The 46,353-nt window shown below is 34.5% G+C and carries 37 protein-coding genes, 6 tRNA genes, 1 rRNA gene and 3 pseudogenes (1 of these 47 running past the window's edge); 36 read left to right on the top strand and 11 right to left on the bottom strand.

The window, feature by feature from the left end:
- Positions 1 to 95 (top strand): 5S ribosomal RNA (gene rrf / locus ACQKNC_RS12850); the annotation flags it as partial.
- 108 nt (positions 96 to 203) lie between these two features.
- On the opposite strand, the gene mbcS is transcribed toward rrf, so the two are convergent.
- Positions 204 to 1,781, bottom strand: coding sequence for an acyl-CoA synthetase MbcS (gene mbcS / locus ACQKNC_RS12845; protein WP_427425219.1), 1,578 nt, complete (start codon positions 1,779 to 1,781; stop codon positions 204 to 206).
- Between the two features lie 269 nt (positions 1,782 to 2,050).
- On the opposite strand from mbcS, the gene ACQKNC_RS12840 reads away from it, so the two are divergent.
- The 13 genes from ACQKNC_RS12840 to ACQKNC_RS12780 all read left to right on the top strand — a co-directional run bounded on the left by ACQKNC_RS12840 (position 2,051) and on the right by ACQKNC_RS12780 (position 9,595).
- Positions 2,051 to 2,127, top strand: a tRNA-Asn gene (locus ACQKNC_RS12840).
- Between the two features lie 118 nt (positions 2,128 to 2,245).
- Positions 2,246 to 2,320: transfer RNA gene (locus ACQKNC_RS12835), tRNA-Glu, on the top strand.
- A 72-nt stretch (positions 2,321 to 2,392) separates the two neighbouring features.
- Positions 2,393 to 2,468, top strand: a tRNA-Val gene (locus tag ACQKNC_RS12830).
- A 14-nt stretch (positions 2,469 to 2,482) separates the two neighbouring features.
- A tRNA-Tyr gene (locus tag ACQKNC_RS12825) sits at positions 2,483 to 2,566 on the top strand.
- Positions 2,567 to 2,583: 17 nt separating this feature from the next.
- Positions 2,584 to 2,658: transfer RNA gene (locus tag ACQKNC_RS12820), tRNA-Gln, on the top strand.
- A gap of 13 nt (positions 2,659 to 2,671) precedes the next feature.
- Positions 2,672 to 2,744: transfer RNA gene (locus ACQKNC_RS12815), tRNA-Lys, on the top strand.
- A gap of 184 nt (positions 2,745 to 2,928) precedes the next feature.
- Positions 2,929 to 3,834 carry an arginase gene (rocF, locus tag ACQKNC_RS12810; RefSeq protein WP_427425218.1) on the top strand — a complete coding sequence of 302 codons (906 nt, stop codon included), beginning with the start codon at positions 2,929 to 2,931 and terminating at the stop codon, positions 3,832 to 3,834.
- Positions 3,835 to 3,967: 133 nt separating this feature from the next.
- Positions 3,968 to 4,531 (top strand): RNA polymerase sigma factor SigW, encoded by a 564-nt coding sequence (sigW, locus tag ACQKNC_RS12805; protein WP_427425217.1) that lies wholly within the window; start codon positions 3,968 to 3,970, stop codon positions 4,529 to 4,531.
- 13 nt (positions 4,532 to 4,544) lie between these two features.
- The gene (locus tag ACQKNC_RS12800) at positions 4,545 to 5,171 is read left to right on the top strand and encodes a zf-HC2 domain-containing protein (RefSeq protein ID WP_427425216.1); all 627 of its coding nucleotides are present in this window, start codon (positions 4,545 to 4,547) and stop codon (positions 5,169 to 5,171) included.
- 149 nt (positions 5,172 to 5,320) lie between these two features.
- Positions 5,321 to 6,157: a diadenylate cyclase CdaA gene (gene cdaA / locus ACQKNC_RS12795; RefSeq protein WP_387084706.1), complete on the top strand. Its 837-nt coding sequence runs from the start codon at positions 5,321 to 5,323 to the stop codon at positions 6,155 to 6,157.
- On the top strand, positions 6,150 to 7,223 hold the full coding sequence (locus ACQKNC_RS12790) for a CdaR family protein (protein ID WP_427425215.1): 1,074 nt from the start codon (positions 6,150 to 6,152) through the stop codon (positions 7,221 to 7,223). Before cdaA ends, ACQKNC_RS12790 begins: the two co-directional genes overlap by 8 nt.
- A gap of 317 nt (positions 7,224 to 7,540) precedes the next feature.
- Positions 7,541 to 8,893 carry a phosphoglucosamine mutase gene (gene glmM, locus ACQKNC_RS12785; RefSeq protein WP_427425214.1) on the top strand — a complete coding sequence of 451 codons (1,353 nt, stop codon included), beginning with the start codon at positions 7,541 to 7,543 and terminating at the stop codon, positions 8,891 to 8,893.
- A gap of 180 nt (positions 8,894 to 9,073) precedes the next feature.
- On the top strand, positions 9,074 to 9,595 hold the full coding sequence (locus ACQKNC_RS12780; RefSeq protein ID WP_427425213.1) for a type 1 glutamine amidotransferase domain-containing protein: 522 nt from the start codon (positions 9,074 to 9,076) through the stop codon (positions 9,593 to 9,595).
- On the opposite strand, the gene ACQKNC_RS12775 is transcribed toward ACQKNC_RS12780, so the two are convergent.
- On the bottom strand, positions 9,572 to 9,802 hold the full coding sequence (locus ACQKNC_RS12775) for a hypothetical protein (RefSeq protein WP_427425212.1): 231 nt from the start codon (positions 9,800 to 9,802) through the stop codon (positions 9,572 to 9,574). The two genes, ACQKNC_RS12780 and ACQKNC_RS12775, sit on opposite strands and share 24 nt — an antisense overlap.
- Before the next feature lie 252 nt (positions 9,803 to 10,054).
- Positions 10,055 to 10,138 (bottom strand): annotated as a pseudogene (locus ACQKNC_RS12770) (PadR family transcriptional regulator); the annotation flags it as partial.
- A gap of 711 nt (positions 10,139 to 10,849) precedes the next feature.
- Here ACQKNC_RS12770 and glmS point away from each other — a divergent pair.
- Complete coding sequence (glmS, locus tag ACQKNC_RS12765; protein ID WP_427425211.1) at positions 10,850 to 12,652, top strand: glutamine--fructose-6-phosphate transaminase (isomerizing); 1,803 nt, start codon at positions 10,850 to 10,852, stop codon at positions 12,650 to 12,652.
- Between the two features lie 239 nt (positions 12,653 to 12,891).
- Positions 12,892 to 13,140: pseudogene (locus tag ACQKNC_RS12760) on the top strand (hypothetical protein); the annotation flags it as partial.
- Positions 13,141 to 13,304: 164 nt separating this feature from the next.
- Here ACQKNC_RS12760 and ACQKNC_RS12755 read toward each other — a convergent pair.
- A complete protein-coding gene (locus ACQKNC_RS12755) occupies positions 13,305 to 14,354 on the bottom strand; it encodes an HNH endonuclease (protein WP_427425210.1) in 1,050 nt (349 codons plus the stop codon).
- Between the two features lie 552 nt (positions 14,355 to 14,906).
- Between ACQKNC_RS12755 and ACQKNC_RS12750 the strand changes: the two genes are divergently transcribed.
- The 11 genes and pseudogenes from ACQKNC_RS12750 to ACQKNC_RS12700 form a co-directional block, all read left to right on the top strand.
- Complete coding sequence (locus ACQKNC_RS12750) at positions 14,907 to 17,393, top strand: ATP-dependent DNA helicase (protein ID WP_427425209.1); 2,487 nt, start codon at positions 14,907 to 14,909, stop codon at positions 17,391 to 17,393.
- Positions 17,394 to 18,075: 682 nt separating this feature from the next.
- Positions 18,076 to 19,236, top strand: a complete 1,161-nt coding sequence (locus tag ACQKNC_RS12745) for a hypothetical protein (RefSeq protein ID WP_427425208.1) — start codon at positions 18,076 to 18,078, stop codon at positions 19,234 to 19,236.
- A 509-nt stretch (positions 19,237 to 19,745) separates the two neighbouring features.
- Positions 19,746 to 20,579 (top strand): TnsA endonuclease N-terminal domain-containing protein, encoded by an 834-nt coding sequence (locus ACQKNC_RS12740; RefSeq protein ID WP_427425207.1) that lies wholly within the window; start codon positions 19,746 to 19,748, stop codon positions 20,577 to 20,579.
- Positions 20,560 to 22,713 carry a Mu transposase C-terminal domain-containing protein gene (locus ACQKNC_RS12735; protein ID WP_427425206.1) on the top strand — a complete coding sequence of 718 codons (2,154 nt, stop codon included), beginning with the start codon at positions 20,560 to 20,562 and terminating at the stop codon, positions 22,711 to 22,713. The genes ACQKNC_RS12740 and ACQKNC_RS12735 overlap by 20 nt, the downstream gene beginning before the upstream one ends.
- Positions 22,710 to 24,338 (top strand): ATP-binding protein, encoded by a 1,629-nt coding sequence (locus ACQKNC_RS12730; protein ID WP_427425205.1) that lies wholly within the window; start codon positions 22,710 to 22,712, stop codon positions 24,336 to 24,338. Before ACQKNC_RS12735 ends, ACQKNC_RS12730 begins: the two co-directional genes overlap by 4 nt.
- A gap of 19 nt (positions 24,339 to 24,357) precedes the next feature.
- Positions 24,358 to 26,187, top strand: a complete 1,830-nt coding sequence (locus ACQKNC_RS12725) for a TnsD family transposase (RefSeq protein ID WP_427425204.1) — start codon at positions 24,358 to 24,360, stop codon at positions 26,185 to 26,187.
- Between the two features lie 211 nt (positions 26,188 to 26,398).
- Complete coding sequence (locus ACQKNC_RS12720) at positions 26,399 to 26,590, top strand: N-acetyltransferase family protein (RefSeq protein WP_427425227.1); 192 nt, start codon at positions 26,399 to 26,401, stop codon at positions 26,588 to 26,590.
- Between the two features lie 116 nt (positions 26,591 to 26,706).
- On the top strand, positions 26,707 to 28,575 hold the full coding sequence (locus ACQKNC_RS12715) for a TnsD family Tn7-like transposition protein (protein ID WP_427425203.1): 1,869 nt from the start codon (positions 26,707 to 26,709) through the stop codon (positions 28,573 to 28,575).
- Positions 28,576 to 29,216: 641 nt separating this feature from the next.
- A complete protein-coding gene (gene tlp / locus ACQKNC_RS12710; protein ID WP_427425202.1) occupies positions 29,217 to 29,453 on the top strand; it encodes a small acid-soluble spore protein Tlp in 237 nt (78 codons plus the stop codon).
- Between the two features lie 653 nt (positions 29,454 to 30,106).
- Positions 30,107 to 31,585 (top strand): MDR family MFS transporter, encoded by a 1,479-nt coding sequence (locus ACQKNC_RS12705; RefSeq protein WP_427425201.1) that lies wholly within the window; start codon positions 30,107 to 30,109, stop codon positions 31,583 to 31,585.
- Positions 31,586 to 31,774: 189 nt separating this feature from the next.
- Positions 31,775 to 32,082: pseudogene (locus ACQKNC_RS12700) on the top strand (sensor histidine kinase); the annotation flags it as partial.
- Between the two features lie 223 nt (positions 32,083 to 32,305).
- Here ACQKNC_RS12700 and ACQKNC_RS12695 read toward each other — a convergent pair.
- On the bottom strand, positions 32,306 to 32,818 hold the full coding sequence (locus ACQKNC_RS12695) for a DUF6609 family protein (RefSeq protein ID WP_427425200.1): 513 nt from the start codon (positions 32,816 to 32,818) through the stop codon (positions 32,306 to 32,308).
- A gap of 477 nt (positions 32,819 to 33,295) precedes the next feature.
- On the opposite strand from ACQKNC_RS12695, the gene ACQKNC_RS12690 reads away from it, so the two are divergent.
- The 4 genes from ACQKNC_RS12690 (at position 33,296) to ACQKNC_RS12675 (ending at position 35,033) form a co-directional block, all read left to right on the top strand.
- On the top strand, positions 33,296 to 33,451 hold the full coding sequence (locus ACQKNC_RS12690; RefSeq protein ID WP_427425199.1) for a hypothetical protein: 156 nt from the start codon (positions 33,296 to 33,298) through the stop codon (positions 33,449 to 33,451).
- The gene (locus tag ACQKNC_RS12685) at positions 33,439 to 33,609 is read left to right on the top strand and encodes a GNAT family N-acetyltransferase (RefSeq protein ID WP_427425226.1); all 171 of its coding nucleotides are present in this window, start codon (positions 33,439 to 33,441) and stop codon (positions 33,607 to 33,609) included. Before ACQKNC_RS12690 ends, ACQKNC_RS12685 begins: the two co-directional genes overlap by 13 nt.
- A gap of 47 nt (positions 33,610 to 33,656) precedes the next feature.
- On the top strand, positions 33,657 to 34,340 hold the full coding sequence (locus ACQKNC_RS12680; RefSeq protein WP_427425198.1) for a DUF554 domain-containing protein: 684 nt from the start codon (positions 33,657 to 33,659) through the stop codon (positions 34,338 to 34,340).
- 189 nt (positions 34,341 to 34,529) lie between these two features.
- Complete coding sequence (locus tag ACQKNC_RS12675) at positions 34,530 to 35,033, top strand: GNAT family N-acetyltransferase (RefSeq protein WP_427425197.1); 504 nt, start codon at positions 34,530 to 34,532, stop codon at positions 35,031 to 35,033.
- 17 nt (positions 35,034 to 35,050) lie between these two features.
- Here the strand turns inward: ACQKNC_RS12675 and ACQKNC_RS12670 are convergent, their stop codons facing one another.
- The 4 genes from ACQKNC_RS12670 to ACQKNC_RS12655 all read right to left on the bottom strand — a co-directional run bounded on the left by ACQKNC_RS12670 (position 35,051) and on the right by ACQKNC_RS12655 (position 39,809).
- A complete protein-coding gene (locus ACQKNC_RS12670) occupies positions 35,051 to 35,269 on the bottom strand; it encodes a hypothetical protein (protein ID WP_427425196.1) in 219 nt (72 codons plus the stop codon).
- A 286-nt stretch (positions 35,270 to 35,555) separates the two neighbouring features.
- Complete coding sequence (locus ACQKNC_RS12665; RefSeq protein ID WP_427425195.1) at positions 35,556 to 36,743, bottom strand: helix-turn-helix domain-containing protein; 1,188 nt, start codon at positions 36,741 to 36,743, stop codon at positions 35,556 to 35,558.
- An 81-nt stretch (positions 36,744 to 36,824) separates the two neighbouring features.
- The gene (hutH, locus tag ACQKNC_RS12660; RefSeq protein ID WP_427425194.1) at positions 36,825 to 38,384 is read right to left on the bottom strand and encodes a histidine ammonia-lyase; all 1,560 of its coding nucleotides are present in this window, start codon (positions 38,382 to 38,384) and stop codon (positions 36,825 to 36,827) included.
- A gap of 48 nt (positions 38,385 to 38,432) precedes the next feature.
- The gene (locus ACQKNC_RS12655) at positions 38,433 to 39,809 is read right to left on the bottom strand and encodes an MFS transporter (protein WP_427425193.1); all 1,377 of its coding nucleotides are present in this window, start codon (positions 39,807 to 39,809) and stop codon (positions 38,433 to 38,435) included.
- A 518-nt stretch (positions 39,810 to 40,327) separates the two neighbouring features.
- On the opposite strand from ACQKNC_RS12655, the gene ACQKNC_RS12650 reads away from it, so the two are divergent.
- The 5 genes from ACQKNC_RS12650 (at position 40,328) to ACQKNC_RS12630 (ending at position 43,944) form a co-directional block, all read left to right on the top strand.
- On the top strand, positions 40,328 to 40,831 hold the full coding sequence (locus ACQKNC_RS12650) for a GNAT family N-acetyltransferase (RefSeq protein ID WP_427425192.1): 504 nt from the start codon (positions 40,328 to 40,330) through the stop codon (positions 40,829 to 40,831).
- Positions 40,832 to 40,897: 66 nt separating this feature from the next.
- Positions 40,898 to 41,848 (top strand): alpha/beta fold hydrolase, encoded by a 951-nt coding sequence (locus ACQKNC_RS12645; RefSeq protein ID WP_427425191.1) that lies wholly within the window; start codon positions 40,898 to 40,900, stop codon positions 41,846 to 41,848.
- Between the two features lie 242 nt (positions 41,849 to 42,090).
- Positions 42,091 to 42,468 carry a GntR family transcriptional regulator gene (locus tag ACQKNC_RS12640; RefSeq protein ID WP_427425190.1) on the top strand — a complete coding sequence of 126 codons (378 nt, stop codon included), beginning with the start codon at positions 42,091 to 42,093 and terminating at the stop codon, positions 42,466 to 42,468.
- On the top strand, positions 42,468 to 43,325 hold the full coding sequence (locus tag ACQKNC_RS12635) for an ABC transporter ATP-binding protein (protein WP_427425189.1): 858 nt from the start codon (positions 42,468 to 42,470) through the stop codon (positions 43,323 to 43,325). The genes ACQKNC_RS12640 and ACQKNC_RS12635 overlap by 1 nt, the downstream gene beginning before the upstream one ends.
- Before the next feature lie 4 nt (positions 43,326 to 43,329).
- Positions 43,330 to 43,944: an ABC-2 transporter permease gene (locus ACQKNC_RS12630; protein WP_427425188.1), complete on the top strand. Its 615-nt coding sequence runs from the start codon at positions 43,330 to 43,332 to the stop codon at positions 43,942 to 43,944.
- Between the two features lie 23 nt (positions 43,945 to 43,967).
- On the opposite strand, the gene ACQKNC_RS12625 is transcribed toward ACQKNC_RS12630, so the two are convergent.
- Both ACQKNC_RS12625 and ACQKNC_RS12620 read right to left on the bottom strand, forming a co-directional pair.
- Positions 43,968 to 45,602 (bottom strand): hypothetical protein, encoded by a 1,635-nt coding sequence (locus ACQKNC_RS12625; RefSeq protein WP_427425187.1) that lies wholly within the window; start codon positions 45,600 to 45,602, stop codon positions 43,968 to 43,970.
- A 2-nt stretch (positions 45,603 to 45,604) separates the two neighbouring features.
- Positions 45,605 to 46,353: the 3' portion of an ABC transporter ATP-binding protein gene (locus ACQKNC_RS12620; RefSeq protein ID WP_427425186.1), read on the bottom strand. 28 nt of this gene lie beyond the right edge of the window; only the last 749 of its 777 coding nucleotides appear in the window; the start codon falls outside the window, past its right edge — the gene reads right to left on this strand; its stop codon occupies positions 45,605 to 45,607.

Genomic DNA, 46,353 nt, shown 5'->3' with positions numbered 1-46,353 from the left:
GTCACACCCGTTCCCATACCGAACACGGAAGTTAAGCTCTTTAGCGCCGATGGTAGTTGGGGGCTTCCCCCTGTGAGAGTAGGACGTCGCTAGGCGCAAAAAGTCGCTGCTGATAAAATCAGTAGTGGCTTTTTTTATATCCAGAAAGTATATAAAGGAGACATTTCAACCAAGTGATTGGTGAAATGTCTCCTTACTATATTTTATACAGTTGCTGCTCTTAGCTCTACACGACGAATCTTGCCAGAAGTTGTTTTTGGTAGTTCATCGATAAAGACAATACTACGAGGATATTTATAAGGCGCTGTTAATGCTTTAACGTGCTCCTGTAGTTCTTTTGTTAACTCGTCTTCATCACGATCTCTGAAGCCTTCTCGTAAGATGACATAGGCTTTAACAATATGTCCTCTAATCTCATCTGGTGCTGCGACTACAGCACATTCTTGTACAGCTTCATGTTTATTTAAAGCATCCTCTACCTCAAATGGTCCTATTGTATAACCTGATGAAATAATGATATCGTCTCCTCGACCTTCAAACCAGAAGTAGCCGTCTTCATCGCATTTGGCTTGGTCTCCAGTAATATACCAGTCTCCACGGAAGGCAGCTTGTGTACGTTCAGGTTCACGATAGTACTCTTTAAATAGAGCAGGAGATGTTTTGTGTACTGCAATATCTCCAACTTCCCCAATCGGTGCCTCGTTGCCTTCATGATCTATAATGCGGACAATATTGCCTGGTGTAGGAACACCCATTGAACCAGGACGTAACTCAGTATTTTCGAGTGTGCCGATTAATAAAGTATTTTCCGTTTGGCCATAGCCATCGCGCACCTTAAGACCGAAGTTATTCATAAATGCTTCGATGACTGGTCGATTTAATGGTTCACCAGCCGAAACAGCACTACGTAAAGAAGAAAGATTATAGTCTTTTAAATTATCAATCTTCGCCATAATTCGATATTCCGTTGGAGTACAGCATAATACATTGACCTTTTCATCTTGAAGCAGTTGAAGGTATGTTTTTGCATCGAATCCTCCGTGGTATACAAATGCAGTTGCGCCCAGCATAATAGTCGATAAAAATGGGCTCCAAATCCATTTTTGCCATCCTGGTGCTGCTGTAGCCCATACTAGATCACCTTCACGTACACCAAGCCATTGAGAAGCGGCTGTTCTAATATGCGCATATCCCCAACCGTGCGAATGAACAGCTCCTTTTGGTTTACCAGTTGTGCCTGATGTATAAGAAAGAAATGCCATATCATCTCTTTTCGTCGCGGCTGCTTTAAATGTATCCGGCTGTGTACTAGCCAATTCATTTAAAGACGTCCAATCATCTGTAGCAGTACCTATAACCAATTTATTATTTAAAGCATCTACTGAAGAAGTAATATGATCTACCTCACTAGTGAACGCTTCATAGGCAATTACTGCCTTTGCAGAAGAGTGCTCCATACGATATTCTAAATCACTTGCACGTAACATTTCTGAACATGAAATAGGAACAATGCCAGCCTTTAGACAGCCAAGGAAGACAAAATAAGCCTCAGGAAGACGTGGAATAATAACTAATACGCGATCTCCTTTTTGAAGCCCCTTCTTCGTAAAGGCATGCGCGTATTGATTCATTTTTTGAACAAGTTCAACATAGGAAATTGTTCGGCGTTCCTGCTGAGTATTTAGCCATTGTATTGCTTGACGATTACTATCTTGAGAGAATTTCTCCAATTCCTCTGTAATATTATAGAATTCTGGTGCAATTAAATCGTTTGTTACCATGTGAACATTCCTCCCCAAACAAATTTAATAGAAAATTCATAAAACTATTTTCATTTTAACAATTACAATAATATACAGCAAGAATATTTTGTGCATAAGATAGAAATATTAGAGTTAATAGAGAACTATTGTGATTATAGTTAGTGCATAGGAATGTTTCGACAGAAAAATATAAAAATTTTCATAAAAAGTATTGCATAATTTATAATGCTTGCTATAATAATAAATGTACTTAAGAGGTTTTAATGAACCGAATTGAATAGTATTGTTCCGAAGTAGCTCAGTTGGTAGTAGCACCTGACTGTTAATCAGGTTGTCGCAGGTTCGAGTCCTGCCTTCGGAGCCATTTTTTTGCCCATTTTTAAGATGATAATATTATACATATAATAAAATTATAAAAAAGTGTTGCATTGAAAAGGGAATAATGTTAATATAAATATTGTCTTCTTTGAGACATTGAAAATGGCCCCTTGGTCAAGTGGTTAAGACACCGCCCTTTCACGGCGGTAACACGGGTTCGAATCCCGTAGGGGTCACCATTTTAAAAGCGTTGTAGTAATGCAAAGGCTTAAAAGAAAATAAACTGTTAAGAAATGAACACCTGTTTCTATGGAGGATTAGCTCAGCTGGGAGAGCATCTGCCTTACAAGCAGAGGGTCGGCGGTTCGAGCCCGTCATCCTCCACCATAATGTGTTATTTCGGAGGGGTAGCGAAGTGGCTAAACGCGGCGGACTGTAAATCCGCTCCTTAGGGTTCGGCGGTTCGAATCCGTCCCCCTCCACCAGTTTTATTATAAATGATTGGGGTATAGCCAAGCGGTAAGGCAACGGATTTTGATTCCGTCATGCCTAGGTTCGAATCCTAGTACCCCAGCCATTTTTTCTTATTTGAGCCATTAGCTCAGTTGGTAGAGCATCTGACTTTTAATCAGAGGGTCGAAGGTTCGAGTCCTTCATGGCTCACTTTTTTAGAATAAAACATATTCAAAAGTGCAACATTAACTACAGATACTAATCTCTTACTGAAAACAGTAGGAGATTTTTTTATGCTCTTTTTAAGTGTATAAATATACATAAAATTGTTAGGTTGAGCCAAGGTGGATGTAGGCTTTACAATAGTCTTACAACTTAAAGGGGGTATGAAAAGATGAATAAACTAAATATTTCTATTATTGGTGTACCGACTGATTACGGGCAAACTCGCAGAGGGGTAGATATGGGGCCGAGTGCTATCCGTTACGCAGGTGTTGAAGAACGCTTAGAGGCAATTGGTCATGTAGTACATGATCAAGGAGATATACGTGTTAGCCAAAAGCAAGAAGGTGCTATTGTTGATAAACAGCTTCTTAATTTAGAGGAAGTTATCGATGTAAGTACATCCTTAGCAAACAGTGTAAATGAAGCTATTGAACAAAAGAAGTTTCCGCTTGTACTTGGTGGCGACCATAGTATTGCTATTGGCACACTTGCAGGACTTGGTGAGCATTATAAAAATTTAGGTGTTATTTGGTTTGATGCGCATGCTGACCTAAACACACCAGAAACGACACCGTCTGGCAATATACATGGTATGCCGTTAGCTGTTAGCATTGGGTTAGGTCATGAACGCTTAGTGAAAATTCGTAATGATGTACCGAAAATTAAACCTGAAAATGTCATTATTATTGGAGCACGTTCTGTAGATCCGGGCGAACGTGAATTAATTAGCCAGCAAGGGATCAAGGTGTATACAATGCACGAGGTAGATCGTCTTGGAATGACGCGTGTAATGGAAGATGCTCTTGCCTATTTAAAAGAGCGTAATGTAGATGGTTTGCATTTATCACTTGATTTAGATGGTTTAGATCCACTTTATACTCCAGGGGTTGGGACACCTGTACCTGGTGGTATTACGTATCGAGAAAGCCATTTGGCAATGGAAATGCTTCAGGAATCAGGTATGCTAACATCTGCTGAATTTGTTGAAGTTAATCCAATTTTAGATGAGAAGAATAGAACAGCTGATGTTGCAGTAGCATTAATGGGTTCTTTATTTGGAGAAACCCTAGTTTAAAGAAATTTGACAAAAAATTGCCTATTGCCACAATGAATAAAAATCTTTTGCTATAATTAATAACAAAATGAAACTTTTCTTATCGATGAGTCGTAAAGTATAAGACAGTTGTAAAGGTGGAGAAAACAACACAATGGATGCGTTAGTAAACAAGAAAATAAAACAAGTGCTTAAAGGCGATCAAAACGCATTTGCAGATATTGTGAGTCTCTATCAGCACAAACTGTACCAAGTATGCTATAGGATGTTAGGGAACAAGCAAGAATCTGAGGATATTGCGCAAGAAGCGTTTGTTCGTGCCTATATGAACTTGCATACTTTTGATCAGAAAAGAAAATTTTCGACGTGGCTTTATCGCATAGCGACAAACCTTTGTATAGATCGTATCCGGAAGAAAAAGCCGGATTACTACTTAGATGCGGAATTAGCTGGTACAGAAGGGCTTGATATGTATTCGCAAATCGCAGCCGATGACCAGCTACCAGAGGAACAGATAGAGCAAATGGAGCTGCAAGATCGCATTCAATATGAGATTGGACGTTTGCCGGATAAATACCGTTCGGTTATAGTATTGAAATATATTGAAGAATTATCATTGCAGGAAATTAGTGAGATTTTAGATATGCCTCTTGGAACGGTGAAAACGAGGATTCACCGCGGACGTGAAGCATTACGTAAGCAATTAAACAATCTGTAGGAGGGGAAGCGTCATGAATACTTGTCCAGAGCATATTATAGACTATATCCATGATTATTTAGATGGTGACATTAGTCGTGAGCATGAGCAAGAGTTAAAAAGACATTTGCATACATGCAGTGATTGTAAACAAATGATGCAGGAATTGAGTGAAACAATCGCCTTTGTGAAGAGTGCTTCCCACATTACAGCACCTCTGCATTTTGAAGAAGCCGTGATGGCTCGTTTACCGAAACCCAAAAGTCGTGTAGGCATGCAAAAATGGATTCGCCGGCATCCGTTCTTTGTGGCAGCAGCAGTTTTTTGTTTATTCATGAGTGCCACTTTACTTGGTAGTTTCATGGATGACCAACATTTCTCCGTGACCAAACAGCCAAATCTAGTTGTTGAAGGTCAAACGGTTATTGTGCCGGAGGGAGAAGTTGTAAAAGGCGACATTGTTGTTAAAAACGGTGATTTAATTGTTGAGGGTGAAGTGGATGGCAATGTCACTGTTATTAATGGACAGTATATGGCCTCTTCGGCGGTTGTATCAGGAAAAATAGAAGAAATTGACGAAGTATTCGAATGGCTTTGGTATACGATTAAAAATTCAGTGAAGTCTGCTGTAACATTCGAGGACAAACAAGCAACTAAATAACACTCTATACGTCCTAATAGATAGTGCACGTGAGAGGCTGAAAGGTCTACTCTTTTGAGTAGATTTTTTATTTGAAAAAAGTTACATTTGTTAAGAATGTGCTATACTTAAATGTGTATGGATTCGCAATGAAAAGTGGGGGATGCCACGTGCAGATTATCGAACATTTCGCTAATTTAACACCTGTGAATATTGTTATTAACTTATTAGATGTACTGCTCGTATGGTACGTTGTTTATAAAATTTTAACCCTCATTAAAGGTACGAAGGCTGTCCAATTATTAAAAGGAATTTTCGTAATTATTATTGCGCGCCTTGCTACAGAATTTTTGGGGTTAGAAACGTTAGGGTGGATGTTACAACAAGTTATCGATTTCGGTTTCTTGGCGATTATTATCATTTTCCAACCTGAAATAAGGCGCGGTCTCGAACAAATTGGTAGAGGGAAGTTATTCCAACGTTCAATTAATCAAGTTGAGGAAGAACAAACAAGGCTAATTGAGGCGATGAAGAAATCTGTTAGTTATATGGCCAAACGCCGTATAGGGGCGTTAATTTCTATTGAAAAAGAAACTGGTCTAAATGAATATATCGAAACTGGCATAGGACTAAATGCTGAGATTTCATCGGAGTTACTTATTAACATTTTTATACCTAATACACCGCTTCATGATGGAGCAGTAATTATGCAAAAAGATAAAATATCGGCAGCGGCCTGTTATTTACCGCTTTCTGAGAGTCCGTTTATCTCTAAGGAGCTTGGGACGCGCCACCGAGCTGCACTCGGCTTAAGTGAAGTGACAGATGCCATTACTATTGTCGTATCAGAAGAGACTGGTGCCATTAGTCTTACGATGAATGGTAATCTACATCGAAATCTTTCTCTAGAGGAATTCGAAGGACTGTTACGTAAAATGTGGTTCGGATTAGCACAGGAGTCAGATGCAGCCTCTAAGTTAACTTGGAGGGGGAAAAAGAATGGATAAAATGATGGATAGCCCTTGGGTGTTACGAATCGTCGCACTATTTCTAGCCTTATTGTTATTTTTCTCCGTTCGTACCGAATTATCTCCTAAAAATAAATCGATAATGAGTGAGCAAACAGTAGTAATTCGCGATGTGCCAGTAGATGTTTTTTATGACGATAAGAACCTTATTGTAACAGGGATACCAAAGACGGTGAACGTTACGATAAAAGGTCCAACGCCACTCGCTTTAAAAGCTCAAACTTCGAGAGATTTTTCTATTTTTGCGGATTTGAGTAAATTACTCATAGGTGAGCATAATGTTAGACTACAATACGAAAATATTTCGGATAAGTTGCAAGTTACATTAGACCCAGCAACTGTAAAGGTAAACATTGAGGAAAAGGTCACGCAAGAGTTTCGTGTTGACCCTGAGCTAAATACTCGTTTAATTGAAGAAGGATATATTTTAAATGGCATGACTGCTAATCCAGCTACGGTGTATGTTACAGGTGCCAAAAGTGCAATTAAAAACATTAGCTATGTAAAAGCTACTGTAACGGGTGAACAAGGCTTGAAAGAACCGTTCTCACAAGTAGCGGCGGTTAAAGTATTAGATCGTGATTTAAATAAGTTAGATGTAACTATTGAACCGGCAACGGTGAAGGTACAAGTAGATATTGGAGCTTACAGTAGAGAGCTGCCTGTTGTGCTTAAGGAAATAGGAAAAGCGGCGAATGGTATTACCGTCAACCAATTAACAATTAGTCCTACAAAGGTGAGAGTATACGGTAAAAAATCTATCATAGATGCTCTAACTGCAATACCGTTAGAGGTTGATTTATCAAAAATTACAGAATCAAAAACTTATGAATTTGAAGTGAAATTGCCAGAAGGTGTGACAAAAATATCTGATTCGAAAATTAAGGTGAAAGCAGATACTACGATGGTAGAGCAGGAAAAAACAACAACAACAACTACTACTCCTGGTCTTACACCTACTCCTTCGCCCCATCCAGGGGACTCTGGCACTACTTCTGATAACAACACACCGCCTACTGAGAAAACAGAAGATATTGATTCTTAAACAAGAACTGACTATAATTTTATTTTGATTCAGTAGAGATTTCGTTCTCTATCGGTAAGGGTATTCATTTTCGGATTTGAAACATTAACGAGAAAAAGTTGCTCGGGCTAAAATCAAAATACCCTATGCTAAATTTATCTGTCGGATTGGAAAGTGTAACTTATTACAAGTCGAGATAAATTTACATAAGGGCATAGTTAATAGTTACCAATGAATGAACGAAAATAGACTTTTCCAAAAGTAAGCAGACGAGAGGTTTAGTTGTCAGTGTAGACAAGCGTGATCACCGTCTTGCATTGAAGGAGAGAATAATCAAAATGGGTAAATATTTTGGAACAGATGGCGTCCGTGGCGTCGCGAATAGTGAATTAACACCGGAGTTTGCATTTAAGCTTGGCCGCGTAGGTGGCTACGTTTTAACAAAAGATGCAACTGACCGTCCAAAGGTTTTAATCGGTCGTGACACACGTATTTCAGGTGAAATGCTTGAAGGTGCACTTGTAGCTGGTCTTTTATCAATCGGCGTAGAGGTGATGCGTCTTGGTGTTATTTCTACACCAGGTGTGGCTTATCTTACTCGAATTATGAGCGCAAATGCAGGCGTTATGATATCAGCTTCACATAACCCAGTTGCTGACAATGGTATTAAATTTTTCGGTCCTGATGGCTTTAAGCTAACAGATGCGCAAGAAGCCGAAATCGAAGCAATATTAGATGCACAAGAAGATAAATTGCCACGTCCAATCGGGGCAGATTTAGGCTCTGTGAGCGACTACTTCGAGGGTGGACAAAAATATATTCAATACTTAAAACAAACAGTTGCTGAAGAATTTGAGGGCATCCATGTAGCATTAGATTGTGCACATGGCGCTACGTCTTCACTTGCTACACATCTATTTGCAGATTTAGAAGCGGATATCTCAACGATGGGTGCCTCGCCAACAGGCTTAAATATTAATGACGGTGTCGGTTCAACACATCCAGAAGGATTAGCTAAATTTGTCACAGAAAAGGGTGCTGATGTTGGTTTAGCATTCGATGGAGATGGTGACCGTTTAATCGCAGTAGATGAAAACGGTAAAATCGTTGATGGTGATCAAATTATGTTCATCATTGGGAAGCATTTGAATGCAGTTGGTCGCTTGAAAAAGCAAACAATCGTTTCGACGGTTATGAGTAACATGGGCTTCTACAAAGCTGTTGAAGAAAATGATATGCATAGTGTACAAACAGCCGTAGGTGATCGTTATGTCGTGGAAGAGATGCGTACCAATGATTATAATTTAGGTGGCGAGCAATCTGGTCATATTGTTTTCCTAGACTTTAATACAACTGGTGATGGCTTATTAACAGGTATTCAGCTTGTTAACATTATGAAAGCTACAGGTAAAAAACTGTCAGAGCTTGCTTCTGAAATGAAAATTTTCCCACAGCGTTTAGTTAACGTACGTGTAACAGACAAGCATGCTGTGACGGAAAATGAAAAAGTTGCTACAGTGATTGCTAATGTAGAAGAAGATATGGCTGGTAACGGTCGCGTGTTAGTGCGTCCTTCTGGTACTGAACCACTTGTACGAGTAATGGTAGAAGCGGCTACAGAGGAAGACTGCGAACGTTACGTAGAGCGCATTGCAGATGTTGTCCGTGCTGAAATGGGCTTAACAGAATAAATAGTTTATAAACTCGATTTCCTTAGAAAGGAGGTCGGGTTTTTTTTATTAGGCACAAGAAAGTGACGGATAGAACGCCTTTATGCTTCAAGTAGTGAAAGCTCACAAACGAAATGAATGTTTTCGAAGCGAATGGGAACAGTAGTAAAGAGTCACAATTACAAGGGGTGTTATATTTCAATGGCTAAAATTGCTACAGTGATTACTAATATGTTTGAGGATGCTGAATATACCAGTCCTAAAGGCGCATTAGAAGCGGCAGGTCATGAACTAATTACGATTGATACGACAGCTGGCATTGAGGTAGAAGGCAAGAATGGAGAGAAAGTAAAAATTGATAAAGGGATCGATGAGGTGACGTCTTCAGAATTTGATGCATTGTTCATCCCTGGTGGTTTTTCTCCTGATATATTACGCGTAGACGATCGTGTTGTGGCATTTGTAAAGGAATTTATGGACAACATGAAGCCAACCTTTGCTATTTGTCATGGTCCTCAGCTACTCATTACAGCAAAAACATTAAATGGTCGTGATGCAACTGGCTACAAATCGATTCGTGTAGATTTAGAAAATGCAGGTGCAATATTCCATGACGAGGAAGTATTTGTTTGCCAAAAACAATTAGTAACAAGTCGCACACCGGAGGATCTACCAGCATTTAATCGAGAAATTGTAAAATTATTGGAGAGTAAAGAAGGCTAAGCTTAAAAGGCACAAGTGAATTTGCCTGTGCCTTTTATCTTTTAAAGTGTTAAACCCAATTACAACATTGGTAATTTGCCCAAGTCCGATACCGATGATAATGCCAACACCGGCACCGATTGCAGTGTCAATCCAGCCACTGTCAAAAAATGCTTCATATCCACCGCCAGTTAGAAAACCGATTAATCCGCCGATACCTAATCCCAAAAACAGGAAGCCACCATAAAACAGCCCGATCGCCTCATAATCTGCGGGGTCACGATTTTCGTAATACTGCTGAAAGCGTTCATTTAAATCCTCAGATTGCTAAGAGTTACTAGCGAATTTCAATTCCTCGCTAGCCTTATTAAAAGCTTCCTGCTCCGTTAAACCTTGTGACATTAAATCATTCACGACTAAAGCTAGTGTTTGTGCCCTCTATTATTTCTTAAAATTTCAATATGACTACTTAAAAAATCCATAACCATATATTTCGCCACGGCTGATGATTTCTAATACAATACCTTCTAAAACTCCTTTGAGCATTTCACTCAGATTATCCACGATCTCACCCCCAGGCTTAGCTTTACCTGCACCTTTTGTTGCTAAGTAGTGGTTTTGTCAAGCAATTAATAAATGGGATATTTATCTTCAGCTCTGTCCATAATAGAAAAGATTTGTTGCTTATCTAAGGGAGAAAGCATCATATTTTTAATAAGAAATTCTAGATATTCCTTTATAGCAGATTATTTGTCTACATCTTGTCACTAAAAAGTAGGATAAATAGGTGTTTTTTATAACGAAAATTTGACGTATAGCATATGATTGAGTATTATGGAGAAGTTGAATATGAGGTCCGACCTTATTATTTAACGAGCGCATAAGGAGGAAAGAGAGCGCAAAATCGGAAAACAATTATAGCGCCTGAGCTGAAGAAATTGGACGAAACTATCTTCAGCAGACGAGGTGGAGGTTTATCGAAAATTCGGCGGATGCCTCCCGATCGACATACCCGATTGTCACTTTTCATTTTGAAAGCATTTGAGCGATTGAATGTACAGAAGATGGAGAAGGTATAGTGAAAGCAATAGATAAATAGAGAAATCTCACGTATCGAATGGTTACTATTCAGATGGCTGAATGAGTGTTAACAATGTGCATGTATTGCATGCTAATTTTAATTAGCAAAGCATTTACATTCACAAAAAATTCGATAGGTTGAGGTCTAGTTTGTCATTGCGTCAAAAATTGACGATATCGGAGGACAAGAAATTTATGTGTGGAATTGTAGGATATATTGGTGAATCAGATGCAAAGGAAATCTTATTAAAAGGTTTAGAGAAACTAGAGTACCGTGGTTATGACTCAGCGGGTATTGCAGTTCGTAACGAAGATGGTGTAACAGTCTTCAAAGAAAAGGGACGTATTGCAGATTTACGTGAGGCAGTGGACGAGGACGTTGCTGCAAAAGTTGGTATTGGTCATACACGTTGGGCAACTCACGGTGTGCCAAACCGTTTGAATGCACACCCTCACCAAAGTGCATCAGGACGTTTTACGTTAGTACACAACGGAGTTATTGAAAACTATCATTTATTACAAAAAACTTATTTAAAAGGTATTCCGATGAAATCTGATACAGACACAGAGGTCATCGTGCAATTAGTAGAGCTATTTGTGAAAGAAGGTTTAAGCACGGCTGAGGCGTTCCGTAAAACTTTATCTTTATTACACGGCTCTTACGCATTAGCTCTTTTAGATGCAGAAGCGGCAGATACAATTTTCGTTGCGAAAAACAAATCTCCACTTCTAGTAGGTGTAGGTGAAGGCTTTAATGTTGTAGCTTCAGATGCGATGGCGATGCTACAAGTAACAGATCAATATGTGGAGCTACACGATAAAGAGGTCGTAATCGTACACAAAGCTAGCGTTGAAATTACAAAGTTAGACGGTACAATAGTAGAGCGTGCACCATATACAGCAGAGCTTGATATGAGCGATATTGAAAAAGGTACGTACCCTCACTATATGCTAAAAGAAATGGATGAGCAGCCAACAGTTATTCGTAAAATCATTCAAGCGTACGAAGGTGAGAATGGCGAATTAACAATTGACGCTAATATTTTAGAAGCATTACGAGCAGCAGACCGTCTATATATTATTGCAGCCGGCACAAGCTATCATGCAGGTCTAATCGGTAAGCAATATTTCGAAAAAATGGCTGGTATCCCAGTGGAAGTTCATATTTCAAGTGAATTTGGCTACAATATGCCATTACTTTCAGAAAAACCATTGTTTATCTTTATTACACAATCAGGTGAAACAGCAGATAGCCGTCAAGTACTTGTGAAAATTAAAGAGCTTGGTTACCCAACATTAACTATTACAAACGTACCTGGTTCTACACTTTCACGTGAGGCAGACCATACTCTTTTATTACATGCAGGCCCAGAAATTGCTGTAGCTTCTACAAAAGCGTATGTAGCGCAAGTAGCTGTACTTGCTCTAACAGCATATGTAACTGCGAAGGCTAATGGTAAAGGCTTAGAATTCGATTTAAAACAAGAGCTTGCGATTGCGGCAAACGGCATCCAAACAATTATTGATTCAAAAGATGTATTAGAGGATATCGCTGAGGACTACTTAAAAATCGCACGCAACGCATTCTTCATCGGCCGTAACATGGACTTCTATGTAAGTCTAGAGGGTGCCTTAAAGTTAAAAGAAATCTCTTACATCCAAGCAGAAGGCTTCGCGGGTGGCGAGTTAAAACACGGAACAATTGCCTTAATCGAAGAAGGTACACCAGTGTTTGCCCTTGTTACACAAGAAGCAGTAGCACTAAACATCCGTGGTAACGTTAAAGAGGTAGCAGCACGTGGAGCATACCCATGCATTATTGCAATGGCTGGCGTAGATGAAGATGGTGACCGTTTAGTAATCCCTCAAGTTCATGAATTACTAACACCACTTGTATCTGTAGTGCCATTACAGTTAATTAGTTACTACGCAGCACTACACCGCCGCTGTGATGTGGATAAACCACGTAACTTGGCTAAATCGGTGACTGTGGAATAAGGTTTTGGATGTTTTTTAGAAGTTTTGTTAAGTTACAATAAAGATGTATACTGGACAATTAAGATATATACTTTGCAATAAAGATATATACTGGACAATAAAGATGTATACTAAATAATTTAGATTGTAAACAATCTTATATTTGAAAAATTGCAGCTTAGAAATAAAGTTGCGATTTTTAAAATAAAGTCATGAAGCGTTCCCCCTTTGGTTATTATTTAGCCAAAGGGGTGTTTTTTATGTCTAAAAGAACAAGAACATCTAAAATCGAAAAGTGGTTTAAAGAAGGTCGTGGTTCGGGAATTGATGCCGATAATAAACTTTGATTAAATATTGGAAATGTTTCCTCATTGGGAAGATCCACTCGTCTAAAAGGTATTAAAACGAATAGGCAGTGCGAATTTTTATCAGATTTAGAACGAAATTATTTTCGTTTAACCGAGTATTCTGTTTTTGTTGGTGTTCAAGAACAACCTTTATTGTCGTTGGTGTATCTTTAAAACAAAGTTTAACCGTTTTATGCATTGAACAAAGATTGCGCTGTACGTGTAAAGGGAGACAAAATCGACATTTTAGGCAATGTATATTTAATTAATTGTGGGAGTTAAAACACGTATAAATTTGGTGCTTACTCAAATTTATACGTGTTTTTTTATTTCAAATTTTTATACACTTTAGGATTTGAACTTAAAAATCCTGCTAAACGGCCCTTAGCTATTGAGGAGGCAATTACTTTTATTTCATCAATAAACAATTCCTTATGTTTCTTTTCCTTTGGGTGTATAACATATGCCATTTCCTTATAAGGGACTGGTCCTGGATAAAAGTAAGATGGACTTTCAAGTGTTTCAATTACTGCATTCATATGTCCAAATATATTTAAAAATAGGCGGAGCTTGTTATTGTATTTATAGATGATAAAAATGTGTTCTTTATCACTTATTAATGAACCCAAAATATTATCTAATAGCATATTTTCAGTAGTATATGTGTAAATAATATTTCCTTCAATCGTAAAGGGTGGGAATGTCTCTTTCTTTATTTGGTATGGAAAAAGTCTAGAATTAAGATTTTTGACGGTAATTCGTCCTTCTTCATCCCATAAGTAATTTCTTAACGCTTCAGCAGTATCTGATTCTGCAAAATTAGGGATAAAAAAACAACCCAATCCTAATATAATTTTAGCTTGTTCTCTTCTGATTACCTTTAAATCTAACCCTTTTGTAAAAGCTACTTTACCAACATCTATTTTTTCTGAACTGCTTTTGGAAATATTTATTTCCATCCCTTTTTTTAAAGCTTTTTTCTCGATTTTTTTTAGTACTTGTTTTAAGTGTCGTGGATCAACTTTTACGGTACCTTTTTCCCCTTTTTCCCAATTTATATCAGTAACTGGTTTAGATACTGGTACGAAACCATCCTCACAAATTAGAATTTGAATGGGTTCTCCATTTTCCGAAGTTGTTTCGATTACTTCAGTATGCTTGTTCCCACGTTTATCAGTAAGCCCCAATAAAGCCCTATCCCAGCTAATTAACCATTGATCTTTAAATTTATTGTCTATTTGTTGATTTGCTTTAGTATTACACTCTTTACAAACTTTCCAAGTAGTAATATTACCACCAATAGAATCCGGAACAATATGCTCTTCACTTCTTAAAGAATCATCTAGAGATTCACCACAGTAAAAACAGATAAACATTTTAATCCCCTCCGTAAAATTTGACCTTTTTTGACCAATACAATTCTATAATTTTCAACATTTATTGTCAAATTTTAGCTCTATTAGGAAATAGAATGCTTTTTATAGGTAAGTGTAGATTTGAAATAAAGAAGTAACGGTTAAAAGTTGCACCGTTTTATCCCTTTAGATAATAGTTATCTAAAGTAGTGTTTTTTAGCAAGAACATCTAAAGTCGAAAAATAGATTAAAGAAGGTCGTGGCTCTGGAATTGGTTCAGATTATAAACCATGGTTAAATATGAAATGTGTTTCTTCATTAGGAAGATTCACTCGTTTAAAAAGTATTAAAACTGATAGACAGTATGAATTTTATCAAATTTGGAATGAAATTATTTTAATATTTAACAGAAATAACACCTACTTTAAAACACGCGGGCGTTATTTGACGCTTACTTACATAAATCATCTAGTCTCTCTAAACGATTGAATCTAAAGATCCTATAGTTTTTTATTTTGAATTATATAGTATAATTAACCAATAAGAACATTTGTTTTCGTAGGAGGGATATTATTGGAATCGGTAGCAGATAAAATTTTTAGTATATTGGAAGAGAAAATTCCAGAACACTATGAAACTGAAGTAATCAGGACATCACAAGTTCAAATGGCAATAGATATTGCGGCCTTCTTAGATCGTTATGAATCAAAAAAAATTATGTTTATAGAAGCTCCTGTAGGTACAGGTAAATCTCTTGGCTCACTTATCCCAGCTATGTTAGATACAAAAAGTGAAAGTAAACATCGAGTTGTTTATGCTACTGCGACAATCAACCTCCAAAGTCAACTTATGAATGGTGAAGTTCCACTACTCAAAAAACTATCATTAGTAAAACAACCGATATTAGCAAAAGGGAAAAGTCACTATTTTTGCAAGGAAGAGTTAATGTCGAATAAAAATAAATTTACACCAAAGGAACAGGAAGAGTTTTTAAAATTTTTTAATAGGGCTGAAACTGGTCAAAGAAATGAATTTGAAGATGAATTTAAACAAGATATTTCTGAACCTAAATGGTCAAAAGTAGCATTAAAAGCATCAAAAAAAGAATGTGAAAGATGTGATTTTTATTGGAATTGTCCTACTATTAATCATCGAAATAACTTTATGTCAAAATCGAATGACTTAATTATTACGAACCACGGTCAGTTAATACAATCTGTTTTGAATAGTAAAGCAGAGCCAAAACAAGCAGCAATGATTCCAGTAAATCCAGGAATCATTATTATTGACGAGGCGCATCACTTTATTGAAAATTTCTTAAATCAACTTGAACAATCTTTTACACTATCTAAATTACGAGAGATGAAAAAATCAATTTCAAATAACTATATAAAAAAATACGAACAACTTCTTGCTTGTTTGGATAGAACTATAAATAAGAATGCAAGTTTAATTGAGGGTTCCTTACAAGGTCGTTACCCATTAACAAAAGAACTTTATGATACTTTAAATGAATTAAATGTCATCGTGAATAATTCTTTAGTTGAAGAGTCAGCAAAAGAAATGAATAGATTTTTAACAGGTTATGATGATTATGGAAGTAGTGAAATTGAAGAACTTTCTAATATGCTAAAGAATATCCTCGATAAGAAATATGTAAACTGGATCAATTATGATGAGAAGAAGTTTAGCATGATTTCTGAATCATTTCCGACTGATTTTAAAAATTTTATGAATTACTTAAAACGCGACAACAAGATCATTATAATGTCAGGAACGTTAACTACAAATGGAGATTTTATTACTTTACTAAACCAATGGAGGTTAAATAAAAGTGAAGTGATAACGAAAAGATTGAATACGCCTTTTGATTATCCGAGCCAAGCCCTTGTATATGTGCCTAAAAAAATGGTTTCTCCAACTAGTCTAGATTATTTAAAGAAGTGTGTCGAGAATATTCAAGAACTCATCTCCTTAACTGAAGGTAGAAGTCTGATTCTTACAACTGCTAAAGAGCATATGAATACTATTACAACAGACTTAACAACATTTCTAAAAGAGAAGGAAATGAATCTTTACGTTCAAGATAGGAGTGGTGTAGAAAGATTAACTAATCAATTTAAAGAGGATGAAACGAGTATACTAGTGGGTTCTGGTAGTTTTTTCTCAGGCTTTTCTGTTCCTGGAAAATCATTAATTTCTGTTGTACTAACCAAATTACCTTTCCCGGTGCCAGATGATCCATTTTTACAGTTAATTGGCCAAGGATATGAAGATGAATTTTTTGAGTTGATTTTATTTCCCCATATGATTAATAAATTAAATCAAGCTGCAGGTAGACTGATTAGAGACATAAAAGACTTTGGAATATTTACGATATTAGACCCACGTATCTTCACACAAAATTACAGCGGCGATATCCAGGAAGACTTAGAAAGTCAAGGTTATAAAATAACCCAGTCTTTTGAAGAAGTTAAACAATTTATAGAAAAAAAGCTTAAAAATGGAGCTGAGGCACAGTATCATCCTTATAACAGAGTAGATATAGATGTGAAAAATTATTTATGGGAAACACAAGTAATTAAAACAAAAGCAATCAAAAAACCTACTGGAATGATGCAAAAGGTTAATAACACAAGCAATGGAGTAACTGTAAGTCAAATAGAGTTTGCTGAGGAAATTTGCGAACAGTACAATTTAAAGCCTCCAACTCCTAGATATAAAAAAACACCAGATACACTGTATAAATATTTAATTGATACTCTTTATTGGAACTATGAAGAAACAGTGATAGTTGAAAATGACTTTCCTTTTAGCGATGAATCGGAACAGAAACGTCTCTTGAAGATTAAGGGTAGTGATAGAATGTCTGTTACTTTACCGAAGTGTTCAAAATTTGGTTGTAATGGAACTTGTGGAGAAAAAACAAAACAAGAAATTTGTGAAATGTTAAAAGGTAAGTATAACGCTAAGAATGTGGAATTCAATAAAAATTCATTTTCCACTAACTGTACTGTAAGCGTAGATCCAACGAGGATTATTATAAAACATTTCAGTTAAACAAAATAGCGCAAAAAGATTGTAGAAGAGTTAATTTATTTTGGCTCTTCTACAATTTTTTTGTTGCGTTTTAGTGATCGAAAATGGAGTTTTAATTTCAAAGGGGCAGAAAGAAGGTGTGATAATCTGTTGCCATATAAATCAAAAACTATAATAGTCTTTATCTTAGACTTTGTGTATGATGAAAATGATATTTTCATTTAATAGGATTTTATTTACATGTATAAAATTTTAAAATACGAAATCGAATAGCTGCACATATAGCTTATTCAGTGCCTTTTTAATCTGGTCTCATTAGTTCTAAGAATCATTTTTGTCATTATAGAGAAAAGGCATTTCCTAAAAAAAAGAAATTCAGTGTTATAATAATGATTTGGATATATTTATACATTTTTCTAAAGAGAGGGGATTTTGAATGCGATGTAAGAATGAAAAATGCTATTGTAATTCAGGAAAAAAAACCTGTTGTTTAAATGCGGTTGAAAATACTGCAGCACAATTAAAAGATGAAGTTTAAGCACCATATCTTCTAAGTTAGAGTTGCAATTAAACCAGGTAATAAAATAGAAGTAAAGATTTGTGGTAGTCCAAAAAGCCTTTAGACTATCACAAAGCGAAGTTCGCTAAGTATTTTTGAAAATGCCACTTACTTTGGGGAAATAAGGGGAAAAGGAGACGGAAAATGAATATTGACTTTACACAGTTGGAAAAGAAATTAGCAAAGCAAAAAGTATATGATGCATGGCAATATGTTAAAAGCCTACATGAAACACTAGGCTACATGACTGTGTCTTACAATTTAATAAATAAAGTATATGAGCATCGAAAAAATGTGTTAGAGACTACAAAAAATGAAATATTCCAAAACGTTTTGGAAAAAGGAAATGCCCCAATTACACAAGCTGAATTGAATAGTACAAATTTAGATATAGCTGGATATCAAATTGACGATGTTGCATTTTTGGGTAAAACTACAATCGAGTTTTTCCATTATGCAAGGGTTAGTATGGATGTGCTTTTTCAAATTGTTAATGCTGGATTACTTGGAGATAAAGCAATTGATATAACCGATAGAAGACTACTCAGTAAGGTATTGAATAAAATGGATAACATTCAATACTTTACTAATTTAAAACTACAGTTATCTCAAATAAACGATGATAATGAATTTAAGTATATAAGAGCTTTTGATAATTATATCAAACACATAAAGACTATATTGGTGACTGTAAAAAACAGTTTTTTAATCGGAAATTTAGATGAATTTTATATAAATGAGTTTTATTACGACAACAGACTTTACGAAAAACAGAATGCTTTGGTCAAGGTTAAAGAAATTTACGACTATGTTATAAAAACAGTTGAAAACATCTTGAAAGAATTTATTAATCAAGTGCCAAATTGTTTAGATAATAGTAAAAGATTTCAAGAAATCAAATTTAAAATGCAAGTACAAAGGAATGAAAGTGGAGAAAAATTAGACTTCATTACTTTTTATATTGAGGTAGAAAATGATTTATCTGAATTACCAACCAACATTAAAGTTTATCCGTTATTAATTAAGCCAAATGGAGAAATTTATAGCTTCGATTTTAGATTTGACAAATTGTTTATTAAGAGACGTAATGTCAATAATGATGAGAATTCAATTGTTGGATATGCAGAACTAAAAAATGGTTTAGAAACCAATGAGTTTTATAGAGTCTTTGAAGTAAAAGCAGGTACATATTCAGATTTCATAAAATATCTATCCGAATTTAAAAATAGAAATCAGACAATATCGATGGACTTGCATGCTATGGAAGGTCAGATCATAGTTTACGATAATACAGAGCTCAAGTGATTCTTTTATTCCTTAAAAACACATAGATCGCTCGTATGAGCGATCTATAATGAAAAGTAGTATTATCGTTGACGATGTAGCTATGAGTTCGAATAATTCACTTCATAAATGGAAACAAATGAGTGTAAATCGAAGGGGATTAACTATGGAATTTTGTAAAGGAAAGGAATTCTTCTGTTACAGCTGTCGTAAAAAGACTTATTACATGTAAAGATATGCTTAATAAAAATGGAGTAGACAGCCATTGTAGAGAGTGTTCAGGTATTTGGTTTGATTGGCAAAATCGAGCGGTGGAAAGAGAAATGGAAAAGTAGATTGAGTATAGCAAGTGGCTCGTTAATTAATATATTGTGAAGAAAAAATAGATAGTAATTAAGTCTTTAATATTAACAATCGTCCTTCTTAGAAAGGACTTTTATTTTTATATGTACAAGTCTAAATTAAAATTCCTAGTAATATTAGCGACGATATTTTTTGAATCTTCAAAACAATAAGGTGGTGTGTTTACGATGTCTAAAAGGAAGTATGGATGGTCTGAGGACAAAAGAAGTCGATATATAAAAGAAGGAAGAGGTCAAGGAGAACTATCAAATTATATTCCCTGGATAAAAATTCAAGATATATCATCACGTGGAAATGTTTCTCGTTTAATGGGTTGGACTACAATGAGGCAGCATGAATTTCTTTCTAACTTGGAAAGAGATTATTTTAGCATTTTAGATTGGGAAGATAGTGTGGTGGACATTAGGGAACAGTTTCCGTTAAATCTAGAAACAACTTTACGTATTGCTGAGGAGAAAGGGATTAAGCACTCTACAGATAATATTACAGGTATACCATTTGATATGACAACGGATTTTTTTATAACTGTAATCAAAAATACTGAAAAAAAGTACATTGCAAGGACTGTTAAACCAAGCAAACAACTTGAGGATGAACGAATAATTGAAAAGTTTGAAATTGAAAGAGAGTATTGGGAGAGTCGAGGCATAGACTGGGGAATTGTAACTGAGAAAGAAATTCCTAAACAACTAGCTAGCAATATTCTATGGGTACATAAATTTTATTATTTAGCAGAAGAAGATTTAAGCTATTCTACATTATTATTGCGTTTATTGGATTTTAAAGAAGGTAGCGAAGAGAAGTTATTAGCTGTTTGTAATAGATTTGATGAAGATTATAACTTGGAGACAGGTTCTGCTTTAAGTTATGTAAAACATTTTATAGCTCGTAAATATATTTCCGTAGATATGAATAAAAAGATTAATCCCAGTAATTTATCTATAAACCAAATTATCTTGAACATTTCTAAGGAGGATAACATTGATTACGATATCAGTTAATGAATTGATTAAAGATTTGACCTGTAATAAAGTATACCGTTTACTTTGGATCGATGAAAGTAACTTCATTACATATGTAATTGATACAGAGGATTCAAAGGCTTTGCCTTTTCTTCTAAAGGTAAAGGATATACAACACGGGTTTATAGAAAATTTGTATACCAAATTAGAATCAGATAACTCAAATAGACTAATTAACAGTGAAAATTTATCTGAGAGAATGAAACAAAGTAGAGACACAGCGTGGGCAATTATTAAGAATTTAGCGGAAGATGAACCTTCAATTTATAAGAAAAAAGAGCGTGGTCAGCTAATAAATGAACTTGTAAATAATAATGTATGTACAAAAATGACTGCTTATAAATATTTGAGAAAGTACTGGCAGAGAGGTAAGACTATAAATAGTCTCTTGCCTGACTACAGTAATTCTGGGGGAAAGGGGAAAAACAGAAAGAGCGGAACGTTAAAAAGGGGCAAACCTAGAACCACTAATAGTGTAGGGATAAATGTAACTGATGAAATAAGAGATACATTTCGAAAAGCTATTAAAAGGTACTATTTTTCAAGCAAAAAAAACTCATTATCATTTACATATAAAATGATGATAAAGGAGTTCTTTGCAGATGAAGTACGTTATGAAAATGGTTTGAAGTATGTAGTAATAAAAGATGAAAACAAAATACCTTCATTAAGACAATTTAGATATTGGTACAATAAAGAGTTTGGTATTGAACAAACAATAGTAAATCGAGAAGGTGAAAAGAAATTTGAACGTGATCATAGAGCAATTTTAGGTTCATCAACATATGAAACGATGGGACCAGGGGCGCGATATCAAATAGATGCAACTGTCGGTAATGTATATCTAGTGTCTAGTTATAATTCAAATTTTATTGTAGGTAGACCAATTATTTATTTTGTAGTGGATGTATTTACACATATGATTACAGGAATGTATATCGGATTTGAGGGACCTTCTTGGACAGGAATGATGATGGCAATAGCTAATGCTGCATCAGATAAAAAGGAGTATTGCAGTAAGTATGGTATAGAAATTTCAAATGAATGGTGGCCTTCAGCACATCTACCCGAAATTATTATAGGAGATAGAGGTGAGCTAGAGGGATATAAAGTGAATAGTTTAATTGAAGGGTTAAATATATCGATTGAAAATAATCCAGCTTTTCGTCCGGATTGGAAGGGTATTGTGGAGAAATTATTCGATACTTCTCAAAGTAAAATTAAGCCATTCTTACCTGGATATATACAGAGTGATTATGGAGAGCGAGGAGCTATTGATTATCGCTTAGAAGCTAAGTTAACTCTCGAACAATATACAAAAATCCTTATAAATTTTGTTTTATTTTATAACAAGAATCACTATATGGCAGACTATTTGAGAGACGAGGATATGGTAAAAGAAAATGTAAAACCGATTCCTATTGAACTTTGGAGTTGGGGAATTAAAAATAGAGCAGGAAAGTTGAGGAAAGTACATCCTGATACTATTAAATTTTACTTGTTGCCAAAGGGGAAGGCTACAGTAACCTCTAAGGGTATAAAATTTAAAGACATGTTATATAGCTGTGAGACAGCCTTAAAAGAATCGTGGTTTGTTCAAGCTAGGACAAAGAAAAGTTGGAAAGTCGATATTTCATACGATCCTAGAAATATGAACAATATATATCTGCACATTAAAGGTAATTCTTTATTTGAAAGTTGTTCTCTTTTAGATCATCAAGAGAGATATAAAAATAAAGTATTAGAAGAGATTGAACAACTTTTAATGAGTGAACGAACCGATTATAAGAATGAAAATCAAGGCTTATTACAAGAAGAAATTAATTTTTATACTAACATTGAAGGGATAGTTAATGATGCAATTAAGATCACTAACTCATCCCAAAGTAATAAAATTACTAAAACGCAAAAAATAAAAAATATTAGAGATAACAGGCAAATAGAAAAAAGTTTACAAAGAGAGCACGAATCATTTCAAATAGGTGCATCTAGAATTAATAGTGATGATAGCACTATTGGTTTTAGACCTACTGATGAGCAGAATGATGAAAAAAATGGAACATCAACAATTATGGAATTATTTAAAAAACAACGAGGGATGAAAAAGAAATGAATGGTGGGAAAACGATTGTATTAGAAAGTGGTATTGAAGTCCATTTAGCTGAATATCGTGAGCAAGGAACAATTGATTATAGAGGAAATCCACTTATTGAAGCATTACCCCCAATACTCTCTAAAGAAGAGGCATTTGAACAACTTAGTTTTTTACCCATGTTTCATAATAGTGAGAGAAATTTGTCGAGCCATCATCGTTATCATGCTTTACTTAGGCTATCAAGATTTTATCAGCCTATAAATCAAACTTTAAATTTAGAACAACGCTTTTCGGGCTTTATTAGATATGGGTACGTAAATCGAAATCCATTAAAAAAGAAACATGTTCAGGCACTACATGAATTACACAATAAGCTTATTAATAAAGAAGAATTTGGATTACCACCAGATATACGTTCTTCTGCATCAAGTTTCACTTTAATAGGTTTTCCGGGAATAGGTAAAACATCTGCGATAGAAAGAGTGCTCTCTCTTTATCCGCAAGTAATTTTGCATCAAAGTCCGATCAATATGATACAAATTGTATGGCTTAAATTGAATTGTCCCCATGATGGTTCATTAAAAACACTTTGTATGGACTTTTTCCAAAAAGTGGATTTGTTAATAGGCACTAATTATTTTGAGAAATACGGGAAGCGTACAAATTCTGTTAGTTCAATGGTAACTCGTATGGGACAAGTAGCTCGTATACACTCAGTAGGTGCTCTAATTATTGATGAAATTCAGCACTTGTTATCTGCAACAGGTGCTGCATCAGAAATGATGATGAATTTTTTTGTAACGCTAGTGAATGAAATTGGAGTACCGGTAATGTTCATTGGAACTATGAAAGCTAAGGCATTGTTACAAAAGGATTTTCGACAAGCACGTAGAAGTAGTGGGCAAGGCGACATGGTATGGCAGCAAATGAAACAAGATGATGATTGGGAAGTACTAATCACAAGTATGTGGGATTATCAGTGGACGAAGGAATATACGGAACTGACTAAAGAATTATTAAACACGATTTACGAAGAGAGTCAGGGGATTGTAGATGTTGCTGTAAAGTTGTATATACTCGCACAAGCGAGGGCAATCGATTCTGGTCTTGAAAAAGTAACTCCACAACTTATACAAAAGGTAGCCAAAGAAGATTTAAAACTTCTTCAACCTATGCTGGAGGCACTGAAATCTGGAAATCCAAGTGATATTGCTAAATATGAGGATATTGTTCCAGTTGATATTGAAGAGTATATACAAAATAGAATGCCAGTAATAGATCTTAAAGCACGAGTTCAGGCAAAAAAGGAAAGGATTGCACAAGATCGTACAAATAAAGAACTTCCAATACTTGAGAAATTAATCTTATCGTTAATCAATTTAGATGTTAATGAAAAAATTGCTGAAAGTGCTTCTAAATATGCATTGAAAACGTCACCTGAGTCTACAATTCCACAACTAATGACTTTATCGCTTCAATATATTGAGAAAAAGAAAGAAAAGAAAAGTGAAGTGAAAAGCGATGTTTTAGCAAATAAACTTAAATCAATAATCGATAAAGGAAAGAAGAATAAACGCTCTGCTTATGAGGCATTATGTGAAGAAGGGTATATAAAAAATTCTTTAAATGACTTAATAATGTAAGGACGTGTAAATAAAATAGATGTTAGCCTTTTTTCCTTCAATGTATAAAGATGAACTCTTATATAGTGTGCTAGCTAGATATCATAAACGCTCAGGTAATTTAAATAACAAAGATTCAGCTATAGATTTGTTTGGGAAAAAGAAAGCATATATTATTCCTGATTTAACTACTGATTTAGAAAGATTATTTAACAGAGTAAAGCCTTTTACTAATTCAAGTATGGATGAATGGATAAATCACCATACATTGTATAACTACTATACAAATTTTAATTCGAAAGAAATAAAACAAAGTGTTCGGGATAAAATGTTAAACGGCTGCGGCTATAATTCCTTGCACTATTCAACAGGTCAAATAGCTGGGACAGTAAAAGAACCTATGTATTTTCGATATTGTCCTAATTGTTTTGATGAAGATATTCAAATGAATGGAGAAACATATTGGAGGACGTACCATCAATTATCAAGTGTGTTTATTTGCTTAAAGCATTCTGTCTTGCTTGAAGACAGTTCACTCTTAATGAGGCAAGGAAATTCATTGTTTTTTTATCCAAATATCGAAATCAGTTTAAAGAATAACGATAAAAGTGATTTTTCTAAAGTAGACATTGAAATGCTACGTCATTTTGCTTTAGAAAGTAGTAATTTAAATCAAAAGGATTATAAATTTGATCAGTTAAATTTATTAGAGATTTATCATTACCTCTTGCATCGTGAAGGGTATGTAAAAGCAAATGGCACAATTGACCAAAGGCGATTGAAAGAAGACTTTATTAAGAAGTTTAAAACGGATTTTTTATCATTGATGCAATCACTTCCGAGTGGAGTAGAAGGAAACTGTTGGTTAAGAGCAATAACAAGAAAACATCGGAAGTCTTTTCATCCTGTACGTCATTTACTGTTCATTCATTTTTTTGGTGAATCAGTGGATACAATTAAACAGTATGCAAATAAACATTATCGTCCATTTGGTGAAGGACCATATCTATGTTTAAATCCTGCGGCTGAACACTATCTACAGCCTGTTATTACTAATTTGGAGGTTACACGTTGCAATGATACTAAAAGGCCAGTAGGAACCTTCTCTTGTGCATGTGGCTTTGTTTATTCTCGTAAGGGACCAGATAAAACTGAAGAGGATAAAACAAAAATTGGACGTATAAAGATGTTTGGTGATGCTTGGTTAAACAAACTCGAACAATTGATTAAAAAGGATAAGTTGAGTTATAAAGCGTGCTCAAAAATATTAAAAGTTGATACAAAAACAATTATTAAATATTCGAGGCAAAGAAATAGTAAGCCTATTAACAAGGAAAATAACAAAAGTGATTTGAAGCAAAAATGGCTAGATTTAATTAATCAATATCCCACATTATCAAGAACAGAACTTAGAAAAAAAGCCCCTTCCCTATACATGCGAATTTATAGGAGTGATAAGGAATGGCTAAAAAAACATCCGCCTTTTATTAAGACTAATGTTGTTACTAATAAAAGGGTTGATTGGTCGAAGCGAGATCTTCAAATTTTGGCTAAAGTAAAAATGGCTGTTGAAGATTTAAATACCAGAGAAAAGCCTGTAAAAATAACGACAAGCAGTATTGGTAAAGCTATTAATCAGTTATCTCTCCTAAGGCAAAAAGCAGATAAGTTACCACGGACTATGGCATACATTGATAGCGTTAAAGAAAGTGTAAAGGACTTTCAGAAGAGGCGAATAAGTTGGTCAGTGAAACAGCTAAAGGACGAGGAACTTGAAGTTTGGAAAATAGTTCGCAAAGCGGGTATAAGAGAAAGTTTTTATCCTGATTTAGCTGAAGAAATAATGCTTTATATGAATCATTCTACATGAATTGTATTCTATCCAAACCACTTAATCGAGTGGTTTTTATTTTTATGAATTTACTTAGGAATCGACACTGGGATGGCAACTTTTGAAACAAATGTACCAAGTGAACGAGTATGGGATGAAAGGCATCATGCAACTTTACGTTTTGTGGCAGAAGTAAGTATATATATCGAATGATAGTGAAGGAAAAGGGATTGCAACAAAGTTGTTTGGTATGTTGATTGAGGAGAGTGAAAAAGAAGGGTTTTGGACGCTCCAATCATCTGTTTTTGCAATAAATACTTCAAGTATTCAATTACATAAAAAAATGGGCTTTAGAATAGTTGGTACGAGAGAAAAAATTGCTCAGTTAAATGGAAAATGGCATGATACAGTTATAATGGAGAAAAGAAATAATCTTAGATAATGGTTCGTTTTTGGAATCCTTAATCCGAAAGTGAATACTAGATAATGCAAATAGATTTGTTCATAAGTGAACAAATCTATTTTAGTACCCAGCTTGCAATTATAAGGAGATATAAAATGATTGTTTACTTTCCGAAGCCTTATAAAAATGAATTGTATTACAGTATATTAGCTAGATACCATTTTTACAGTGGAGATATTCACCCTTCATATACCTTAAAAGAACTAACAGGAAGAGCACGTCGTATTAACTTTGAGGTACCGATAGGAATAGATAATTTAGTAACTAAAGCAAAAATATTTTCAAGTACCTATTCACGAGATTATTTTATAAATAATCATACGATAATTCCTCTAGTGAGACCTTTCAAGAAGAAAGAGTGGATTCAAAAATTGATAGGGAGTAATTTTGAGGGATTACGACACAATTTGTTTGGTAATAAAGAAGATGATATAAAGTTAAAAGAGCATTTATACTATTGTCCCGAATGTTTAAAAGAACAATTTGGCAAGTATGGTGAGGGGTATTGGAATAGATTTCATCAAATTCCGGGTATATTTGTCTGTACTAGTCATCGGGTAGCTTTAATAAAACGCTCTGTAGATATACATAATATATACGGTATTGAGTTTGTTGTACCAAGGATTGACGATATTAAGAAAGAGCAAAAAAAATATAAAAGTGATGTATTAAGGTCATTACTCAATTTAGCAGAAGATGTGGATTATCTATTAGACAAGAATTTCGATGCATTTCCTGCAGAGTTTTTTTATGAAAAATATGTAACCCTTTTAGAGATGAAAGGAATAGCCTATCCTATGTTACAAAGGGGAAATAGATTAAAAAATTTATTATTAAATTATTATCCACATGAATTTCTTGAAATGCTAAATTCATCTTTTATAAGTAATTCCTCATGGCTACCTAAATTTAATAGTAATAATAGAATTACTACTTTACAACCAATAAGGCATTTATTATTGATGAGGCTTTTATGTGGCTCTGCTCGAGACTTTTTCGAAAATGAATACTTATATAAACCGTTTGGAACGGGTCCTTGGATTTGTATGAATCCTTTAGCAGATCATTATCTAAAGAAGGTTGTTAAAAAGGTAGAGGTAAGTGTTCATGAAGCAAATAGAGCTATTCAAGGTGATATGAAGTGTAGTTGTGGATTCGTTTATCGAATGCGAGCGTGGGAAAAGTCTCCATTAGATATAGAGTATTTCAACAATAGAATAATGAAGAAAGGTCACATTTGGGAACAAAAATTTAATGAATTTATTGAACAAAAATTAAAAATAAATGAAATTGCTCGTCGAACTAAAATGTCGAGACCAACAATTAGAAAGATATTAAGAGACCGAGAAAAGTCCAGTGATAGTATTTTAAAGGAAGAGAAAAAATATATAAAGATAAGTGAAAAAACTAGTGAGTATAAGAAAATCTGGATTGACTTACGAGCAAAATATCCAGAATATTCTCGCCATGAGTTAAATAATAAAAATAGGGCGGTATATACTTGGCTTAGAAAGTATGATAAGGAATGGCTAGAAGCAAATTCCCCAGATGTTAAAAAAGTATATCGTGGAAGAAAGAAAGGATATTCTGTAGAGGCTGATTATGATTTTTTACATAAAACACAAAAGATCATTTCAACTTGGTCAGAGTTTGAAGAAGAAAGACAAAAGTTAATGAGAAAATCGAAATATAGATTACAAAAAATATTAGGCTTAGGGGAAAATTTTGATTCAATTAGAATCAAATACCCATTAACCGCAGCTTTTATAGAATCAATTGTTGAATCCACTGATGAATTCAGAAGACGGAGGGTTAGAAATGTACTTGAGGTGAAATTTAGAAATGAGGAAGTTTCTTTTCATGAGGTGGCCGAAGCATCTAATCTTAGATCATATAAAAGGGATGAGAGAGAAGAACTAAAACAGTACATACAGAAATTGGTTGAAGAACATAATAAAATATAAACAAAACAAATAGTATACAACTTTATTGTAACATGTTTTTTGAATTTCTAACTAGGGCAATAAAATTAGTATTCAACTTTATTGTATCTTTTTAGAAAAATGCAACGGAGAAATGAGGGTTTATAGGCTATATAGTATACGACTTTATTGTAATTAAACAAGTTTGTGTAGTTTTATAAAAAAGATTGATCAATTAAAATAAAATTCAATTATTTATAATGAAGATTGATAATTTATATAAAAGTTTCATTAAAAATCCTGTGTTTATATGCAGGATTTTTTCTTATTTCAGGAGATAAGAAAGTTAAAATTTTCATGATGTTTAGGTATTCGCTGCAGCGGCTGGTTGCTTCTAGAGTCTCTTCATGTGGCATACCCACTGTAAACCTTTCTCCAGCGCTTGTCTGCCTAAAAGGGCAAAAGTACTTTTTGGCAAAAATTAGTGTACATATAAACATGAAAAAAATACAAACTAATATTAACTTTCTTTCAGCAGGTGTCAAACACCCTGCTGAAAGAAAGTTAAAGCCTCCGGCGGATATCGTGGAATCGGAAAGGAGTGCTTTGTGCAACCACAAAGCCGATTCCGGACGCAATTATGCCGAGGTATAAAATGATTATCTAAATTTTAGGAGGTTAACATGGCTAATTCAAGACAATCAAAACCAGATGATAGATCCGATAACGTTGAACGAATTCGTGATATCGTTAAGAACACTGAAGAAAAACTTCATGAAGCGGAAATTAGTTTGGAATTTGCAGACCCTATGCAAAGTGAAATGATTAAAGAAAAAAATAAGCGACGTCAAAAGTCAATTGAAGGATTAAAAGAAGAAATGAAAGATGAAATGGCAGCACGTAAAAACGGAGAAGTGTAGAACTTGGCTTTCAAAAGATGGAGATTTATTTGATGGTGCAGAGATAAAATATCTATCCTTAACGTTCATTAAGTGTTAGTATAACTGTTAAACCACTAGCTGTTTTTCGCGAATGTTTTTGCATAACGTAAGAATGCGGGTTTCAAGAAATTGTAGTACCCGACCTTTTTGTTGTCACTAAACATTTGTGATGTAGCTTTGTAAAAAAGATTGATCGTTTATAATAAAAATTGATTATTTGTAATAAAGTTTGATCACCTCTTTAGTTATTCTTTGAGGTGATTTTTTGATGGATATTTGTGTTAAAATTGATGTTTGTCGTGTGTAGTATTATATAATGAGCAATTATCAAGAAGGTTATTTATGTAAATGTGCGGTAAGTATCATGATGAACTTCCATTGGGTTATGACGTTTCAGAAGATACACAGTTAGTTATTAGTTGATAGATAAATAAAAAATACATAGTTATATATTGAATCAGGTGTGTTGATTAGGAAAAAATAGTTTTATTATTAAGTAATAAAAGAATTTTTTTGTTACTATTTTGCTATTATATCCCCATTTTAACTGATTGTAGCCCGTAGCGGAAATCAGAGCCTTCAAATTAATTAGTATGGATAAAAATGGTTAATAAACATAAACACACCTGGAATTGAATAATTTTAGCTGGATAGAAGTAAAGGGGAAAAATATGAGAAATAAAGTTATTTTATCATTAATGTTAATGACATTTCTTTCTGCTGTAGAAGGAACAATTATTAGTACAGCAATCCCCCGTATAACGAGTGATTTGTCAGGCGTCGAACTCGTTAGTTGGGTATATGCAATTTATATGCTGGCCACAGCTGTTTCGACTCCAATATACGGGAAACTGGCTGATTTATTCGGTCGAAAAAAAGTTTTACTCATCGGGGCTACAATATTTTTAGTCGGCTCTGCACTTTGTGGTGTTGTTACATCGATGGAACAGCTCATCGTCTTTCGTGCCCTTCAAGGTCTAGGTGCGGGCGCTATTATGCCAATAACAATGACAATCATTGGTGACTTATATAGCGAAGTGAAAGACCGTGCAAAAGCACAGGGTTGGATTAGTGCTGTTTGGGGTGTCTCTGGTGTAATCGGACCATTAGTTGGCGGATTTTTAGTGGATTCTCTTTCTTGGCGCTACATCTTCTTCTTAAACGTTCCATTTGGAATTATCGCTTGCTTAATGATTGTTATTTATTATAAAGAATCTATTAAGCCTGCTAAGCACCATATCGACTATCTTGGGGCAACAGTATTCTCATTAAGTACAATCGCTCTACTATACGCGTTATTAACAGGTAGCAGTAAGCACAACTGGGGGGACATTACGATTATTAGCCTCTTAATCTTTGCAGCTGTGTCATTCATTATTTTCTTATTCATTGAGAAGAAATCTCCGGAACCATTAATTCCGCTAGCGCTTTTCTCTAACCGTACATTATCTATTATCAATATACTAACTCTTATTTCTGGTGCAATGCTTATTAGTATTACAATGTATCTTCCAATTTGGAGCCAAGGTGTATTAGGGAAAAATGCGACAGACGCCGGACTCATTTTAATGCCACTTCCTGTTATGTGGACATTTGGCACTATTTTTTCTGGTAAATTAGTTGGTAGCTTAAATACGAAACAAATCATTCTACTTGGAGCTAGTATTCTTTCAGTTGGTGCCTTTTCATTATTTACATTGTCAACAGATTCACCAGCATTCCTTATTTATGTTGCAGTTGGATTAATCGGCTTAGGAATGGGGCTTGTTACACCTATCTACATGGTAACAATTCAAACAGCTGTTCCAAATCATACGCGCGGTACAGCAATTGGCTTAAACACGTTTATTAATACGTTTAGTCAAACATTAGGAGCTGCAGTTTTCGGGGCGATGTTCAACACGATGATTCATGCACGAGGTATTAAAAACCTTGATCTTGTATCTTCTGGTGGACATGAAGGAACTGCAGCAAATGTAGTAACCGAATCACAAGAAGCATTAGCTTCAAGTGTACATTTCATTTATATGAGTACTTTTATATTAGCACTTCTAATTTTAGTAATTGTTTGGTTCTTATTAAAGCCATCCACACAATCTAGTGAACAATAAAAAATAATTACTATAAAAATGGGCTGTGAAGAGATTTTTCTTTATAGCTTATTTTTATTCTTATTTAAAATTGATCAACCCTTTTTAAAAAGCCTCATACATGAAAAAAGCGAAAGGCTTCCTCAATCTCATTGAGGAAGCCTTCATTTATCGATACAATAGGGATTTGTTCAGTGCTCCAAATAAGGGTTGATAGATAATGCAATTAAGTATACGAAAGCGGGAGGAGAAATTTTAATTTCTTGTTCCCAAACCGCTAATTCCGTTTTAATAAAAGTGCAAGATAATGGCATCGGTATTGAGGAAGAGAATATACCCAAAATATTTGATCGATTTTTTCAAGTAGATAAATCTCGAACTGAAGAAGCGGGAGCTGGCCTTGGACTGCTATTGCAAATTGGATTATTGACAAACATCATGGCAAAGTAAAAGTGCAAAGCAAAGTTGGAGCCGGAACATGTTTTGGAATTGTTTTTCCAAAGAATCAAAAGCTATAAAGAAAACTTGCCGATAGTCAAGCCTCATGTGAGGGACATGAGGCGTATTTGCATTTAACGCGGGTGTTAAGTTCACCACAATCAAGGCCAAATAGAAAGGGTTAACCGGGCTCAAATGAAGGAAAGATTACATAAACATTAGAAAAGAATCCATTTTGATTTTTTTTCAAAATGGATTCTTTTATTTTCTGCAAGAGTCACTGCAAAGCAGAATCCTCATATTTTAAAAATTAGTAGGACTTAACTTAATGAAAATACTACCAAATAAAATCTTTATTAGGCCATCTATTACGAAAAAGACATCTAGACTTACGTTAGTAATAATTAATCCTATGAATGCATTGATTATTAAACTGATTGATAGAAAAAGCATTAATTTCCCATGTACCGGAATAAAAGGTAAGAAATGAACGCCGACAGCTAAAATAATTAAGAGCCAGCAAGTTCTATAATCATCGGCAAAAAATTGAATAATGACAAAAACTAGAATAGCTAATAAAAAAATTGAAAAATTAGACCACATTTTTTGTTCCCGCGTACCAGGACCGACTGCTAATTTCTCCCGGGTTTTAGGGCTTAATTGCCAAACCATACCTAGTACATAAACGATGGCAAAAGGCCAAATATTTGGATAGCCGTTATATTTTATTAAAAGTAAGAACATTGCAATGCCAGCAATTATTAGCCAAATTCCATTAATTTTTTGTCTAGGATATTTGTAGGCTTGTGTCTCCATATTCTATTCTCCATTCCCAAACGTTAAATATGCTTCATTTTCTCAGAATCGCTATAAACTAAATTCAACTACTTTTCAGTTGTTGCTCTAATATAGTAGCACGCGAAACCCTTAGAGGTAATGCTTTCTTATAGCTCCTTCGAATAATAGATTTTTAGAATAATATATCAAATTGAATTACATTTTTTGTCATAATTTGTCGAATTGAAAATTATATAGGTCCAACTGAATATGGCATTGTTTATATAAAAGTCATACTGTTCTTCAGTTAAAAATATGGTTGCTTGAGAGATCTATCTGTAATCCAAATAAGTAGTGTTTTAAACATCACAGTCATGTTCAGTAATAGTAAAGTCATTTAAAAGTATGGTGTAAATTGGATTTATATACCGTCTTTTGATTTTTTCTTTGTATAATAAGAGTATGAATATTTTGAAATCCATATAGTGTAAAAAAGGACAGGAGTTAAAATCAAAAATGCTTGAGGATGCTAAAAAAATAATTTTTAGAACTTTAAAAAATGATGATTACAATTTCGCTTTTCGTTGGAGTATGGATGAAAAGTTTTGTGAAGCTAATGGGTGGAGAAAAAATCTAGACGAAGAAGCAATATATAATTGGTGGAAAGATTAATTGGTCATGCAGATTTAGCAGAGATTCAAAAAGACAGAGCAGAAATAGGGATTGCTATTGGTGAAAGTCGGTTATGGGGAAAGGGTATAGGAACTACCGTAATCCAAATGTTCATTAATTATTCGTTCGAGAAATTTAGTATTACAAAATATTTATAAAATAAGGCTAAGTAATGCTGAGGCATAATTGATTAGGAGAAATGATTATGGTTGGAACAATATTTAATACAATGATGATAATAGTCGGGAGCATTGTGGGAAACATCTTTAAAAAGGGGATAAAAGATGAGTATCATAATATTTTAATGCAGGCAATGGGGCTAGTAGCTATGGGATTAGGAATAAATGCACTAGTACAACATTTACCTTTAAGCAAATATCCAGTGCTTTTTATTGTAAGTTTAGCTATAGGGGGGTTACTAGGTCAAAAACTTCAGTTAGAAACAAGATTTAATGCTTTAGTAAATAAGTACTCTAAGGGTAATTTAGCTGAAGGGTTATCGACTGCTATCTTATTATTTTGCATTGGAACTTTATCAATTTTAGGTCCTGTTGAGGCTGCATTAAAGGGAGACTATACATATCTGCTTGCAAACGGTATGTTGGATGGAATTACTTCAATTGTTTTAGCTTCCACCTTTGGTATTGGGATAGCTGTTGCAGGAATAGTATTATTTGTATGGCAAGGTTCTATTTATTTAATTGCGATATTAATGGAGAATTCTTTAAGTAATGATCTTCTAAATGAAGTGACGATTGTAGGAGGTATATTAATATTAGCTTCAGGTTTAAGTATTTTGGGGATTAAGAAATTTAATACGTTAAATCTTCTACCATCGTTAATGATTCCTCTTATAGTATTTTTGATCATTCATTTAGCTCATTTATAATTTTTAAGAGATAGTGCACTTAAATTAAGAGGGCTTTAGTTATATAAAGCTACAATCCTGTTCATGAATAATGAAAATATGGTATTAATTAAATTTCCTGTGCCATCTTTTGTGTTTTCTTTATACAATTAAAATGTAAATATTTTGAAAATGTTTTCATGAAGAAAAGGACAGGAGTTAAAATTAAATATGTTTGAGGATGCTAAAAAAATAATTTTTAGACCTTTAAAAAATGATGATTATAATTTTGTTCATCATTGGAGTATGGACGAAAAGTTTTGTGAAGCGAATGGGTGGAGGAAAAATCAAAACGAAGAAAATTTATATAATTGGTGGCAGTACTGTGTGAATATGAATAGTAAGGATTGTATTCGCTTAGGAATTGAATATGAGGAAAGATTAATTGGGTATGCAGATTTAGCGGAGATTCAAAAAGATAGTGCTGAAATAGGTATTGCTATAGGTGAAAGTGAGTTATGGGGAAAGGGTATAGGAACTACCGTAACTCAAATGTTCATTAATTATGCATCCGTGAAATTTAATATTACCAAGTTTTATGGTGAAACACATGAAACTAATTTTAGATCAAAAAAAATGATGGAAAAGTTAGGATTTGAGGAAGTTAGTAGAAACGGAAGCGATATTTATTTAAACAAGGATACACCTCTTATACAGTATAAATTGTATTTGTAATGGATGACTATCGTATCTCAAAAAATATATGGAGTTGAAGTATCAAATCCTTTAGAAATTAAAAGTGAAGGAACGCTTATAATTTCTTGGTCACTTATTTCGACTCGGTTAATACTATCATTTTTATACTCTATTCTTGTCCAAAGAGTAATTGGAAAATTTCTGGATAAATCTTCTGCGATTAAATTGCTTTTATTAGATTCTAGAATTTCAAATACTTCCGTTTCGCCAAACACAAGAACTTTAACTCCATTCTCCTTTTGAATTCCTTCTTGGATTATCTCTAAATAAAGTTATTCAATTTTAAAACCTTAAACAACCATTTAAAACCTCGTTCTAAATTTAGTACGGGGTTTTAAATGGTTGTTTAATTTTTGATGTAAGATGCTTCGAAAATATAACTATAAAATTATTTAAATCTAAGTGTTATTCAACAATCGCACCCGATTCTTGAATAAATAGGAGACTTCTATTTGACTCTTGCTGTTATATAAAGGCATGCAGCAGGACTCTAGTAAATTTTTATATCTTCTTCATTAACCGTCGATAATCGGTGGGGCTGGATTTCATATATTTTTTAAATAATCGGCTAAAGTAATTGAAATCATGGATACCCACTCTATTAGCAATTTCATGTACGGGAAGCTCAGTTTTTTCCAAATAAAATAAGGATTTATCAATTCTAAGCTTATTAAAAAAATCCATGACACTGGTTCCAACTTCTTTTTTAAATAGATGGCTGAAATGATATCTGCTTAAGTGACAATAATGAGCGATATCGTCTAAAGAAACTTCTTTTTGATGATTCTCTTTCATAAAACTAATTGCATGTTTAATAGTGGGTGAAACATCACCAATATATATTTTTTCTACCTGTTCGGTTAACCATTCTACACAATGACAAACTTTCATAACAAATTTGTCATATCGGATTATATGATAGAGATCTTGAATCACATTCGCAGTATTGGTCAAAATCGAGATAGGACTTACTCCGACTTCTAACACAATTCTAGACATCATCATAAGAAGATCAATAACCTCTGATTTAAAGACATCTTCATTATAGTTATAAATCTCTGCAACCCTATTCATGATTCCTTTCATTTGGGTTACGGCCCCTTCTGTATAACCGATTCTAACGATCGAAAATAGTTCCGACTTCTCTTTAGTTAAAGGAATCATTAATGATTCAACCACGTTTTTTCTCATATCGGTATGAAAAATTAATTTATTCCCTTGAAAAAACCTTCCGGACATTGATTTTTTTGCTTCTTCAAAAGAACAAATGAGGGAAGCGGGATCATCGTAAAAATTACCAATACCAATCGAAACATGTATGCCATTTTGATCTGAGGTTTTTTGAATTATTTCTGCCAGTAAAAGAACTTCCCTCTTTCTATCTTGTGGATTTACCTCATAAAAATCCAATAAAAGGGCAAGAACTCCCTCTTCGATCCATGTCCTTAAATATGGAATAGGTAAGATGGTGTCTAATTCTTCTACAAGCTTTTGTCCAATCTCCATTTTCCATTCAAGCGGTTTTCCCTCAGCTAAATCTGGATAGCGATCCATCGAAACTAAAACAACTACATTAGGCTGAATATTCATGCCGTACTTTTCTTGTAAAACTTCAAAAGAAGCCACGTGTACAAAGGTTCCTGAAAGCAATAGTTGTGAAAAAGATATATGTGTCATTTCTTCGACCATGTTTTGAGCCCCCAAATAGAATGGAAGCTATTATACTCGTGATTAAAATGAGTATAATAGCCTCCATTATTATAAACATTTCTACCAATCTAGTTTACCCATCATTAATTCTACAGTGGTTAGGATTTCTCCTTCACTAATAAGGTTGGTAATAAATTGAATATCGGGATAAAAATATCGATCTTCTTCTACTGTTGGTACTTCACTCCTAATGAGCTCGTAAACCTTCTGGCTGACGGGTGACGGTTTTAGAGGCCGATGAAAATCCAGAGCTTGAACAGCTGCCATCAGTTCAAGTCCTAAAATATACTCCAGCTTTTTAGCTATTTGATAGGCCTTCTTTGCTGCAAAATAGGCAAAACTAACAACATCCTCTTGATTTGCACAGGTTGGCGTATTATCAATTGTTGCGGGATGAGCAAGAACCCTTATTTCATTAATCAATCCTGCTGCAGTATACTGTGGAATCATGTAACCGCTATTTAAGCCTGGTTTTGCTACTAGAAAATTCGGAAGTTCACTTACATGAAAGTTGACAAGCCGGTCAAGCCTTCTCTCTGACACCTTTGCGAGATTAGCCATAGCGATGGCTATCGTATCTGTATAGATACCGACGAATGTTCCATCAAAATTCCCTCCCATTAGGGCGTCTCCCTGATCCTCTGTGATAATCAGTGGATTGTCACTTGATGAGTTTAGCTCATTACAGATTGTAATTTCCGCATCTTTTAAAACCTTTTTTACGGCTCCGTGGACTTGAGGAATACATCTAAGACTAAGAGCATCCTGTAATTTATAGTGCTGATATTTTTCAGTAATTTCACTGCCTTTGAGTAAATTTATAATGTTTCGTGCTGTACCAGCTTGCTCTTCATGTTTCTTAACAGAATGGATTCGTGGATCAAAGGCTTTAATGGTACCCTTTAACGCTTCTAGTGACATAGCACTCACAATATCAGCTGTTTTTGCTGACTGAATACTGCTAAAAAGAGCCAATGACGCGAAAGCAGTGACCGACGTCGTTCCGCTTGTAAGAGCTAATCCTTCCTTACAGCCCAATGAAACAGGCTGTAAACCTGCTTTTTCTAAAGCTTCTCTCCCAGAAATCAACTCACCATTGTACCATGCTTTTCCTTCCCCTATTAACACTAAGGCCATATGGGCCTCCGGCGATAAATATCCAACCGAACCTTCTCCAGGGGCAAAAGGGACAATTTGGTGATTGAGCAGCGACCTTAAAAGTTCTAAAGTCGCAAACTTTACACCAGAGAAACCATTCCCTAAATTAGCTAAAATCATGAATTGGATGGCTCTTACCACTTCTTTTTCTAACGGTTCACCGACTGATACTGCATGAGAACGAATAATATTTTTTTGAAGAATCTCAGCATCTTCTGTGGAGATCGTTTCGGTTACGTTACTGCCAAATCCCGTTGTGACTCCGTAAATAACGCGTTCTTCATCCAAAAACTTTTCAATGACTGACCGCGAAATATTTACTCGTTCTCGGTAATTTTGTGAAAATAAAACCTCTGCATCATATTTAGAAACAGCAATGATTTCATTTATTGTAATATCTCCATCACCTAAAGTAACTTGTTTTATTTCCTTTGGGTGGGTGTTTGATATAGTCGTATTCATTTTCCTAGCATACTCCCTTCAAGTTCCAACATGACCAAGAAATAAATGTTATCTACCTACTTCAACACTCTTTCCTTCTCTATTTAGGTTAATGGCAACGTCCAGATTTGGATCACTCGCTTCATTCAAACTAAGTGATTTCGTTTCCGGTGCCCATGCAATGGAAACAACAGTTCCAATCAATAAGACAACAGTCAGGGAGATCATCGATGTTGTCATTCCAAAGGTGCTTACACTAATTGGTAAAAGGAATGTTCCAATCGCTGCACCGATACGACTTATCGCTGTGACTAACCCAACGCCTGTTCCCCGAACTTCGGTTGGGAATAATTCTGCGGGATAAACGAGTGTAAGATTGCCAGCTGCAGCCATTACAAAAGTAAAGATTGCAAACACCATTATAGCAAAGCCATTAGATCCTGCTGGAATAAGACTTAGAATAAATAAGGAAACAGTCAGGATAATAAAAGTATAAATGGTAAAACCGCGGCGTGAGAGCTTTTCTGTACACCATACACCAGCAATTACTCCAACAAGAAGAAATAGGTTTAACAGCATATCAACCATAAAGGTTTCTTCAAAGCCCATGGCGTCTAAAATTGTTGGAAGAAAAGTATAAATAGCAAAATAAGGGATTACCTGACATGCATAGAATAGACCGCCAAAAGCAGTTCGCTTCCAAAGATGTTTGTTGAAAAGATCCTTTATCCCATAATTAGTGGCGGTATCTTGCGAAATATTTTCATCCATTACAGCATTAGGGCCAATATACTTTCTCACGATTTCTCTTGCCTCTTCATTTCTCCCCATTTTTACAAGCCATCTTGGAGATTCAGGAGTTCCAATACGCATAACTAACACAATTACAGCAGGAATTACTGCACTAACAAGCATCCAGCGCCAAGAGTCAGGTCCCATCTTCGCAAGATAGAATCCTACAACAGTGGCAAAGACATAACCTACTGTCCATATAACATTTAAGGATGATAATAAAATACCTCTATACTTTCTTGGTGCAAATTCTGCAAGTAAAGTAGAACCTACTGCATAATCCCCTCCAAGGGCAACACCGATTAAGACCCGCAGTACGAAAAGCGTGACTGGATCATTTACAAAAAATTGCAAAGCTGATGCTACTGTGATAATGACAAAATTGGATAAATAGATTTTCTGCCTGCCAATTTTATCAGAAAGTCCGCCAAGAAAAAGGCTTCCAAAGAATAATCCGATTAAGGCTGAGCTTCCAATTAATCCATTCCAAAATGAACCAAGGTGCATTTGCGGACCAAGGAGGCTAAGAGCCATCCCGATGATTCCAAGTGCATATCCATCAGAAAAATTGGAACCAAAGGTAAGTGCTGTGATCCTTATATGAAACTTATTTAGTGGAGCGTCGTCCATCCGATATGTTGTTTGTCCATTCACCAGAAATTCCCCTCTCTGTTTTTTGATTTTTCAGATATTTGAACCCAAAAAAATAAATTAAATGACTCAAAAACCTCCTTTGATAGCCATAATTAAAGCGCTTTCAATTAATTAATAATTCAGTAATTAATTAATCTAGTTTGATAAAGCGATTATATCTATTTTTAAAACATTTGACTCTAGAGGATATTTCGGAACATTAGCATAATATTGCTATTCGACATGCTTATGGTGAAAGCAAACAGTATGTTCCACTTGTATTAGAGTACATGAATTATGGAACATTTTCATGCTGATTCTAACAAACAATTATTTTTGCAAACAGCGGTACTGTGTTTAAGGGGGATTTTCCTCTTTATTCGAGTCGTTATACATATAGAAAGGAATGTGTTTATATTTCTTCAATTCAGGATTCCAATGGATTAAAAACAAACTTTTCTGTATGATATCGTAAAGAGTTTATTTTTCATAAATATGGGTTACATTACATATTTTTGAGAATGAGAGGATGGTTTAGCTTGGGAATATCAATTAATAGCTTACAAGAGCGTGACGCAGAAGAATTGTATCGGTTCGAAAAGAGCAATAGACAATTCTTTGAACAAATGGTACCTAGTCGTGGAGAAGATTATTATAATTTTGAAACGTTTAAAATAAGACACATAGAGCTTTTAGCAGAACAACAGGAAGGAAAATCAAAATTTTACTTAATAAGAGATAACTCAGGCAATATTATTGGAAGAATTAATTTAGTAGATATAGATACAAAGAATGATATAGCAGAAGTTGGTTATAGAGTAGGGCAAGAATACGGTGGCAAAGGGATAGGCGCTAAAGCCTTAAAACTACTATTAGAAACAGAAATTAGTGTAAAAAAGATTAAAGCAAAAACAACAATGAATAATATCGGATCTCAAAGGGTTCTTGAGAAGAATGGTTTTAAACAAGTGTGTATAGATGGTGATGAATTTGAAATGAATGGCCAACAGCTACAGTTTGTCGATTACCTTTTGGAACTCTAAAAGCTATGGTGACTTCTATTGGTTTTGATGGATAGTAAATATCCGAAGAGGGGTGGTTGAAAGACAGTGCTTAAACGAATCATGATACTTTTTGCAATTATTGCAGCGATACTTTTGTTGATCGTTACGACAAGTTACAGTATTCATCAACTACAATTATCAAAGGAAGATAAATTATTTACTCCAACAGGGAAAATGGTAGAAGTGAATGGTCATCAAATGCATGTGTACATAGAAGGAAATGGGAAAGAAACGCTCGTATTTATGTCTGGTGGAGGCACAAGCTCACCTGTTTTGGATTTTAAATCATTATATTCATTGTTAAGCGATAAATATAAAATCGTTGTCGTTGAAAAGGCAGGTTATGGCTTTAGTGACATTACAGATTCTGACCGTGATATTGATACTATTTTACATGAAACAAGAGATTCTCTATTAAAATCAGGTGTTGAAGGGCCATATATTTTATTCCCTCACTCTATGTCTGGTATTGAGGCATTGTATTGGGCTCAAGTCTACCCGAATGAAGTAAAGGCAATTATAGGATTGGATATGGCTGTCCCTGATGCATATAAAAATTATGATATAAATATGCCTCTAGTTCATTTAAGTTCCTTTGCTGCTAATATTGGTTTTACTAGATGGATTCCTGGCCTTTCTGAAAGTGATGCTATAAAATATGGGACTTTGACAGATGAAGAAAAAGAATTGTATAAAGTGATTTTCTATCGTAGAACGGCAACTAAAAATATGATGAACGAAGTTAAGCATATTAAGGAAAATGCTGAAATGGTAGGAGCGGCTGGAATCCCAAATGTTCCAATGCTATTGTTCACTTCAAACGGTCAAGGAACAGGTTGGAATGAGGAAGTGTGGAATGAATTTCAAAAGGAGTTCATCAGTAAGCATAAAGACGGCACATTAATAAAATTAAATTGCTCACACTATATTCATGATATTGAATTTAAGCGAATAGGCGATGAGTCAGAAAAATATATAGAGAGTTTAAATCGTTAATTGGGGTGGAATCTTCGAATAATAATACGTCAATTAAAAAGTTAGCGGAACCTAGTTAGGGTCATAATTGGCAGTATTATCAACTAAATAATTTAAAACAGAAAACATGGGATTGTGATTTATCAATCTCATGTTTTCGTTTTTTTTTTTGAGTTCAATAAGAATTGTACTTGCAAAATAGGGTTATTGTGTATATATTGTATATAAAGTATATATACAATATTTCGCAGAGAGGTATTTGCATGCAAATTATTATTTCAAACAGCTCAAAAGAGCCTATTTATGAGCAAATTTATGCTCAAATCAAAAAACTTATTTTATCAGGTGAATTACAAGAAGGTCAGTCATTGCCATCTATGCGCCAGCTTGCAAAGGATTTAGAGATAAGCGTAATTACAACAAAACGCGCATATGAAGAGCTTGAGAAAAACGGATTTATTTATTCTATTGTTGGAAAAGGCTCGTTCATTTCTGAACAAAATAAGGAAATGATGAGGGAAAGAAAAATAAAGGTAATCGAAGAAAATCTGTTGGTTGCCATTCAAAACGGGAAAGAAATGGACATTAGCTTAGCAGAGCTCAAGGAAATGCTTACTTTATTGTATATGGAGGATGAATGATGGAAAATGTCATTGAATTACAGCATATTCATAAATCTTTTAACGGATTTCAGATAAAGGATTTTTCTATAAACGTTAAAAAAGGCTTCGTAACTGGATTTATCGGGGGAAATGGTGCAGGTAAATCAACAACGATCAAGTTGATTATGAACTTATTACAGCAAGATAGTGGTACTGTTTCACTGTTTGGTATGAATTATAAGGGACATGAGAAAGAGATAAAGGAACGTATTGGTTTTGTCTATGATGAAAATGTCTTTTATGAAAATGTAACTTTAAAGGATATGAAAAGGATTATTAAACCAGCCTATAAAAGCTGGGATGATAACGCTTTTCAGCATTATGTTGAAAAGTTTGAACTACCAATGAATAAAAATATGAAGATCTTTTCGAAGGGAATGAAGATGAAAGCCTCGTTAGCTATTGCTCTAGCTCATCATGCAGAATTAATTATTATGGATGAGCCAACTGCTGGACTCGATCCGATATTTCGTAGAGAGTTACTAAATATTTTACATGAGTTAATGCAGGATGAGGAAAGAACGATTTTCTTTTCGACGCATATTACAACAGATTTAGATCGTATTGCTGATTATATTACCTTTATTCATAATGGAGAACATATTTTCACGAAAGAATTTTATAAGATTGAAGAAGAATATGCCATTGTAAAAGGGACATTGGATTTACTGGATCGTGAAACGGAACAAGAGTTTATTGCAATCCGAAAAATGAATACAGGCTTTGAGGCATTAACAGCTGATAAAAATCGTGTGGCAAAGATATTTGGAGATTCTGTTATTGTGGAAAAACCAACTCTTGAAGATATTATGTACTACACGAAGAAAGGATGGTAACGGTATGGTTAACCTTATACTTAAGGATGTTTTAATACAAAAGAAAGTAATTTTATTTTACATTGCTACTATAATAATCTACTTGCTAGCAGATGTTTCTCCAATTCTTATTGTATTTGTATATAGTTTAACATTTATTAATATGGCTTTTTCTTACGATGATAAAGATAATGCTAATATTCTGCTTAATTCGCTACCGTATACGAGAATGGAAATTGTTACTTCAAAATATGTAGGTGCATTAATATTTACAGCACTATTTTTAATGATTACTTATATAGGTAATTACCTCATAAATGGAACAGGAACGTCGTTTTCGTGGAAAGCTATATTGCTAATTATCGGTCTTGTTATGGTTGCTATCTCATTCATGCTTCCAATCTTTTATAAATTTAAAAGGCAATATTTAGTGATTGCTGCAGGTGCTTTAATTGGTATCTATCTCGTAACGATTAAGTTTTTAGTTCCTAATTTAAATGAGATATTAAGAGAATTGACACAAAAGTTCATGACTTTACAAGAAACGCAAATGTATTTCATAGCTATCCTTTCAATCGTTATATTATATATTGGATCGTGGCTACTATCTATTCGTATATATACGAGAAAAGCTTTTTAAAATAAAACGGCTTGAGCTCAGGCTCAAGCCGTTTTCATATGCTTAAATGCAAATTTCCATAGAACGAAATTCGTAATGACAAGCACGAGTAAGTAAATGACTGCCCCATAAGAAATATGAGTTGTCAGGAAGTAATGCAGTCCAGCCAGAACACCTAAAGGGAGAAGTAATATAAGAGTTTTCCAACTCTGGGCATCGCCAACTTCATTATAGGGCTTTGTGAAAGGGATCTTGCTTCCGATGACGATGTAACAAATGACGGTGTACATACAGCTTGCCACTAAAACACTCAGTAAGTCTGGGATAATTCTCGTACCAAAAATGAAGCAGAAAATGATGCTTAGAACAATATATAACGGACTATACAACTTAATCAAAAATGCTTTTAAGCTACCTTTTTTCAAGTCTGTATAATCTTTGAGTGGAAAGACTTTATAGATCCAAGCGGCTTTATATTTCCCCGAATATCCGAGCATAAGCACAGCTGACGGAATAATTAGCATGCTGAAATAAATATTTAAATAGCTCATGCTAACGGAATAATCAACATCTTCGGACCTTGAAAAAGAATACATAAAAATAAATGGGATAACAAAAGAATAGCCTAAAGACGGATATACTTTCAGTTTAAACTCGCGCTCTTGTTTCATCATAAGAGAGGCGAAGCGATAGAAAGCTCTTTCTTCATTAGTTCTACAAATGATTTTTAATATAAACGCCTTTAGTTTATTGTTCTTTTCTTTTTTCGATTTGCTTGTGCTTAGTAGTTTTTGTAGATTGCGTTCAAAGGTTGGAATCAGCTTTAGATAAAGCCATATCGAAAAAATTGGCATGACGACAGCAAAGATACTACATACCACTGTAAATAAAGAGCTGTCACCATTTAGTAGCAGCTCATAAGGAGCGGCAAACCACATAGGAATTAGAAAAATGCTCCACCAATGAAACGTGACCACCATATCAAAATCGACAAGTTCAAAGGACCTAATAAGAACTTGATAGCCAATCATCAGCATTAATGATAAGCCAATTTGCACATAATTGATGATGTCTTTCAGCTTTTCTCCATCAAAGAATCTTAAAATAGCAATATATAAAATAGCGGTTAAAACAACAATAAAAATATTAATTAAAACTAGTAAGAGCACCGTTAAAATAAAGAATAGAAATCCTTGGTTAAATAAGCTCACCACAAGGGAGATGGCCGTAAATGCAATCGTTAAATACGTCAAGTAGATGAAAATATGCATAAACTTGGCCGCATTGATCGTTCTAACAGAGATTGGCTTGGTAGAGAGGATGCTTCTGTCCCGTACATCCAAAAGTACGGAAGAAAAATCAGAAATCAATGATGTCATGATGATAAAAATGATCATGGCATAAGCAATACTCATCTGGAAAAGATAGTTTTGACCGAATCCAATAAAAGGAATTAACATAAGCCCGAATAAAACATAAATCCATAAAGATTTGATGTAGCCGTATTTTTGTTCTTCCTTATTTTTCTTTGATGATTGGTTAAATAATGTCGGTATTTTACGCTCATCCATTGTTAGTTTAATATGGAGGATCTTTCTCATGATTTCGTAATCGATGCCCATCTTCACAAAAATAAATTGAATCTTATCAAGCAGTTGCAGAGTTTTGAAATCTTTCATCGTTATACCTCTTGTACAATAGAAACAAATTTCTCACCAATTTCCTTATGATCATGGAAGCCTGTCAATTGGTTGAAAATCTTTTCCAGAGTCCCTTCGGTATTGTCTGCCTGAAGCTGGGTAAATGTCCCATCTGCAGCAATTTTCCCACCATTCAGCAGGATGATGCGACTACTGATTTTTTCGACAACATCCATGATATGAGAGGAATAAAATATCGTTTTTCCTTGGGCAGCCAGCTGAGTCAAAATTTCTTTGAAGATCATCACACTATTAGCATCTAATCCATTGATCGGTTCATCTAAAAATAACAAATCGGGATTATGTATAAGGCTAGCGACAATTAGTAGCTTTTGCTTCATCCCTTTTGAGTAAGAAGATATTCTTGAATGATACGCTTCTCCAACACCGAACAATTCCATTAAGGATTTTGATTTATCAGCAGCGACCTCTAATTCAAGGCCATAAAGCTGGCCGATGAAGGTTAAATACTCATAACCCGTTAAATTATCATAAACATCTGCTATCTCAGGTACATAGCCAATTCTTCGTTTATATTCAATGCTGTCTTTTCCGATATTCTCTCCAAACAGTTTAATTTCTCCAGCGTAATCGCCCTCAAGCCCTAGAATAATTTTGACAGTTGTACTTTTACCAGCACCGTTCGGACCGATATATCCAATTATTTCTCCTCTCGAGACGTGTAAGTCGATTCCTTTTAATATTTCCTTGCTACCATAACTCTTCGTCA

This window comes from Lysinibacillus sp. NPDC094177 (genome assembly GCF_050279145.1).
Lineage (GTDB): Bacteria > Bacillota > Bacilli > Bacillales_A > Planococcaceae > Lysinibacillus.
Note: the sequence above shows the minus strand (reverse complement) of the source record. Positions and strands in the feature narration are given on the sequence as shown.

Excerpts from the sequence above, each read along its gene's own strand:
- mbcS (WP_427425219.1), bottom strand. The coding sequence starts at position 1,781 with ATGGTAACAAACGATTTAATTGCACCAGAATTCTATAATATTACAGAG.
- rocF (WP_427425218.1), top strand. The coding sequence starts at position 2,929 with ATGAATAAACTAAATATTTCTATTATTGGTGTACCGACTGATTACGGG.
- sigW (WP_427425217.1), top strand. The coding sequence starts at position 3,968 with ATGGATGCGTTAGTAAACAAGAAAATAAAACAAGTGCTTAAAGGCGAT.
- ACQKNC_RS12800 (WP_427425216.1), top strand. The coding sequence starts at position 4,545 with ATGAATACTTGTCCAGAGCATATTATAGACTATATCCATGATTATTTA.
- ACQKNC_RS12790 (WP_427425215.1), top strand. The coding sequence starts at position 6,150 with ATGGATAAAATGATGGATAGCCCTTGGGTGTTACGAATCGTCGCACTA.
- glmM (WP_427425214.1), top strand. The coding sequence starts at position 7,541 with ATGGGTAAATATTTTGGAACAGATGGCGTCCGTGGCGTCGCGAATAGT.
- ACQKNC_RS12780 (WP_427425213.1), top strand. The coding sequence starts at position 9,074 with ATGGCTAAAATTGCTACAGTGATTACTAATATGTTTGAGGATGCTGAA.
- glmS (WP_427425211.1), top strand. The coding sequence starts at position 10,850 with ATGTGTGGAATTGTAGGATATATTGGTGAATCAGATGCAAAGGAAATC.
- ACQKNC_RS12755 (WP_427425210.1), bottom strand. The coding sequence starts at position 14,354 with ATGTTTATCTGTTTTTACTGTGGTGAATCTCTAGATGATTCTTTAAGA.
- ACQKNC_RS12745 (WP_427425208.1), top strand. The coding sequence starts at position 18,076 with ATGAATATTGACTTTACACAGTTGGAAAAGAAATTAGCAAAGCAAAAA.
- ACQKNC_RS12740 (WP_427425207.1), top strand. The coding sequence starts at position 19,746 with ATGTCTAAAAGGAAGTATGGATGGTCTGAGGACAAAAGAAGTCGATAT.
- ACQKNC_RS12730 (WP_427425205.1), top strand. The coding sequence starts at position 22,710 with ATGAATGGTGGGAAAACGATTGTATTAGAAAGTGGTATTGAAGTCCAT.
- ACQKNC_RS12725 (WP_427425204.1), top strand. The coding sequence starts at position 24,358 with ATGTTAGCCTTTTTTCCTTCAATGTATAAAGATGAACTCTTATATAGT.
- ACQKNC_RS12720 (WP_427425227.1), top strand. The coding sequence starts at position 26,399 with ATGTTGATTGAGGAGAGTGAAAAAGAAGGGTTTTGGACGCTCCAATCA.
- ACQKNC_RS12715 (WP_427425203.1), top strand. The coding sequence starts at position 26,707 with ATGATTGTTTACTTTCCGAAGCCTTATAAAAATGAATTGTATTACAGT.
- tlp (WP_427425202.1), top strand. The coding sequence starts at position 29,217 with ATGGCTAATTCAAGACAATCAAAACCAGATGATAGATCCGATAACGTT.
- ACQKNC_RS12695 (WP_427425200.1), bottom strand. The coding sequence starts at position 32,818 with ATGGAGACACAAGCCTACAAATATCCTAGACAAAAAATTAATGGAATT.
- ACQKNC_RS12690 (WP_427425199.1), top strand. The coding sequence starts at position 33,296 with ATGCTTGAGGATGCTAAAAAAATAATTTTTAGAACTTTAAAAAATGAT.
- ACQKNC_RS12680 (WP_427425198.1), top strand. The coding sequence starts at position 33,657 with ATGGTTGGAACAATATTTAATACAATGATGATAATAGTCGGGAGCATT.
- ACQKNC_RS12675 (WP_427425197.1), top strand. The coding sequence starts at position 34,530 with ATGTTTGAGGATGCTAAAAAAATAATTTTTAGACCTTTAAAAAATGAT.
- ACQKNC_RS12665 (WP_427425195.1), bottom strand. The coding sequence starts at position 36,743 with ATGGTCGAAGAAATGACACATATATCTTTTTCACAACTATTGCTTTCA.
- hutH (WP_427425194.1), bottom strand. The coding sequence starts at position 38,384 with ATGAATACGACTATATCAAACACCCACCCAAAGGAAATAAAACAAGTT.
- ACQKNC_RS12640 (WP_427425190.1), top strand. The coding sequence starts at position 42,091 with ATGCAAATTATTATTTCAAACAGCTCAAAAGAGCCTATTTATGAGCAA.
- ACQKNC_RS12635 (WP_427425189.1), top strand. The coding sequence starts at position 42,468 with ATGGAAAATGTCATTGAATTACAGCATATTCATAAATCTTTTAACGGA.
- ACQKNC_RS12630 (WP_427425188.1), top strand. The coding sequence starts at position 43,330 with ATGGTTAACCTTATACTTAAGGATGTTTTAATACAAAAGAAAGTAATT.
- ACQKNC_RS12625 (WP_427425187.1), bottom strand. The coding sequence starts at position 45,602 with ATGAAAGATTTCAAAACTCTGCAACTGCTTGATAAGATTCAATTTATT.